Here is a 57,671-nt window from a genome sequence, read left to right on the forward strand (position 1 = left end):
CCCAATAAAATTGCTAAAGAACTGACGGAAAGAGATGGCATCAACAATGATGATTTCTTTGGGGTTGCACTGAACGGTTACAATGACAAACAACAGAGCTTAGAATTTGTGGTGACTGCTGCAGGTGTTCAGTATGATGCAAAACTTACTACAGATGGTGAAGACGATACCTGGAACTCGATCTGGTACAGCGGTGCAAAGATCAATGAAAAAGGTTGGGCGGTAGAGATAAAAATTCCTTATTCGGAACTAAGGTTTCCTAAAAACAATGTTCAGGAATGGGGTATGAATATATTCCGGAGAATTCAGAGAATTAAAGCGTCTTATGACTGGAATTTTGTAGACAATGCAAAAAACTCTTACACTCTTTTTGACGGGGTCTTACAAGGAATTGAAAACATCAATCCTCCTACCCGATTGTCTTTTACTCCTTATTTTTCTACATATGTCAACAGTTTTGACGGAAAAACCACTTCAAGCTTTAATGGCGGAATGGATGTAAAATATGGAATTAATGATGCTTTTACTTTTGATATGACTTTAATTCCGGATTTCGGGCAGGCTAATTTTGATAATTCTATTTTAAATCTAACGCCTTTTGAACAACAGTTTTCCGAGCAAAGAACTTTCTTTACGGAAGGAACCGAATTATTCAGCAAAGGAGGAATGTTTTATTCAAGAAGAGTGGGCGGAGAGCCGTCGCGTTATCCGGCAATCAACGACAACGAAGAAGTAACCGAATATCCTGCAAAAGTAAAATTATTTAATGCTTTTAAAATTTCCGGAAGAACAAAAAAAGGATTGGGAATCGGCTTTTTCAATGGAGTCACTCAAAAAATGGAAGCTACCATTCTCAATACAGAAACCGGAGAAACCAGAAAGGAAGTGGTAGAACCGTGGACGAATTACAATGTATTGGTTTTCGATCAAAGATTTAACGGAAATTCTTCTGTATCATTAATCAATACAAATGTTACGAGAGACGGAAATTTCAGAGATGCGAACGCAACGGGACTTCTTTGGGATCTCAACAACAAGAAAAATATGTATAAAACCTTCGGAAGTGTGAAAGGAAGCTGGGTAATGGATGAAGGAACAAAATTCGGAACAAAAGCCGAAGCCGGACTGGAAAAAATTGCAGGAAAGCACCGTTTCAGTCTTAACGGAAACCTGACCACAAAAGACTGGGACATTAATGATGTAGGATTTTCAACAAAAACAAACTTCGCCAATTACAATGCTTGGTATGGATACAGAATTTTGCAGCCGACCAAAACATTCAACAATATCTATTTAAATTTTAACCTGAATTATTATCATAGATTAGAGCCTTTTATCTTCCAGAATTTTGTTTTCAATCATAATAATAGCTTTACAGATAAAAACTTCAGAAGCTTCGGTGGAGGAATTGAGTTTACACCTTTCGGTCAGAATGATATTTATGAACCCCGCACTTTTGGAAGGCATCTTAACGTTCCCGGATATTTCGATTCTTGGGTTTGGTTTGAAAGTGACAGCCGAAAAAAACTGCAGTATAATTTCACGATAGATTATTATGCATTTGATGAAAAAGGAAGAAATCAGGTGTTTACCAACTTTGGAGTTCGTTATCGGTTTTCAGATAGATTCAATGTACACTGGAGTTTTAATCCAAGTTTCAGTAATAATGAAACCGGTTTTGCAGGGAAAAACGACACCGATATTTTCATTGGAAGAAGACAAAGAAACACGTACGAAAATGCTTTAACCTCCAAATATACTTTTAATGAAAAAACTGCTCTTAGCTTAACATTCCGACATTATTTTTCTGATGTTACCTATAAACAGTTTTATACTTTAAATCAGGACGGGAATTTGGCTGAAACCGATCTTTTTAACAAAAATCTAAACGGAACATATAATGCATGGAATGTTGACCTCAGATTTTCATGGTGGTTTGCTCCGGGAAGCCAGCTGACTTTATTATACAGAAATGCCACTTCAAATTATCTTGAAACCTCAAGATTGAATATGGCAAAAAATTATGATATGCTTTTCAGTGAGCCTACTGTGAATAATTTCTCATTAAAACTTACCTACTTTTTAGATTATAATCGCGTGAAAAGCTGGACAAAGAAAAAAAGTGTAAAAAGCTAATACCCGAAGTAATTTTTTATGAATACAGTTTTTAATTACGTTTTGTTTCTTAGGTCAGTAATTAAAAACAGAAAACCTCCGAAAATTTCGGAGGTTTGATTTTGATTTTCTTATCATTTAGTGTTTAGTGTTTATTTTCATCATTGGTGTTTTTAGAAATCAAAATCCGTGTCTAGTCTACTCTTAACAATAAAGTTTTGTTCTTTTTGTTGATACAAAGATACCAACAGTTAAAAATACATCCAGCACAAACAGCGTAGATATATTTCGTAGAAACCGTAGATATTTATCTACAAAACTACTTATTGGTTATTTTTTATCAGTTCTATCAACTCTACCAAATTTTCAATTTCAAGCTTATCAAAAATTCTTCTTTTAATTGTACTTACCGTGTTTTGCTTCACGTCTAGTTTTCCTGCAATTTCCAAATTTCCCAATCCTTCAGCATACATTTCTGCAATTTGCAACTCTCTTTCCGTTAGACTCGACAGAGGATTTATCAAATTAGGATTTTTCATTGAACTTTTAAGTAAAGCCTGAGTGACCGAAGAAATATACTCTCCAGAATCGAGCATTTTCCTAATTGCCCGCTCTATTTCTTCTTCTTCATTCATCTTGCTTAGAAAGCCATCTGCACCTGCATTCAGATACCTAAGTGAATATATGTTTTCATCAATACCTGTAAAAATCAGAATTTTCATTTCCGGTCTCATTTTTTTGAGTTCCGCCAAGATTGAAAGACTATTTCCATCAGGAAAATGAGCATCTATAATAGCAATATCGATGGGATTTAATTTAACCGAGTCCAATAGCTGCTGCAGATTGGATGCATGAAAAAGCTCATGCTCTATTTTAAAATCTTCTAATAAAAAAGTAATACCCTGCCTTATCAGACTGTGGTCGTCTGCCAGTAAAAAACGGGTGGTTTTATTATCTGATTGATTCATTTATTAAGATTTAAATTAACTGTGAAGACAACTGTCGTTCCTTTTCCTACTTCGCTGGTTACGGATATGTTCCCTTGATATAATTCTACAATTTCTTTACATAAACTCAGCCCTAAACCGGCACCCAAGTTTTCAACATTTTCAGATAAAATCCCCTGATAATACGGTTCAAAAATTTTTTCTATGTCTGAATGAGAAATTCCAATCCCAGAATCTTCTATTTTTGCAGTTAAAGAAATCATATCTTCATTAATAGGAACTGTCGTTACTGAAACTTTAATTTCTCCATTTTCAGTAAACTTATTCGCATTGCCCAGAATATTCATAAAAACCTGATTGATCTTTTTATTATCAGAGAAAACAATAAGATCAGGATTTATATTTTCGTTGATGATAAATGCATTGTTTCTTGTTTCGATATAAGGTTCAATAGCATTTAAAATAGATTTAATTTCATTTTTAAGATTAAAAACGACAGGAATCAACTTATTTTCCACTGCCTGGTTTTTGGTATATTCCAAGATCTGATTTGCCTGAATCAACAATGTATCGTTCGTGAAACTTATGGATTTAAGGTATTCTTTGATCTTCTCATCATCCGTTTTTTTATTAATTCTATTAATGAAAAGACCAATTATTTTGAGTGGAGATCGCAATTCGTGACTCAACATTCCCAAAATCCTGTTTTTAAAATTTAAGTTTTCCTTAATCTGTTTATTGGCGTCATTCAATTTTCGTTCGTAGATAAATGCTATTCTTGTTAAGAACATGATTAAAATCGATACAATAAACATCAGAATCATCGCCCCGAATATCAGATATTTTCTAACCTGATTATTTTTTGAATTTTGTTTTTCGTATTCTTTCTCCAGGTTTGATTTAGATTCTTTAATGGCAGATTCATAAATATTCATCAGACCATTACTGTATATCAAAAGATTACTGAATATTTCATGAAATTCCCTGCTATTATTCTCCTTATTAGCTACATTCACCTGAATTTTTTTAACTTCTTTGGAGTAGTGATTATTCACCACATTCATGATGCTGTCAAAATCCGACTTTATAAGTGTAGAAATGGGTGTTTGACTCTGCTTTAGTGTAACAACAGTGCTGTCTTTTCGAATAGTTTCTTTACCGGATATAGCATCTCCCAAACGTCCTAACAATCCCTTTTTCTTTACAGTGTCTGTATAATTTTTAGTTTCTACATTGAATTTCTCAAAATTATACTCCAGATTGTATTTTTTTATTTTGGAAAGATTATCCGGTGCAAGAGTAGATTTAACAGAAAAATTATAGGTAGAATCTACCAACACTTTAAATTTTTTTATCCCTAATGAATCTTTTTTCAGTAATGCTGCTAATGTATTTTTTAGTTTTAAATTTTTATTTTCATAAAAATCAATACTGTCAAGATTTTTCCCCAGTTTATTGAGTGATGCAAAATAAGAATTCAGAAATGCGGGATCATTACTCCTCACATATTTTTGAAGATAATTCTGAGCATTGAGGAGTTCTTTTTTAGAATTATCTGTCAATTCTTCCATTCCCCGAAAATCTTTCAGCTGATTTTCAATAAAAGTTAAATTTTTCTTATGAACAAATTCATTGTAAAAATATCCTGCTATCAATATTTGTATCAATAAAATACATATAATAAGAGCATAATGAATTATTTTTCTCGATTTAAAATTTAACAACTCTACAAACATTTACGACCTGGTGGTTTTTTGTGTAAAATAAAAAATCCTGTAAATTATTTTTTACAGGATTTTATTTTTTTATAATGTTTTAAACTGTTCTAAAGTTCTGATATCATTTTCAAAGAACATTCTGATGTCGCTCATTTGATAAAGAAGCATTACGATTCTTTCGATACCCATTCCGAAAGCGTATCCTGAATATTTATCGGCATCAATGTTTACGTTTTTCAAAACAGCAGGATCTACCATTCCGCAACCCATGATTTCCAACCAGCCTGTTCCTTTGGTAATTCTGTAGTCAGTCTCAGAATTTAATCCCCAATACACATCAATTTCAGCACTCGGCTCTGTGAAAGGGAAATAAGAAGGTCTCAATCTAATCTTAGACTTTCCGAAAAGTTCAGTAGTAAAGAACTGAATTGTCTGCTTTAAATCCGCAAAGCTTACATTCTCATCAATATATAACCCCTCGATCTGATGGAAAATACAGTGTGAACGTGAAGAAACTGCTTCATTACGGAATACTCTTCCCGGAGACAAGATTCTGATCGGCGGCTGATTTTCTTCCATATAACGGATCTGAACCGAAGAAGTGTGCGTTCTCAGCAAAATATCCGGATTCTGTTCGATAAAGAAAGTATCCTGCATATCTCTCGCCGGATGATATTCCGGAAGGTTTAATGCCGTAAAATTATGCCAGTCATCTTCAATTTCCGGTCCGTCTGCAACAGCAAAACCGATTGATTTAAAGATTTCAATAATTCTGTTTTTCACCAAATTGATTGGATGTCTTGAACCTAGATCTAACGGGAAAGCTGGTCTTGTTAAATCCTCTTTCTCTAAGATAATAGAAGATGCGGAAGCATTTTTTAAATCCTCCAGCTTTACATTAACAGCATTCTTAAGTGTATTGATCTTCTGTCCGAATTCTTTCTTCTGATCGTTTGGAACTTCTTTAAATTTTTCAAAAAAATCGTTCAGAATTCCTTTTTTACCATTGTATTTGATTCGGAAGTTTTCAATTTCTTCTTTTGATGTGGTACTGAAGCCGTTTACTTCAACTAGTAATTCTTCTATCTTTTCTATCATTGTTTTACCCTTTCAAAATGTTTTGCAAAAATACGATTTTTCAACGGAATAATTTTCCTTAAACTGTTAAAAAAAATCTGCCTCTTTTCGGGGGCAGACTATAATCACTTATTTTATCTTAATAAAAATTATTTTTTTTCTAAAGCTTTTACATTAATCTGCAGTGTCACCTCATCTTTAATCACCCCATTTTCAGCAGGTGCCTGAAATTTCACTCCAAATTCTTCTCGCTGTATATCTTTAGGCTCGGTTGCTATACTTACTACTCCGTCTTTTAATGACACATTGGCTTTAAAAGCAATAGGTTTTGTAATTCCTTTAATGGTTAAATTACCATCCAAAAGCGTATTATAATCTCCTTCTGCTAAAGGAGTAATCTTGGTAATTTCATAAGAAGCTGTAGGAAATTTTTCAACCTCAAAAAAGTCCCCGCTTTTCAGGTGTCCGTTTAATTTCTCCAGCTGATCTGTATCATCTTTTAAATCAACAGACGTCAAAGAATTCATATCAGCAACAAATTTTCCGCTTTCAAGCTTTTCATCTTTTACAGTAACATCCCCGCTTTCAAATTTTATAGTTCCGAAATGACTGGTACTTTCAGATTTTAAAATTTTATATCCTTTCCATTCTACTCTACTGTTCAGGGTGTCCAGAATAAACTGATTACCTTCTTTAGTCGTTACAATTTCATTACTATCGCTCGTCAGTGGTTTCTCTTTGTTACAAGAAACAGCAACTGCAGCAACAAGAAAAGTGGGAATCGCCAATAAAAACAGCTTTTTTTTCATTTTCATAAATTTTCATTACCACAGCTAATATAATAAAAATCTTTGCTCCTTCAAACATATCATTTTATTACATTTGTATTATGCTATTAGAAATAAACAATTTATACTTCTCACATACAAAAGAAAAACCTCTGTTTCAGAACCTTAATCTGAAATTCGAAGCCGGTAAAATAATTGCACTGGCTGGAGAAAGCGGATGCGGAAAATCTACTTTACTGAGTCTGATGTATGGTCTATTGGATTGGGAAAGTGGAGAAATTATTTTTGATGGGCAAAAACTAATGGGTCCTAAAGGAAACCTTGTTCCGGGAGAAGCCGACATGAAATTTGTCGCTCAGAATTTTGACTTAATGCCTTATGCTACAGTTGCTGAAAATGTGGGAAAATTTATTTCTAATATTAATTTAGCACAGAAAAAAGAAACCGTTTCAGAACTTCTTGAGGTAGTCGGACTATCAGAATATGCGAATGTTTTACCCAAATATCTAAGCGGCGGACAACAACAAAGAGTGGCCATTGCAAGAGCGCTTTCTGTTTTGCCGAAACTCTTGATTTTAGATGAACCGTTCAGCAATCTTGATTTTCCCAGAAAAGTTGAGCTTCGTGAAAAGCTGTTTTCTTATGTAAAACAGAATAAAATATCTTTAATCATTTCCACCCATGAGCTTCAGGATATCATTCCTTGGCTCGACCAGATTATTGTGCTTCAGAACGGGCGATTAATCCAAAATGACAACCCTGAAGAAACTTTTAAAAATCCTTACAACTCGTATGTTGCCAAACTCTTTGGAGAAGTAAATATTTTTGACGAAACAGAAGTCACAGATTTTGATCTCAAGAAATTTTCCTACTATCCGAAAGAAATCAGTATTTCTGAAAATGGTATGGAGGCAGAAGTGTTGGAAAGCAGATTTGCCGGAAATTTTTACTGGAATAAAGTAAAAACAAAAAACAAGGAAATCATTCTATATACGGATGAAAAGCTAAACAATCCTATCAAAATTTCGTTCATTTAAACTCGCACAACCTTCACGTTTCCTTACACTTATACTGTTAAAATTTTAATAAAAAAAGTACAAATGTAAGAATCGGGTTTAAACTTTTCTTACATTTGTACTTACACAGTATAAGGAAACTTTTGGTTAATTCTCTTTCTGCCCTTGAGACAAAATTAGCAGTCCTGCAATCAGTCTTTGGAAGATTACCCTATCCAATTTTTTCCTTTTTTTTATGCCTTTTTCACAAACTCAGATTTTAGGGCCATTGCTCCGAATCCATCGATTTTGCAGTCAATATTATGATCACTATCTGGTCTCAGACGGATATTTTTTACTTTCGTTCCCGCTTTTACAGGTTTTGGGGCTCCTTTTACAGGAAGATCTTTCATTACAATGACTGAATCTCCGTTTTGTAATTCATTTCCGTTAATGTCCAGAATTTTATCATCATTTCCGGCTTCTGCAGGATCCCATTCGTGGAAACACTGGCTACAAACCATCAAACCATCCTGCTCATAGGTAAACTCTGAGCTGCATTTCGGACAAAGTACAGTATCACTCATATTTTTAATTTTTACAAAGGTAGGATTTTCAAACGAGTTGCGAGTTTCGCGATACGGGTTTAAGCAACGTTTACAACAGGAATATCGAAACTCCAAAACACGAAACTCGTATCTCAACTTAAATTCGTATTTTTGCAGATTCAAAATAGCAGAACCCAATTTTATGGAACTTATTCACAGAAACTTAGCCATCGGAATTCACGATGCTTTACAGGAAACATTTTTCGAGAAAAATAAATATGCCGACAAAGTAATCGAAAGACTTTTAAAAGCCCATAAAAAATGGGGAAGCCAAGACAGAGCCGTTGTTTCTGAAATTTTCTATAATATCATCCGTTGGAAAAAACGTCTGGAATACTATATGGGTGAAGGCGTGAAACCTAATAACATCTACAAACTGATTATCGCTTATCTTCTTTGGAGCAAAACCAATTATAAAAAGTTTGAAGAATTTGACGGAATCAAGATTGCTGATATTTTAACCAAGCTTAAAAAAAATACCGTTCCTACCAAAGCAATAGAACATTCTATTCCTGATTGGCTGGCTGAAACATTAGAAAAAGAATTAGGTGAAAAATGGGAAAAAGAAATGATCGCTTTGAACGAGCAGGCTCCTACAGTTTTAAGAGCAAACTCTTTAAGAACTACACCCAAAGAGCTTATTTCAGATCTTTCTGATGAGAATATCGTTGCTTATCCTATCAAAAATTATCCTGATGCTGTGCAACTTGAAGAAAAAAAGAATGTTTTTCTTACGACTGCTTTCAAAGAAGGATTATTTGAGGTTCAGGATGCTTCTTCACAAAAAATCGGATATTTTCTTGATGTAAAAGAAGGGCAAAGAGTTGTAGATGCTTGTGCAGGTGCAGGTGGAAAAACCCTTCACTTGGCTGCTTTAATGCAGAATAAAGGACAGATAATTGCTTTAGATATCTTCGAATGGAAATTAGCCGAATTGAAACGTCGTGCAAAAAGAGCCGGAGCTCACAACATCGAAACGCGTATGATTTCTGACAACAAAGTAATCAAAAGACTTCATGAAAAAGCAGACAGATTGCTTATTGACGCTCCATGTTCAGGACTTGGAGTTTTGAAAAGAAATCCAGACAGCAAATGGAAAATTGATCAGGATTTTATCGACAGAATCAAAAAAGAACAACAGCAGATTCTTCAGGATTATTCTAAAATGCTTAAAAAAGGAGGAAAAATGGTATATGCCACTTGTTCTATCCTACCTTCTGAAAACAATTTACAGGTTGATGAATTTATTAAAAACAACCCTAATTTTAAGATGATCAAAGACGAAAAAGTAATGCCTAGTCAAGGTTATGACGGATTCTACATGGCTCTGATCGAAAGAATTTCTTAAGATACCCGGAAATACAATATATAAACTACTCTATTTTTTGGAGTAGTTTTTTTGTAAGTAACATTTTTAAATTTTTTAGACTAATTATAAAATTCAAAGAATTATCTTAATATAATTTAAAATTATCTTTGCGAAAAACCTGTTTTAATTATGTATCAAAGAATTTTATTAAGTTTTTTCACCTTTTTATACTGTTTTACTTTTGCACAGACTTATGAAGTGCAATATACCAGTTCCTATAACGGAAAAGTATTGACGGAGCAGTCTCCGACATTGGTTTGGGCAAATGAAAAGGAAAATTACATCTTAAACAATAAAATCAGGGAACAAAAAGCCGATTTTCCGTTTGAGCTTACAAAGGTTGAAAAACCGTCAAACACAGTTATTTCTTATGCTTTTTTAAAGCCTGAGGAAATTATTTCTGCTTCTGATGCAGAATCTGTGGGAAAACAGACTTTTGAATTCACCAATGAAACAAAAAAAATCCTGGGTTACACCTGTAAAAAGGCAGTTACTAAAATCAATTCAAATACAATTGAAGTATGGTACACCAATGAGCTGAAAATTCAGGGAGGACCTTCCACAATAGGTCAAAATCTCGGTTTTGTTTTAGAAATCGAAAGAAATAAAAATTCGCTCATTACAGCAAATTCCATTAAAAAAGTAAAAAAAACGGACATCAATGCGATTCTTAAAGGCTCTATTAATTCTACGGATCAATTAGGTTATAAAGATCTTCTCTGGAAAAGCAGATTTACCACTTTAAAAGTTTTTGACAATGAGACCATCAATTTTTCCGATGCTTCGAAATCTGACGAAAATGTAAAACGTTTTGCAAACGGAACCATTATTCTTAAAAAAATTAAGTTTCCAACAATTACTGAAGGAGAAAATATTTTCGTTGAATTGAAACAGCAGTCAAACGGCGATGCCTATGACAGAACCGGAACCGTATTTTTTATTCCTCAGGATAAACCTCAATCTTTCTTTAACGGATTGGAGAAAGGGGCAAAAACACTTCCTGTTTACGGAAACGGAAAACAGTACTTTGGAGTAGCTGCTACGGAAAATTACAATCCTCCTGTTGAAATGATGAGATTTTTCACAGCTTTCGGAATCAATAAATTCAACCACATTCAATTAAAAGATAAAAACTGGCAGACAATTAGTCCTTACCGTCAAGACATTACAGATCTTAAACCGTCTTTATCGGAAAAAGAATTATGGATCGGAACATTTATTGGAAACTACGACAAAGGCGGTCACAAAGTGAGTCTGGAAATCACCATTCATAAAAGCGACCAGAATATTTATAAAAACAATACAGTAATTCCTCTATTCAATACATTAAACATTATGGAAATGGCAGGACAGGATTATTCCACGATGTTCAACCAGGATAAAGGACTGTTTGTAGAATTCACGTTGAAAAAAGATTTGAAAAACGCACAATTAAAATATATCACAACAGGTCATGGCGGATGGGAAAATGGCGACGAATTCGTTCCTAAAACCAATTCTATTTTTCTTGATGGAAAAATGACTTACTCTTTTGTACCATGGAGATCAGACTGCGGTTCTTACCGTCTTTACAATCCGGCATCCGGAAATTTTGCAGACGGACTTTCTTCTTCAGATTTAAGCAGATCGAACTGGTGTCCCGGAACCGTTACCAATCCTAATTTCATTCCGCTTGGAGATTTAAAAGCCGGAAAACATACTATTCAGGTTAAAATTCCGCAAGGTCCTACAGAAGGAACCAGCTTCAGTTCATGGAATATTTCAGGGGTTTTATTAGGTACCGAATAAAAAAAACCTTCTTGCAAGAGTTCTTGCAAGAAGGTAAAAACACAAATGATGAAAAAAAATTATTTCGAACAACAAATAAACGACAAAAAAATAGGAAATTAATTATCATAGATTAATTTTTTTTTAGTTTTTATTTCGTAAATAGTAACAGGTATCAATTAAAATTTTACTTTAAAATAAAACAAAAACACACTTACATAGTAAAATTTAAATCAAAAAAACATTAAAAAAATAAAAATTCATCCAATTAAACTTTTTTGTTTGTTATTTTTAAATACACCTTCTACATTTGTTACCTATTAAAAAACAAAAAAATGTGTGGAATCGTATGTTTGTTTGATGCCAAACAAAAAACAGAAATATTAAGACCTCAGGTTTTGGAAATGTCTAAAAAAATCCGCCACAGAGGTCCAGATTGGAGCGGGGTGTTTCAAAATGATAAAATAATTTTCTCTCATGAGAGATTGGCTATTGTAGATCCTACTTCAGGAAAACAGCCTTTATTCACCAAAGACGAGAAAGTTGTATTAGCTGTGAATGGAGAGATTTACAATCATCAGGAACTTAAAAAAGAATTTCCTGATTATGAATTTCAAACCCAGTCAGACTGTGAGGTAATCTTAGCGCTTTACAGAAAGTACGGAAAAGACTTCTTAGAAAAACTAAACGGAATTTTTGCCTTTTCTTTATACGATATTGAAAACGATATTTATCTTATCGCCAGAGATCATATGGGAATCTGTCCATTATATCATGGCTGGGATAAAAACGGGAGCTATTATGTAGCCTCAGAATTAAAAGCTTTGGAGGGCATTTGCAAAACCATAGAAACTTTTCTTCCGGGACATCTTCTGTACAGCAAAGACGGAAGCGACCTTCAACAATGGTACAAAAGAGATTGGGAAAATTTTGATGCGGTAAAAGATAACGAAACTGATATTGCAACCTTAAGAAAAGGACTTGAAGATGCCGTTCACAGACAATTGATGAGCGATGTTCCTTATGGTGTTTTACTTTCCGGCGGTTTGGATTCTTCTGTGATTTCAGCGATTACCGCAAAATTTGCCAGACAGAGAATTGAAAGCGGGGACACACAGGAAGCTTGGTACCCAAGATTGCACAGTTTTGCAGTTGGCTTGGTCGGTTCTCCTGATTTAGCAGCCGCAAAAAAAGCAGCTGAGCATATTGGTTCTGTTCATCATGAGGTAAATTTCACTATTCAGGAAGGATTAGATGCCATTCGCGATGTGATTTATCATTTGGAAACTTATGATGTAACTACGATAAGAGCTTCGACTCCGATGTATCTTTTGGCAAGAGTTATTAAATCTATGGGAATCAAAATGGTGCTTTCGGGAGAAGGTTCTGATGAATTATTTGGAGGTTATTTGTATTTCCATAAAGCTCCGAATGCCAAAGAATTCCATGATGAAACAGTGAGAAAACTAGGAAAACTTCACCTTTATGACTGTTTAAGAGCCAACAAAGCCTTAATGAGTTGGGGAATTGAAGGCCGTGTTCCTTTTCTGGATAAAGAATTTATGGATATTGCCATGACGATCAATCCTAAAGACAAAATGATCAATACAGCCGAAGGGAAAATCGAAAAATGGGTTTTAAGAAAAGCCTTTGAAGATATTCTTCCAGAATCTATTGTATGGAGACAAAAAGAACAGTTTTCCGATGGAGTTGGCTATTCTTGGATCGATACTTTAAAAGAAATCGCTGAAAAAGAGGTGACTGATGAAATGATGGTCAATGCCAAATTCAGATTTCCTTTAAACACTCCTCAGAATAAAGAGGAATATCGATACAGAACGATTTTTGAAGAGCATTTCCCAAGTGAAACAGCCGCCGCAACAGTTCCTTCAGTTCCTTCGGTAGCTTGCTCAACACCAATTGCACTGGAATGGGATGAAGCTTTCAAAAAAATGAACGACCCGAGCGGAAGAGCCGTAAAAGTACATGAAACTTCTTATGACAAATAATGAGAAATTATAAGCTGTTAAGTATGAGTTAAATTAACCTAATTTTTGACTCATAATTTTCAGCTTTACAATGAAAATTTATCAATCCTGTAGCAATACAGGATTTTCTTTTGAATTTACGTTAATAATATTGTCAGATTTTAACCGTTAATCAAAAATAATATATAATAAATAATTATATTTGGAAATCGAAAATTCAATTATAAGAAAATGAAAAGAAACATTACTATCTTTTTTGCTTTATTATCCATGAGTTTTGCTTTTGGACAAGGTAAATTTGCCAAATATTTAAACTCAAAGAAACTTGCTTTAGCGTACAAGACCGTAAAGGATAACGAAAAAGATGATTACTATCAACAATACTATTGGCTTGCAAAAGCTGAATATCTTAAAACATATCCGCATCTTAAGGATGTAAAACCTGTCGTTTTATATGAGTTTGTAAAAAAAGTAAATCCTCAGAACCCTACTAAAAAATTGGATGCAAGAGGAAAAGAACTTAGAGCAACAGCAGAATTATCTCTTAACCAGTATTTCAAAAACAAAAACTTTGATAACAATTCTGTATTGATGTACAATCTTGAAACGTATGTAGATCCTTCTCAAGGTGAATATTTCACAAAGGTTGACCCTGAAAAAATCAAAGAACTGGTACCGAAAGAATTATTTGCTTTCAATTCATTAAACAAAAAAACAAAGGAAGAACAGACGTATTATCTTTGGATCGACAAGAAAAAAGATGATTTCAATATTGTAGATATCATTCCTAATGAAAAAGAAGATAAAGCATTCTATACAAGACTAAGACAATATCTTCCGAATTACAAATTTTCAAAATACGTTCCATCGGTAAAGAAAGGATCAAAATCTGATAAAACGGATGTAGATTACTACTACATCATGCCATTTGAGCAAAACACCGATAATATCGAGTACAAAACAAAAGATTTCAAAACTTACATTTTAAGCCAGTACAGAAAAGCGGGTGATGAATGGAAAGGAGTAGAAAAGCCTAGAAAATAAATCAAAAAGTCTTGTGAAATCTCGCAAGACTTTTTTAATTTTATATAGATTTCTTTATCTAAGTCACAGTTCGTATTATATACAATCTGTATCACGCGGGAATTTTTGCATGACAACCATGAAAATCCCAATAGCAGAGAAATCTAAATCTAAAAAAATGTCAGAAGTAATTTCGCAGCCCAATTCAATAAAAAAAGTTCTCCCTCTGATTCTTGCCACCGCAATTTTCATGCAGATGCTGGATTCTACCATTTTAAATACCTCTTTGCCTTCGATTGCGAAAGATCTTCAGGAATCTCCGCTCAATATGCAGAATGCGATTATCAGTTATGTTTTGACACTGGCTGTTTTCATGCCTGCAAGCGGATTTTTAGCAGACAGATTTGGAACAAAAAAAGTATTTATTTTTTCTTTAGTGCTTTTCAGTCTAGGTTCATTATTTTGTGCTTTATCTCAAAATCTGACCCATCTTGTGATTTCACGAGTAATTCAAGGAGTCGGAGGAAGTCTCATGACGCCCGTTGGAAAATTAGCGCTGATTAAAACTTTTGATAAAAACGAATTATTAAAAGCGATGAACTTCGCTATTATTCCTGCACTTATAGGACCTGTTTTGGGACCTTTGGTTGGTGGATATATGGTAGATTATCTTTCGTGGCACTGGATCTTTTTAATTAATATTCCGATTGGAATACTGGGAATTGTTTTAGGATTAAAATTTATGCCCAATTATACTTCAAAAGACGTAGATTTTGATTTGAAAGGCTTTTTAATTTTCGCTGCCGCTTCTCTCCTACTTTCTATTTCACTGGAGCTCTTTGGAGACATGCAAAACACAACGCCGGTTTTGGTTGTCTTTATTCTTGGCTTCCTTTTCATGTATTATTATTACAGACATGCAAAAAGAGACGACAGTCCTATTTTCCCTTTGAATTTATTTCAGGTGAGAACTTTCCGTGTAGGAATAATCGGGAATCTTGCCACAAGATTAGGAATCAGTGCGGTTCCTTTATTATTGCCATTAATGATACAGATCGCATACAAACAATCGGCGGTAACTTCCGGCTGGATCATCGCACCAATGGCAATCACCGCTATGTTCGGAAAATCGTACGTTATTAAAATTTTAGATAAATTCGGTTACAGACAAACTTTAATGACCAATACTTTTATCATTGGAACCTTAATCTGTTTATTGGCTATTCCAAATATCAATACTTCCTTATATTGGTTCATTCCGATTATTTCAGTGCTGGGGTTTTTCAATTCAATTCAGTTTACTTCCATGAATACCATTTCGATTGCTGATTTAAGGAATTTCCAGACCAGCAGCGGAAACTCATTATTGTCGGTCAACCAACAATTAGCCATCGGTTTTGGGATTGCTTTCGGATTGATTGTTTTAAAAATATTTGAAAACACAGACCTCATCAAAGGAGAAATTCACAATGCATTCCGATATACTTTCCTTACCGTAGGAATCCTCACTATTATTTCAGGACTTGTCTTTAGAAGGCTTCATATTTCGGACGGAAAAAACATGAAATCGAAAGAGGATTAAGAGGATTTACTACTTACCACAGATCAATGTTTTTGATCTTTAACTCCCCTACCTTTGCTATATAAATTACAATAATATGGCAACTAAAAATGTAGAAATGGTAGTGGCTCCAAAACCAGCCCATTTTGTAGGTGACGGTTTTAGAGTTCATAATTTTATTCCCGGAGTAAGCGGAATGGATATGAAAAGAATGGATCCTTTCATTATGCTTGATTATAATTCAAAATTTCATTTCAACGGAACTGAAAGCCCAAGAGGCGTAGGTGTACATCCTCACAGAGGTTTTGAAACCGTAACGATAGCTTATCAGGGAAAAGTACAGCATCACGACAGTGCAGGCGGCGGCGGAATTATCGGTAAAGGAGATGTACAATGGATGACTGCTGCAAAAGGCGTACTTCACAAAGAATATCACGAAACGGAATGGGCAAAAGAAGGCGGAATTTTTCAAATGGTTCAGCTTTGGGTAAACCTTCCTGCAACAGATAAAATGAGCGACCCAAAATATCAATCCATTAAAAGCTCTGATATGAAAATAGTAGATCTTGGCGAAAACGGATTGGTAGAAATCATTGCCGGAAGCTACAAAGATGAAAAAGGACCTGCAACCACTTTCAGTCCGGTACATATGATGAATGCTAAACTGAAAAAAGGAGGAAAAGCAGCGTTTGATTTCCCGGCAGAATTCAATACGGCAGCTTTGGTCATTGAAGGAAGCATTCTTGTGAACAGTGAAGAAAAAGTAAAAACAGATCATTTGGCTTTATTTAAAAATGAAGGTGAGAATTTCACTATTGAAGCCACAGAAGATGCTATCATACTGATCATAAGCGGACAACCTCTAAATGAACCGATCTATCCTCACGGTCCTTTTGTAATGAATTCCAGAGAAGAAATCATACAGGCTTTTGAAGATTACAACTTAGGAAAATTTGGCTATTTAGCTGACTAATAGAATTAAACAAAACTTAAAATCGGTTTATTTCTTTTTTTCTTAACTTTATATGATAGCATCGTAAGAATACATTGTTATTTTGAAAGAAGAAAAAATTCCGGCTTGTTATTATTAAAAATTAAATTTCAATCTTAATAACCTATTTGTAAAATTAAGGTTGAAATTAAATTCATTAAAGATCAGCTTCCAACCGGATCTCACAATAACAAAAAGCTTCAAAGCACCGTAAACATTAGAAAAATCACTACATTAGTTTAAACAAAATATAAAAACCTCATTACACATCATGTCAAACATAGGACTTATCATTGAAGAAAAATCAGCAGATATAGGAAACTTTTTAGTCGGAAGACTTTTACCTTTCCGTGAGAAAAGAGCAGTCGGACCATTTGTATTTATCGATCACATGGGACCTTCTGATTTGAAAGATTATCAGAATCTTGATGTTCCTCCGCATCCGCATATCGGATTATCCACTTTAACTTATCTTCTGGAAGGATCGATCTTTCACAGAGACAGTATCGGAAGTGCTTTAGAAATAAAACCGGGAGCTGTAAACTGGATGACTGCCGGAAAAGGTGTTGTACATTCGGAGAGAACTCCTGAATATTTAAGACATTCTGATAAAAAACTTCATGGTTTCCAAATCTGGGTAGGACTTCCCAAGCATTTGGAACAGTCTGAACCGACTTTTCATCATATTGAAGCAGAAGAAATTCCGGTTTGGGAAGAAGACGGAATTCAGTATAAATTGATTGCAGGAGAAGCGTTTGGAAGAACATCTCCGGTTCCGGTTCACAGCAAATTGTTCTTTATTGAAATCAAAACAAAAGAAGCTAAAAAGATCAGCATCGGAAAAGATCTTTACGGTGAAGCAGCGATGTATGTTTTAGACGGAACAGTGACTACGGACGGAAATTCTTACGGTTCAAAACAATTAATGATTGCCAAAGACACCAAATTGTGCGAATTCGAAATGAGCGAAAACGGAACGGTTTATCTTTTCGGAGGAGAGCCTTTTGAAGAAGAGCGTTTTATATTCTGGAATTTTGTAAATTCAAGCAAAGAAGTGATAGACGAAGCAAAGGTAAACTGGCACGATCAGAATCATGATGCTTTTCCTTTGGTTCCGGGCGACGAACAAGAATATGTTCCGCTTCCTAAAGCTATTTTAAACAGAAAACCGTAAGAAAATTTAAATATAAACGATGAAAATATTGGCATTTGCAGGAAGTACATCTTCCACTTCTATCAACAGAGAACTTGTAAAATTTGTTCTGAAAGATTTTCAGAATGAGGAAATTAATTTGATTGATCTTAATGATTTTGATATGCTTGTTTTTTCTGTCGATCGAGAAAAGAAAGGTTTCCCTGAAGAAGCGCATAATTTTTTAAAGGTCATTGAGGAATGTGATGTAATCATATGTTCATTGGCGGAGCACAACAGATCTTACAGTGCTGCATTTAAAAATGTGTTCGACTGGGCATCAAGAATCAATGTAAAGGTTTTTCAGAATAAACCTATGCTTTTAATGTCAACTTCTCCGGGAGGTTATGGTGGCGGAAATGTAATGAACACTGCAAAAACATTCTTTCCTCAATTCGGAGCTGACATCAAAGAAACATTTTCTCTTTCAAAGTTTTATGAAAATTTTGATCTGGAAAGCGGAGTGATTAATCCTGAAATGCTGAATGATCTGAAAACGAAAATTGAAAGCTTTAAAACTCAAATCGAGAACTCATGACCAAAGGCAGACTGGAAGCTTTTAGCGATGGCGTTTTAGCTATTATCATCACCATCATGGTTCTTGAACTGAAAGTTCCTGAAGGGAACAGCTGGAATGACCTCAAACCTCTTTTGCCTAAGTTTTTAGCCTATATTTTCAGTTTTATTTACGTAGGAATTTATTGGAACAACCATCATCATTTATTTCAAACCGTAAAGAAAGTCAACGGAAGCGTTCTTTGGGCCAATCTTCATCTGCTGTTCTGGCTTTCATTAATGCCTATCGCAACAGAATGGATCGGATCGACCCATTTTGCAGAAAATCCGGTCGCTACTTATGGAATTACATTGGTGATGTGTGCAGCAGCTTACACTATTTTAGAAAATACCATTATAAAATCTGATGGTGAAGGCTCACAACTTAAAGAAGCTATTTCTTCCAAATTTAAAGAATATGCTTCCATTGTTTTATATGCACTTGGAATCGTGACTTCATTTTATTATCCTTATATTGCAATAGGGTTTTATTATTTTACGGCTTTGATGTGGCTGATTCCTGATAAAAGAATTGAAAAATCATTAAACAAAGAGTAATATGGAAAAGCACGAATATACCAACGGCAATCTTACGATTATCTGGCAGCCTCAGAAATGCATTCACTCCACAGTATGTGTGAAAATGCTCCCAAAAGTATATAATCCAAAGGAAAGACCTTGGATAAAAGCTGAAAATGCATCTATTCCGGAGCTGAAAAATCAGATCGATCACTGTCCTTCCGGAGCATTAAGCTATCAAATCAATACAGAAAAATAATGGCAGTCACCGTAAAAGCAAGTTTAGGCAAAGAAAAATATTATACAGAAGTGGTCGCTGGTGAAAATACACTGATCACTGATGAACCTGTAGATAAAGGAGGACAGAATAAAGGCTTCAACCCATTTGAAATATTAGCAACTTCTTTGGCAAGCTGTACTGCAGCTACTTTAAGAATGTATATTGAAAGAAAAGAATGGAATGTAGAAAAAATAAATGTAGAAGTAGAACTGGAGAACTTTCCTCTGACCAAAAGAGCAGTTTTCAAAAGAGATATTACCTTTGAAGGCACGGATCTTGATGAGGAACAACTGAAAAGACTTCATACGATTGCAGACGCCTGTCCTGTCCATAAAATATTAACAAACGATATCGAAATACTAACCAAATTCTCATAATATGATTGAAGTAAAGCAAAACAACGACGAAAAACACGGAAATTTTGAAGCATTCATAGATGGAAACCACGCAGGATTGATGACCTACACCTGGGCCGGAGAAGAAAGATTTATTATAGACCACACCGAAGTGGAAGAAGCCTACAACGGAAAAGGAGTTGGTAAGGAAATGCTTTTGGCTGCAGTAGATTTTGCAAGAAAAAACGGGAAAACAATTATTCCGCTTTGTCCTTTTGCAAAAGCTACTTTCCAGAAACACGAGGAGCTTCAGGATGTTTTAGTAAATCAGACTCAAGCACAGTAATTTTTTTTAATTTATTAAAAATACAGAAACCTTCCTGAGTGAAATCCGGAAGGTTTTTTCTTTTTCAGCAGAACAGAAAAAAACTATATTTGCTGAAATTAAAATGTAGGTATGAATTCCGGAACTATCCTTTTACTATTTGTTTTTATATACTTCATTGGTCTTTTGGTGATTTCTTATTTCACAAGCCGAAATTCCGATAACCAATCATTTTTCATTGGTAATAAAAAAAGTAAATGGTGGCTGGTTGCTTTCGGAATGATCGGAACAAGCTTAAGTGGTGTGACTTTTATTTCTGTTCCCGGAACAGTCGGGAAAATGACCGGTAGTGAATATATCTACGGCGGTTTTGAATATTACATGATGGTGATCGGGTTTTTCATCGGTTATTTTATTGTGGCTGCAATCCTGCTTCCGTTATATTATAAGATGAATCTCACCTCTATTTATACGTACTTAGGGAAAAGATTCAACGTTGAAGCCCATAAGATCGGATCGATATTTTTTATCATTTCAAGAGCGATTGGTGCTACTGCAAGACTGTATTTGGTCGTGAATGTTTTACAGATCTTTTTGCTTGAAGGATTAGGGGTTCCGTTTTGGCTGACTGCTTTGGTACTTTTGTTAATGGTCCTTTTATATACGTTTGAAGGAGGGGTAAAAACCATCGTTATTACCGACACCTTACAGACTTCTTTTATGATTATCAGCTTAGTTGCGTGTATCATTTATATTTTATCCAATTTAAATTTATCATTCGGTGAAGCGTATACTATTTTAGAACAGAAGAATTATACGCATTTCATTAATTTCGATCCCAATTCCAAGACTTTTTTCCTGAAAACTATTTTAGGAGGAATCTTCATCACGATTGCAATGACGGGGCTTGATCAGGAAATGATGCAGAAAAACATCTCTGTTGACAATCTTAAAAACTCAAAGAAAAATATGCTGACTTTTGCAGGTACATTACTTTTTGTAAATCTTGCATTTTTATTCTTAGGAGGTTTACTATATCTGTTTGCAATGCAAAACGGAGCCGAATACGGACAAATTGCCGGAGATCCAATTACCAATATTTTTGGATTTAAAGATTCTGCAGGACAGATAAAAAACATCATGGGTGATGATCTTTTCCCAGCTTTATCGCTTCAGGGACATTTTCCAATGATTATTTCTGTGATCTTTATTATCGGATTGATTTCAGCATTATTCCCTTCTGCAGACGGTGCTTTAACTGCGGTTACAAGTTCTTACTGTGTTGATTTATTAAATCTAAATGAAGATAAAAGCAAAACTGAAAAAGAGAAAAAACGACTTCGTATGAAAGTTCATTTGACGTTTACCATCATATTCTTTATTTTGATTATGATTTTTAAAGCATTAAATGATAAATCCATTGTTTATCTTATTATGGAAATTGCAGGGTATACGTATGGACCTCTTTTAGGACTTTTTGCTTTTGGAATTTTCACCAAATTTCAGATTTCAAAAAAATATTCAATTTTGGCAGTGACTATTTTAGCACCGATTTTCACTTATATTATTAATCTTCTGGTAACTGATTTTACAGACTACCGAATTGGTGTAGAATTAATTATCCTTAACGGATTGCTTACTTTCATCGGATTGTGGCTGGTAAGACATAAGTCGCATTTGAAAATTGTTTAATTAAAGTATTAAGCTTTACCTAAATAAAAACTAAAATCCGGATTTCGCATCCGGATTTTTACATTTTTATAAGACATTAAAAAATTGTAAATTCGCGTGCAAATAAATCTTATATAATGAGTAAAAGTATCGAAGAGTTAAAATCTCTTACTACACAAATCAGAAGAGACATTTTAAGAATGGTTCACGCTGTAAATTCTGGTCACCCAGGTGGAAGTTTAGGATGTACTGAATACTTCACAGCCCTTTACGGAAAGGTAATGAACTATAATCTTCCTTTCACGATGGAAGGTAAAAATGAAGATCATTTCTATCTTTCAAACGGACACATTTCTCCGGTATTCTATTCAACTTTAGCTAGATTCAACTTTTTCCCTGTTGAGGAGTTGAGTACTTTCAGAAAATTAGATTCTAGATTGCAAGGTCACCCTACGACTCACGAAGGTCTTCCGGGGATCAGAATCGCTTCAGGTTCTTTAGGACAAGGGCTTTCTGTAGCTCTTGGTGTGGCTCAAGGTAAAAAATTAGATGGGGACAGCTCTTTGGTTTACTCTCTACACGGAGATGGTGAATTGCAGGAAGGTCAGGTTTGGGAAGCATTTATGTATGCTGCAGCAAAAAAAGTAGACAACATCATTTCTACGATCGACTATAATGGTCAGCAAATTGACGGAAGCACAGAAAATGTACTTTCTTTAGGAAATCTTCACGCAAAATTAGAAGCTTTCGGATGGACTGTTTTGGAAGAGAAAAACGGTAATGATCTTGAAGCTGTGATTGCTATTCTTGAGAAAGCAAAAACTGAAACAGGAAAAGGAAAACCAGTAGTAATCATTCTTCATACAGAAATGGGAGCGGGTGTAGACTTTATGATGGGAACTCACGCTTGGCACGGAAAAGCTCCTAATGATGAGCAATTGGATACTGCATTCAAGCAATTATATTTAGAAGCTCCTGCTGATTATTAATTATAAATGATGATCGATAAATGATGATTGCGAATCTTTAAAATATCATTGTCACCTATCATTTATCAATTATTAAAAACTTAAGTAAAATGAAATTTACATATACAGAAAAAAAAGATACACGTTCAGGATTCGGAGCCGGATTAGCTGAACTTGCTGATACTAACCCAAATGTTGTAGCACTTTGTGCAGACCTTATCGGATCTTTGAAAATGGAGAAATTCATTGAGAAAGCTCCGGAAAGATTCTACCAGACAGGTATTGCAGAGGCCAACATGATGGGCCTTGCTGCTGGTCTTAGCATTACAGGGAAAATTCCTTTTACGGGAACTTTCGCTAACTTTTCTACTTCAAGAGTGTATGACCAGATTCGTCAGTCTATCGCTTATTCTGGAAAAAATGTTAAAATCTGTGCTTCTCACGCAGGTCTTACTTTAGGAGAAGATGGTGCTACTCACCAGGTGTTGGAAGATATCGGGATGATGAAAATGCTTCCTGGAATGACGGTAATCAATCCTTGTGACTACAACCAGACAAAAGCAGCTACAATCGCTATTGCTGAGCATGACGGTCCTGTATATCTAAGATTCGGTAGACCAACTGTTCCTGTTTTCATTCCGGAAGATATGCCTTTCGAAATCGGAAAAGGAATTCTTTTACAGGAAGGAACTGATGTAACAATCGTTGCAACAGGTCACCTGGTTTGGGAATCTTTAGTTGCTGCTGATGAGCTTGAAAAAGAAGGTATTTCTTGTGAGGTGATCAACATCCACACAATTAAACCTCTTGATGAAGAGATCATCTTAAAATCTGTTGAAAAAACAGGTAAAATCGTAACTGCAGAAGAGCACAACTACCTTGGTGGTTTAGGTGAGTCTGTTGCGGGAATGTTAGCAAGAAAAAGACCGACAAGACAGGAATTCGTTGCAGTAAACGATACTTTCGGAGAGTCTGCTACGCCTGCTGAACTGATGAAGAAATATAAAATCGACGCTGCTGCTGTAAAAGAAGCAGTGAAGAGAATTTTAGCATAATATTTTCTTACCTATATATGAAAAGCATCCTTTTTAGGATGCTTTTTTTATTTTGAATTTGTTGGAAATTTGCAAAGGCAAAAACACTTATTTAAACTTCCTCTCCTCTTCTTTTATCGATAAATCATTAATACTTGCGAATCTTTTTCTCATTAAACCATTTTCATCAAATTCCCAATTTTCATTTCCGTAAGCTCGCAACCAATCGCCTTCTTTGGTTTGATATTCATATTCGAAACGAACAGCGATACGGTTTTCTGTATGCGCCCAATATTCTTTTTTCAGTTTATAATTCAATTCGCGTTCCCATTTTTTAGAAAGAAATTTTACGATTTCTTCTCTACCGTTAACGAATTGATCTCTGTTTCTCCATTCGCTGTCGATAGTATATGCTTTGGAAACTCTTTCAGGGTCCTGACTATTCCAAGCATCTTCTGCTAATTGGATTTTTTCTAATGCCGTTTCAAAAGTAAAAGGCGGAAGTGGGTGCTTTTGTTCCATGATTACATTAAATTGATGATTATTTTTTTTGATTTTTCTATTAATTCATTCGATCTAAAAAGCTGGCTTTCAATAATGCTGCTTTCGAAAAGTAAATAAATATGATCTGAAAGGTCTTTATCTTCCATTAATTCAGAAAAGTAATTCCTCAAATCTGTTTTGTGACCTTGAATGACAGATAAAATTTTCACATTATCCGTAGAAATTTCAGATAAGATATTCAGGAAACTGCAACCTCTGAAATCTTCCTTTTGATTCATATAGATTAAAAAATCGAAGGACGAAATGATTTTAGATTTTACATCTTTCTGTTTTGATGTGAAATTGTGTAACGCATTAAACCAATACTCATGTCTTACATTCAAAAATTCAACGCATAAGTCTTCTTTTGACTTAAAATATTGATAGAAGCTTGCTCTTGCCACATTTGCTTCAGCAATAATCTGATTAATTCCTGTAGAATTATATCCTTGTTTTGCAAAGAGTTCAAATGTTGTGTTAATTATTCTTTCTTTTGGTGATGACATGCTCGATTTATTTAACAAAACAAATTTATAATTTTATTTTCAAAACAGACAGATCATTCTGTCTATAATTATTTTAAAGAAATATCAATAATAACTAAATTTAAAATAAGTTCGGAACAAGAAAACTTCTTAGTTTTTAACGCAATGACCCTAACGTTTATCTTTAATTAAACATGAAAAAATTTCCGTTCACAAAGACGTTTCACTCAGCTACGGCTCAAGTTATCATTTGCTGAACGAAGTGCCTTTGCGAGCGGAAAATAATACTCATTCATTAATACTTCGTTACAAACATTGCGTTAAAAAAAGTTTTGGCTAAAGCCAATTGGAATTGTTTAAAAAGAAAAAAACGGACTAAAGTCCGTTTCTATTGATATTGTAATCTTTTAATCTTCGAGTTTTTTAATCCTTTAATAAAAGATTATCTAAAGAATTTCCATTTCGGGATAATTGCCAACATCCCGAATCCTGTAAAAAGGAAAAGATTGGTAACATCCGTATAAAGGAAAGTGGATAGATAGTAATTGTGCATAAAGAAGTGCAGAACAAGCAGCGTTGGAAATGCAAAAATGCCTATTTTTCGGTAGAAAAACATTAAAACAAGACTTACTGCCATCAATGCATCGATCGTGAAAATAGCATAGGAATACCAAGCCGGAATATTCAATGTTTCATGTTGCAGGTATTCATCAAGATCTATCCCGAATCCCATGATTGTAAACAACATCAAGGCTGCAAAAGCCAGAATAAATCCCCATCCTTTCTTCGGATCTTCGTCAAAATAGCTATATTCTTCCATAGGTACAAAAATAAAGAACTTATGAGAGATTTCATAAGTTCTTTTATATAATTCGTTTAAAATTTGAATTAGATAGAGATCGCGTTGATCAATCTGTTTTTGTCACTTAGGTATTCTTCCATAGAAATCATACTTTCAGTTCTCATTACATCCTGAATATCATCTATTTGATAAATGATTCTTTTTGCATCCTCCGTATTTTTAGCTCTTACTTTACAAAAAATATTATATTTTCCTGAAATAACGCTTGCTTCAATTACATTAGGAATACTTGTTAATTCCTTCAATACTTCTTGCGTACGGTTTGATTTTGTTAAAAGAATTCCAATGAAAGCCGTGAAGTGATAGTCTAGCTTTCCGTAATCAATGTTAAGAGATGATCCCAAAATAATACCCGCATCTTCCATTTTTTTCACTCTTACGTGAATTGTTCCAGCAGAGACATCCATCTGTTTTGCAATTTCAGTAAAAGGCATTCTTGTATTTTCTACTAAGAAATCAAGAATTTTCTTGTCTATTTCGTCCAGTTGATAGTTCATATTAGTCTGATTGTATTTTTTGTAAAAAACAAATATATTTTTTGCAAATTTAGAAAAAATAATTTAGTAAAAAAAATTATCACAAATATTAACAATAATTAACACGGATGATAAAAATCATTAAAATATTCTGATTATTTAACCTCTGATTTTACAGAATCTGTTTTTATTTCACTTTCAACTTTCTGCTGTTTTTTATTCTTTTTCTTCTTAAACAGGGAATTAAAACTTTTACTCCAAACGACCCCCACTCCATATGATTGATTTGCTGAGCCATTTGCATTAAGCCCAGTTCCAGTACCGATAGCATATGGTTTTGAATATCCTCTTAATATTAATGTCCCATCATTCTTCTTAGAAATATCATATTCTATAGATCCCTCTCCTGATAAGAAATTGTTGGTATCTGTATTTTCTGTCTTAGAAAGCGGAATTCCAAGACCTGTTTTTACGTTCACTCTTGGTGAAAGTTCAAAACTAACTCCTGCATTGGCTCTGTCTCCTGTATTTGAGTTCTGATCTCCTTTTACATAATTCAAGTCAATCTGGAATTCGTTACTCACTGTATTCAATGCTGAGCCTAATTGTTTTAAGATCATATTATATCCTGAACTTTCCGCTACTCCGGCAAAATCAACTCCTACTCCACCCGTCGTCATATTAAAGCTATTTAACAAAAGAACAGATCCAAATTGTAATACTTTTTCACCATCCTGACTTAGTTTACTGTTCAATGCTTCTTTTACCTGACTGGTAACATCTAATGCCGTCAATCCCAATTCGACCTCAGGATTTGTTAATGTTTCTGTAATCTTAGCCTGAAGAAGGATTTTAATCGGCTGAAGTCCGCTCATACTAAGATATTCTCCCGTATTAGAAACCATCCTCATATAATTTGCCGTAATATCCAGAGTAGGCTTCATTGCATCACCATCCCAACGAATACTGCTTCCTTTTTCTATCTGGAAGGTTTTGTTAAGGATCGCTTTAGAAATAAAGGTTCCGTTGTCTACCATATAAGCTCCACTCATAGAAATATTCCCCTGTCTGCTCATCTGGAATTTCAGATTGTTGGCAATTCCTTTCACAGAAATGTTTCCTACATCATCTCCCACCAAAACATTTACAGTAGTCCCTTTATCGATATCCAGACTCAAATCGACATTCATATTAGCACCAGATTTCTTTTTATCTTCCAATACAATTTCTCCTACTTTATTTTCTTTTAAAAACCTCAGCATTTTAAATTCTTCCACATTAGTCGTAGAAGCAGAATTAAAGGTAAATGTACTTCCATTTAATGCTTTGAACGGAGTTCGTGGACTGGTTTCTATATCCAACGAAGAGACCGGTCCGGAAATCGTTGCTTCCCCCTGTCCATATACTCTACCCCAAAATAGGTCGTTATCTTTTTGAGTTGAATTTAAAACCAAAAGATTATTGGCATTAAAGAAAAGAGCGACCTGCATTGAAGATAAGGTTTCAAAACGGATATACCCGGAAACTGTTCCCTGCGAGCTAGTTCTGCCATCATGCACTTCAATATTATTAAGAATAGCCAATCCTTTTGATAAAGGAATTACCGTATCATCAAATGAATAATCAACTCCTGTAAATAAAAGCTTTAACCCGAATCCTTTTAATGCAATATCTCCACTATAATCAAGATCACTCAATTTTCCGCTAATTTTAAGATCTCCCGTTGCTTTACCCCGCATGTTTCCAAAGATGGACTGTACAAACTGCTGTGTAAATGCAAGATCAAAATCTCTCATCTCTGCAGTAAGATCTATAACAGGAGACGAAGTATTATTGTTTACCGTTCCTGTAACGTGCAGGTTGTTATTTCCTAAAACTCCTGCAGAAGCCACTTTGATATCCACATCATACACATTTAAAGAAAAACCGTTGGTTGCAGAGATAGTAATATCTCCCATGTCATTTCCATTCATGACAATATCATCTATCGTCATGTCTATAAGGGGTTGCAAGGTACTTTTGTCCATACGGATCTTAACACTACCATTGGCAAGTCCTTTTATTCCCATGGGATTTCCTCCGGACTGCATTTCCAGAAGTTTCTCTATTGAGAAATCTTTCACTTCCGCGTCCACATAGAAATCTTTCGCCGATTTAAATGTTGATTCATTGATCTGTAATGAACTGTTATCAGAGTAAATTCTAAGATTTCTTATTTCAAAATCTGCAGTCTTCTTCCTGTATACAATAGAGTGATCTAAATTCGGATCGGTATCTATTTTCCAATTTACATCATTGAATGCAATTTCAGTAGGTTCAAATTTGAATACAAAGTCACCTGCCTCATTCGTAGACTGGTTAAAGTTGATTGCATAGCTTTTCAGCTTATTTTCTACGTCATCTTCCGGACTTCCGTGTTTGAAGTTCGTAGAAATTCTGAGCAGGCTATTATTTTCATTTTTACCGGTTAAGGTAATATCTCTGAGTATATTTTTATTGTATTCAATCTTATTTATCTTCGCGTACAGTTGCTGATCGAGATTAGCCGTGTTAATTCTAACCATAATACTATCGACCATAGCACTGTCTTTCTTAATGTCGCCCCTGTCATTGATTTTATAAGAAGGATTGGATGCAGCCAATGCCTTATCCGCCTCTGTTATTTCCTCAATTTTGGTCATGACATACTTCAGAGAAGCTGCATCAAGATTTAAGATCAAATTATTAGAATTCCCATCATATTCACCATCCACTTTTGCACCTTGAGGCAATTTCAGATCTGGCATAAAATAACTGATCAGACCTTGCTCAACATCAAAATTCATGGCAAAATTCTGACCTCTGTACAGCTTTCTCGGTGGCGGACCAACCAAAATTTTTCCTAAGCCATTTTCTACCATACCGACAAGATCTGCAAGATTATATTTCCCTGAAATTTTACCATTTACAGCTCCCGGTGCGTCAACATCAATTACTCTTCCGCCATTCTCTATGAAAGTTTTAAGTTTTGCATTAGGAATTTTATACCGTTCTGTTGCCGTTGCAAAATCTATATTATTGGCTTCTACATCAAGGTTCAGATCATTTAAGGTAGACATCGCCATTTTTCCGACAACCTGCCCGCTCACGATTTGGTTTCCGGGTTTATCGGTGAAGTAATTCATATTTAAATAACTCACATTGGCATCTACATTGGCAAAAATTCTTGAAGTGCTGAAATCTATTAAGCCTTTTATGGTTGCTTTAGCCTGTTCATCATTAACCGTAATTAAACCATTGTATTTTTTGTGATCTAATAATCCGTCCAAATACAGATTATTGATTTCTTTATTCATAATCTCAACACTTGAAATCTGAGATTTTGTACTCAGCTTCATCGTATTGACATCAAAACTCTGCCCGTTAAGATTAAATTTTCCGGAGATCAATCCAACAGATTTGTTTTTTGTGATCACAGAAGTATTCAGATCCTTTATCTCTGCATATCCTACATATTTTGGCAGTGCAGAACTGTAATCCGTTAAAGAAAAGTTTGTGATTTTTGCCTGTCCTATGCTAGTCATCAGGTTTCCTGACGATATATACACCTGCTTAGGAGTCACTTTAGCAGTTCCGTTGTATTTCAGCCTTCCGAAATCATCTGCAAAATTTTTCATCTTTTTAGAGATGAAGGTCGGCATCATTTTTTTTAGTTCGATATAAGTAAAATCGGTAGAAAGATCGTTCGTTTCGATCTGGAAATTCCCTTTCAGTAAATTGTGGGCCTGTAATTTTTTGGTAGCAATATTCACCTGCGGATTTCTGATCAGGAAGTTCTTTAAGGTAAACTGGTTTAAAGGTCCTTCCATGTCTCCCGAAAGATTGAATGGAATAAAATTATCCCAGTTCGTCACAAAATAACTGATATCATATCCGCTAAGCTGACTTCCCTGATTGATATTCATTTCCCACTTTACTTTGTTAGTAAAATCAGCCCATGAACCTTGGTGAAGGTTAAACTTAATATTCCCTTGCAATAATGAATGATCCGTATTTAAAGTCAGATCTTTCAGCAACAGAAAATCTTCTGTCATCGAAAATTCTGTAGAGAAGGTTTCCACAAAATGAGATTTCCCCCATCTTTTGGTGGTAAATGTGAAATTGTTGATCTGTGCAGAAATATTCGCTCCGTTTACTCTTACTTTTGGGGCTTTCAGATTCACTCCTGTAGCAGTAAGCCATTTCCCTGCTTCTCCCGGTGAATTCTGATTAATAATAGAAATTTTAGAATCTAAAATCTCCAATCGGGAATTAAGCTGAAACGGTGGTTTGCTAGGATCTCTTTTTTTCCCGCTGTCGAATAATTTTGTAAATCGTATGAAATTGGAAATGCTGTCTCCTTTATAAGTAATTACCTTTACATCGGCATTTTTAAGAATAAGGCCGTTGAAACTTAAAGAATTATGTTTACCAATGTTCGTCGCTAATGAAAACCAGTCGGAATTGGCAATAAATTCTTTTGCCTTTATGAATTCAAAACCTTTATAATCTTTTACTTTTAACCCTTTAATCGTTACATCTCCAAAAAAATCTACCTCAACACTTTCAGTAGACATATCTGCTTTGAAGTCTCTGTTTACGATCTGCAAAGCCTGATCTGCTGCCCATCTCTTGGTAACCGGAAGATTAATGACTACAACAGCAAGAACAACTACCCCAAGAACAAACCAGAAAAGAACCAGTAAAAGTCTGGCCCACCAGGAATAGCTTGTCACATCTTTTGCAGCCTGCTTTCCTATTTCCTGAGCAGCATCTAAAGGGTGCTTTATAGCGTCTGAGGCAAATTCAGAAGCTTCCTTTACGGTTTCCTGAACATTTTCCACAGTTTTCTGTACCTGATTTCCTAAGTTTTCAGCTACTGATTTTTTGTTCTCATTGTCGTTATTATTCTCTAACTTTGCCATTATTATGAGCGACTCTATAATTTTAGGTATCGAATCGTCTTGTGACGATACTTCAGCAGCTATTATCAAAGGAAATGCTATTCTTTCTAACATTGCCGCCAATCAGGCAATTCACAAAGAATACGGTGGTGTGGTTCCTGAACTGGCTTCAAGAGCACACCAGCAAAACATCATTCCTGTTGTTGAAAAATCTTTACTCAAAGCAAATATACAACAAAATGCAATCTCTGCCATAGGCTTTACACGTGGTCCCGGACTTTTGGGTTCACTTCTTGTGGGTACATCTTTTGCCAAGTCATTGGCGATGAGTTTAGATGTTCCGTTAATTGAGGTAAACCACCTTCAGGCACATATTTTAGCACATTTCATTGAGGATGCAAATCCTATGCCGCCCAAATTTCCGTTTTTGTGTCTTACCGTAAGCGGAGGTCATACGATGATCGTTTTGGTAAAAGACTATTTTGATATGGAAATTATCGGGAAAACCATTGATGATGCTGCAGGTGAAGCTTTTGATAAAATCGGGAAAATATTTGATCTTGATTATCCGGCAGGTCCTATTATCGACCGATTGGCAAAAGAAGGAAATCCGGATGCTTTTAAGTTTAATAAACCTAGGTTAGAAAATTACGATTATTCTTTCAGCGGAATTAAAACTTCGGTATTGTATTTCATCCAGAAAGAGGTAAAAAAAGATCCTGATTTTATTAAAAATAATCTTAATGATCTTTGTGCTTCTGTTCAGAAATCTATTATTGAGATTTTAATGAACAAACTGGAAAAAGCGGCACTAGACTTAAATATAAAAGAAGTGGCGATTGCCGGCGGAGTTTCTGCCAATTCAGCGTTAAGAAAAGCAATGCAGGACAATCATGAAAAACTAGACTGGAATATTTATATCCCGAAATTTGAATATACAACAGATAACGCTGCAATGATTGCCATGGTAGCTCAGCTGAAATTTGAAAGAGGTGAATTTACTGATCTGAGAACAACAGCTACCGCAAAATACGATTTATAATGAAAATATTATTAGAAGAAAAAGTACTGGGAACGCAATCTAAAAAGAACTCAAAATATTATTGGGTTTTGGAAACCGTTACCGGAAAAAATGAAGCCGTTGCCCAAACTGAAGATGAGGATTATTTAATGGTGAGTTCAGAAACCGGATATATTCAAAATATAAAGGAAGAGGTTTTAGAAAAAATAAATTCAGAAAATGTTTTCAGCTTTGCGTATGAACCCAAAGAAGGAGATTATTTATCCATCAAAAATAATTTAAGAAAAAACGAATATCTGAATATGATTTTCATGAATAATAGTTGGGTTGAGGAAATTTATATGTGTTCTTACAGAGACTGTGAAGGTGATATTTATACTACAATAAAAACAGGAGTTGCATTTTTGAGCGAAAATGAGATCTTTTTTTAAAAAATAATACCCTTTTTTCTATGAAACTTTTTTTTGGAGAGATAAATAACGGAAAAGCAATCATCAATGATGAAGAACAGCAGCATATTGTAAAGGTTCTTCGTATGAAAAACGGTGAAGAAATCCATGTAACGGACGGAAACGGAAATCTTGCTTCGGGAAAACTCGTTATTGAAGGAAAAAAAGCAAATATTGAAGTAGCTGAAATTAAAGAAGATTTTCCTGATTTCAGTCCAAAGCTTCATATCGCGATTGCTCCGACCAAAAACATCGACCGTATTGAGTTTTTTGTAGAAAAAGCTGTAGAAATGGGAGTTTCTGAAATTACAATCCTGCAAACTGAAAAAACGGAGCGTAAAAACATCAATATTGATAAGCTGAAAAAACAGGCGATTGCAGCATCCAAACAAAGTTTACGATTCCATTTTCCTGTGATTAATGATACTGTGAAAATCTCTGATTTCCTGAAAAAGATCAATCCGGAAAATACATTTGTAGCGCATTGTCATGAAAATCTGGATAGAGTTCACCTTAACGAAATTCCATCTCTGGAAAATATTACTTTTTTAATTGGTCCGGAAGGAGACTTTTCTGAGAAAGAAATTTCATTTTTAGCAGAAAACAATATCAAAGCGGTCTCACTGGGAAACCAAAGATTAAGAACGGAAACCGCAGGAATTTTTGTAGCCGCATGGAATTATAACAAAATGATCTAGCTTTTCTCTTTAAATCTTTTGATAGGCATTGTCAATCCGACCTGAAGCGTATTAATTGGAAAATTTTCGGCTTTTAACAATCTGAAATTATATCCGACGGTAAGTTTTCCATTTCCTCCACCGAATCCTAAATAAGGCATTATTCGCGGAATGACTTTCTGAAAATTGGTCTGAAACTGCATTTCTGCTCCCATCGAAATTCCGGCACTTGAACTGACTCCAATTTTAGGGGCCATAAAAAAACCATATCTGTTGTTAATGATAAAATCACTTCCCGCGTAATAAACTTTTGTTGCGCCGTGATTTCCTCCATAATCAATTACTCTTCCGAAAACCAATTCAATGATATGCATTTGTGAAGCTCTGAAAGTCTCAGTATTATCTTTCGCATCTCCTGCATAATGATAACCGACTAATATTGCCGGAGAAATGGTTGTTTTTAATCTTCTGTGAGATAAGGTATCAAATTTCAGCTGTGAAAAGAACAAACCACCGGATGAAATAAAAAATACCAGTAAAAATAATCTCGTCATCCTATTTTTATTTCAACTATAACTTCTAAAAGTTAATTTTATTATCCTTTACATATTTTTCAAATATCTATTTCTTTTAATACTCTCTTTTTACTTCATTAAATATTTTAAATCTCTTCAAAAGAGGGAACAAAATGTGATAAGGAAATAAAATAACAAGAATAAAATAATTAGCACATTCAAAATCTGCCAAAACAAATTTCATCGTATACAAATGGAATACATATAGAAAAATCATAAAAAATGTCAATAATTTTCTATTAAAAGCTCCTAAAAAACATAAAAACTGTGTAAGAATACCAAGTACAGTAATGATTACCCATATATTTTCGTAAGCATACAAATTTTTCATCCAAACAGGAACAATTTCATCCGCCCTATAATAGTTATCATAAGTATTAAGCTTTGCAGCATTTTTATTAATCCATAAAAGCTTATCAGTATGTTTTATAATATTTTTAAATGTTGCCAAAATTTTACTTGCTCCTGCCAAAGTATAGGTTACCAAAATACCTAAATAAAAATACTGAATAAGTTTATAATCTTTTCCTTCTAATTTTTCTGGCAATAGAAATATACTTAGAAAGAAACCAAGAATAATCAAATGATTATCATGATGCAGTCCATAATTAGCAGAAATGGGGAGATTAATAACCGCCGCTAAAAGAAATATAAACACATTAAGAATATAAGACGGTTTAAAAAATGTCCATACAAAAAGTAACCCACAGGTCATTAAAAGAATTACAAATACTAACGTACTGGGATATTCAGGAAATATAATTTTTTGGAGCCAAAAAACAGGTTCATTAAGAGAATCCGCCCTTTCTTTGAGCATTTTAAATTTTAAATATTGTGCCACCAACCAATAGAGACCAAAAATTCTTACAAGAAAATAAGAAACTTTAAAATTAAAGATAGTAAGCTGAGGATAGGTCATCATAATTCAATAATAAATTTCTTAGCAATTTTCATGGCTTTTGTCTCAATCAGACGAGGATTGTAGCTCTCTTTATAGAGTAAATAACCTTCAAAATTTGGTTCTATATCCTTAGCAAAGATCAAGAGTTTTTTGCGACTCATTTCCTTATCTATATTATTTTCTATTTGTTTCCCATAAGTATCCGTAATCAAAGCTTTATCATTGGCATCATAGTATGGAGAAGGTGTTATATAATTTATTTTTATAGTATCCATACCTTTAAGACCATACAAAATATATCTTTCTTCATGTAAAGATCCTCCACTAGGAACTGCAAATAACTTCCAGCTGGCAAAAGGATAAAGCTCCTTATAGCCTTTTTCAATGATAAAAAGACTCGTTAAAGACATACCAAAAGAAAAAAAGAATAAGTATTTTGTGTATTTTTTCATTACATCTTAATATTATTTTCTCTCAAATATTTTTCAAATATCTGATCTCCGCTTCGCATCGAATTCACCGCCCAACGGATTTTCACTCTTAATAATTTTTCTTCATTAAGTTTATAATCTATTCCGGACTTTATCAGCTTTTGCTTTAATTCATACAAACAGATCGAAGCCGCCACAGAAACATTAAAACTTCTCGTAAAACCATACATCGGAATCGCCAAAGTCTCATCTGCAAAGTCTAAAATTTCTTGGGAAACGCCTTCCATTTCAGTTCCGAAAATTAGAGCCATCGGTTCTGTGATTTCATACTCAGGCAAAAATCTAGCATTATTTTCTAACGATACCGCAACCATTTTATAGCCTCTGTCTTTGATCTTCTGGAAAGATTCCATATTTCGGGGAAGTTTTTCGACTTCAACCCAGGTATCTGCTCCTTTCGTCACTCGCAGATTAGGCTCAAAATTATGTTCTTCCTGCAAAGCAACTACTTTATGAAAAGCACAGGCTTCTGTAGACCGAACCACTGCTGCTGCATTTCTGAACTGATAGACGTCTTCCAAAACCGGCAGCACAAAATCTGAACTTTCAGGCGCAAAATGTTCAATTTTCCTTATTCTTTCTTCCGTTAAAAACTCTTTGAGGTACTCGTATGTTTTTACTAAATCTTCCATGCATTTTCAAATCTTTGCAAATTAACGTAATTTTGAGGAATGAACCCGACAAAGGTCTAAATTCTTAATAAAAGTTACATGAAACGAAAAGTCCTGCTAATATATACCGGTGGAACCATCGGGATGGAAAAAGACTATGAAACAGGAAGTCTGCGTGCTTTCGACTTCGGAAATATTTTTGAAAAAATGCCGGAAATGAAGCTCATGGAATGCGAAGTTTCTCTTCACCCTTTCACAGAGCCTCTGGATTCATCAGATATGGGACCAAAGGAATGGAGAATGATTGCCAATTATATCCGTGAAAATTATGAAGAATATGATGGCTTTCTGGTTCTTCACGGAACCGACACGATGTCTTATACTGCTTCCGCATTAAGTTTCATGCTGAAAGGATTACGAAAACCCGTTATTTTCACAGGTTCACAGCTTCCTATCGGTGATCTGAGAACGGATGCCAAAGAAAATCTTCTGACCAGTTTATATTATGCCAGTTTATATGAAAATAATGAAGCGGTCATTCAGGAAGTTGCCATTTATTTTGAATATAAATTGCTGAGAGGAAACAGAACCTTAAAATATTCGGCTGAGTTTTTTGATGCCTATTCAAGTCCGAATTATCCTATTTTAGGACAATCCGGAGTTCACTTAAATATTATTAAAGACAATCTTTACCGTTGCGATCCGAGCGTAGAATTTCATGTAGATGAACATATTTCTGAAGATATTTTATTCTGGAGAATTTTTCCGGGAATGCATTTAAGCCATTTCAAAGAAATCCCCAGAATGAAAGTATTGATTCTTCAGGTTTTTGGATCCGGAACTATTTTCAGCAATGAAAAAACCCAGGAAACACTACAGGAAATCCGAAACAACGGAACAGAAATCGTAGTGGTAAGCCAATGTATTTCAGGAGGTATTTCGTTTGGAAAATACGAAAACAGCAATGTATTTTCAAGAATAGGAGCCATCAGCGGAAAAGATATGACCGCAGAATGTGCTATTACAAAAGCCATGCATTTAATTGGCAATCCCGTCTACAAAGGAAGCTTTGCTGAAAATTTCACCAAAAGTCTTTGTGGAGAAATTTCTGAGTAATCGTGTGATTAAATTTGCAGATTCAATAAATTACCCTATTTTTGCAATCTGAAAAAGAGAGGTGTCCGAGTGGTTGAAGGAGCTACCCTGGAAAGGTAGTATACGGGTAACTGTATCGAGGGTTCGAATCCCTTCCTCTCTGCAAATACCAAAACAACCCCATTGTACATCAATGGGGTTGTTTGTTTTTTATAGGTTTATTCATCATCATTTCATTTATGATTTTGTAAAGCAAACAGTGTTTTTTTGTATGCATTTATTGCTGAAAGAAAAATTCAAAGCATTTTATTTTATAGTTTCGTTTCTATTAGAAAAATAAATAAGGGCAGGATAACCTTACTCTCGTCTTCTATTAATTAGTTTTTAATTTTTTGAGATTTTTAGCGCGTTAATGATCGAAAATTATACCATTACTAAATCTGATACACGACCAGTAGATAGGTAACCATTATTTACTATTTTCTAATTGAAGTTATCTTATAAGAAGAATCTCCTTTTATTTGATAGAGTTCTTTTGAATGTAAGCTACCATCAATATTATGAAACTCAAAATATCCAGTCTTTAGTTTACTTTGATAACATTTTTGTGGATTGGAAGATTTTTTAAACCTATATAATCCTTTAGAAAAAAGTTTATGTGTCTTTTTTTCTTCCACTATTTCAGTACCATAAAAATAATTATTTTTTGAACTATCTATTATTATAAAGACATCAAAATGATCATCATAAATATCGTTGTCTTTTTCTTTATAGACGTAAATTGTATCTATAAACTGATCTGCTTTAAATTTTCCATCTGCTTTAATAAAGCCATTTTTATCATAAATACTATAAGACATATCGCTTTCTTTTATACAGGATTTCATTAGAAAAATAGAAAATATTAATAATAAAAAACGTGTTTGACAATTCATTCTATAGCGTAATTTTAGTGTTATATACAGTGTCATTTATTATTATATACTCATCTTTCCCAATAATATTACAATTCAAGTCATAAGTGTTGTGAATTCCATATGGTTGGCTACTTGATAATGCTTTTCTAAAGTCTGAATTTCTTTTATATCTAAACGTTCCCATAAGTTTAGCATTTTTCTTAAAAATAATATATTCTGTTCCATAAAAATATGGTCCTCTCAAGCTATCAATATTAATAGAATCTACAAAAGGTAAATTATGATTTTTACTATAAACAATACTACTCGTAAAATAGTCTTTGCGAAAATGTAAATTCACGGCAGCTTTTTCGCCTTTATCAAAAAAAGTAATTTTAGTGTCATCTGCAGTTTTATCTAAAATATAATTAAGCTTTCCATTTGGATAATATATTTTTTTTGGTATTTCCTTTTTACAGCTTAATAAGAAAATAAAACTAAATAAAATAATATATCGCAGAGTAATTTTATTTTTAATATTACGCATTTTAATAATTATTAGAGTGCTTATTCTCAGAACCGTGCATAAGAAGTATGCACCCGTGTAGAGTTTTTTCATCCCAAGTTTATTTTAGTTTATTGTTATTAATTCTTTAAAACGTTGCAAAAATATTGTTTTTAGTTCACAGAGATTAGATTTATAATAAAATATTTGTGAATATTCGTATTCCATCATCCTTTTTATTCTTAATCCTATGAAGCAAAGGTAGGGCTGCAATACGACAAAGTGTGTCGTCTCTTATTTTGGGACCCTGGATATTATTCAAGCTGGTCAGAAAACTAGCTATAAGCGGTACTGAAGTGGTTGTAACCTCTTATAAAATGCCTGAAGCTGGTTGGTAAAGTATCTAAAGGCGGTTATGAACTGCCTGGAAGAGGTTATGAAAAGGGGGTGCGCCAGTTCGGAACCTCTTTTAGGGGCTTAGGAACCGGATATACCCACTTAGAGAAGTCCCTGTCACCACTTCACCAACCTATTGCAGCCACTTCAGGACCGGCTGAGGGGTGGTTCCGGACCGGGTAAAAGGGGTTCGGAACCGGCTGTAACCACTTCATCAACCGGTTGCAGGAACTTCAAAACAATCTGCCCCCACTCACCTGTTCAGTGAATGTTACACCACAACTGGTATTCCCGGTAATCGTAGAAAAACTCCTGGATTCAGATTTACATGGACTTATTTTTTTTCAAAGTAAAACCTAATCGATCGTTCCTAAAATCTTCCTAAATCTCTTATTTAATTTGTCCTGTTTTTCAATAGCATTGAAAGTATTTATATACATCAACAATCAACAGAACCTTTAAATTCGTGATTATGAAGAGAGCATTATGTTTATTATTTCCCCTTTTATTTTTAAATAGTCTTTTGCAGGCACAGATAAGCCCGCCCGGTTTGGGAGATGCCAATACTGCTTTTTGGGGCGCTTTCGGAATAAAACAAAAGCTGGATTCTTTGGGTAAGAAAGAGGCGCTCAGTTATGTAGCGATTGGCCGTAAAAGCAGCCCGGACAATGAAACATTGTTTTCAAAACAGGCTATTTTTGTTGTAAATCATGAGGTTTACCATTCTTTTTCACCTCATCAGCAATACAGCTACGCCATTAGCTACCGAAGACAGCCCGAATATCAGAGTTCAGAGCCTTATGATAAGGAAGCTACGGAACAGGAGTTAAGAGTATATGGAAGATATGCCTATACTTTTAATTTAGGGGAAAGATTAAAGTTTAAAAATACCATCCGGCAGGAATTCAGGAAATTTTTTGACGCTGATTTTAATAGAACTGAAGAGGATTTTCAGCTGAGAACACGTCTTAAAAGTCAACTGACCTATACTGTATCCCGAAAAAGCAACCAGAAAATTCTAGTGAGCATGGAGGAATTATTTTCAATAAGCCACATGAATGAACCTGAACATTCATGGAATCATTTTGGATACCGGGAAATGCGTATTGCGGCTTATTATGTATTTGCTATCCCCCATTCTCCTTTTACAATGGATATAGGATATATGGATGACCTGATCAGGGACAGCAGAAGCCTCCACAAAGGCGGCGTTCATTATCTTGCCGCAGATCTTATCTGGAATATTCCTTATCAGCGTAAGTAATAAAAAAACCTCCCGGTCAACTATGATCAGGAGGTTTTGTTTGAAAAATTTCAAACTACAATTTAGTTATATGAATGTTTGGTTTAAAAATTAATTGCAGATCATTAAAAACTGCTCGTTCATCTGTACTTTAAATTTGGCTTCTGATTTTAATTTTGAGTACATCATGTGTTCGAAAGCGTGTACTTCTTTTAATTTTTGGTCTATAAATTCTGCGATCTGCACGACAGAAAAAATGAAATCTCTATATACCGCAATATCAACAGTCTTTCCGAAAACAGGAAGATAGGCTTTAAGGAAAGGGATGGTGGATTGATGTTGGTTATAGTTTACACACAATCCGGCTCCATCTCTAAACGTAATGACTTCTTTATCATTAATAAAATCAAAAACGGATGTATTGTCTTGGGTAGTATTTTGGGCAATATGTCTGTTGATCTTGTCTAAAATATGCTGTGCATATTCCATCATGGTGATGGTTTTCCATTCAAAAAGGTGATTCATTCCTTTCGAAATGTGTTTGTTGTTTTGATCGCAGCTGGTGCAAAATGAAATTCCTATTTTTTCATAATACGGGAAAAAGCAGTCTTTGATCTGAACAGATGCATCTGCCTGAAGCCTGTCTTTAGCAAAATTGTAATATACATACGGACTGTACAAATTTGCCAAGTGCTTCAAATAATCAACCTCGGATGTGTTATGGTATTCTTCAAACCATTTTTCAAGGTTGTTGTAATAATTATTTTCAAATTCTTTATAAGTAAGATAAAACGGCAGTTCCATAGCTTTGTAATTTTGATATGACAAAACTATTCCGCTTATGCGACAAAACTTGACGTATTAAAATGCACCTAAAAAAATAGTTGAGAATTTTTATTTGTCATAGTTTTTCATAATGAATTCAAAGTAATGAATCATTCTAAGGTAGTTCTCGATACTGATATATTCGTTGGTGCTGTGAATACTTTGCTGTTCAAAACTGTTGATCTTAATAGGCATAAATCTGTAAATATGATCACTCACGATCTGATATTTATAAGCATCCGTTCCTCCCACTGTAAGGTAAGGAGTCACTACAGCTTCAGGATAAATCTGTTGTATTCCCTGTTGAATCATTTTATAAGCACGAGTATTCGTAGATGAAACTGCAGACGCTTCACGGCTATTGTCGATTTCTTCTACCTCCACATCAAAGCCTTCTGTAGCTTTCGCAATATGTTCTTTGACCTCTTTTATAGTATTACCGGGAAGTAATCTGAAGTTGACCACAAATTCCACTTCAGGGGAAAGAACATTGGTTCCGTCACTGCCTTTCATCATGGTAAGTGCTGTAGTCGTTCTCACCAAAGCGTTGGTTGTGTTATTTTTGGTGAGTTGAGAAAGCAATACAGGTTTAAGCAGCCATGTATTTGCAATGGCCATTCTGTTCACAAAAGACATTCCTCCTCCTACATTATTAAAAAATTCCTGCATAGAAGGGGTTATCATAGGTTTCATCTGATCTTTTTCAAGCCGCTGCATAATAACTGCTGCTTTACCAATGGCACTTTCAGTGGGTGGCATAGAAGAATGACCGCCCAGTCCTTTTACTTTTATTTTGGCTGAAAGAAATCCTTTTTCGGCACAACCGACAACGGCAACATCATTATTAATTCCGGCCACATTTCCTTTTTCTAAAATCAGCCCACCTTCGTCATATACGGCATCAAATTTTAGCCCCAGTTTTTTAAAGTGTTCAGCAATCTGGGTGGCCCCTTTTTTCCCTCCTACTTCTTCATCAAATCCAAAAGCCAGATAAATATCGCGTTCCGGAATAATTTTACTTTCAATGATCATATTTGCTGATTCCATTAAAGAGAAAAGCATTCCTTTCATATCTATCGTTCCTCTTCCATAGATCTTACCATTTGCGACGGCTCCTGAAAACGGACCATATTCCCAGTCTTTTGCTACTCTTGAAACGCTTGGCGTCGGTTTATCATTTGGCTGGTTTATATTTTCATTTTTATTGAGCACGTCTGCATCGCCCGGCGGAACAACATCAATATGGGATAAAAACAATATAGGAGCTAAAGAACTGTTTTTTCCTTTTATTTTAAATACTAAAGCATAGGTATTGATTTCATAGTTTTCGGTATTTTGATAGACCAAAGGATAAGATTCTTTTAAATAGGTCTTAAATTTTTCAAACGGAGCATAATCAAAATCACCCAATTCACCTGTAGAAACTGTAGGTATTTTTATTCCTCCGGATAACCGCTGAACTGCAGCATCATTACGAACAACATCCCAGGGTTTTCCGGCAGAAGCTTCGTTCTTTTTGAATGGATAAGTGAGGGTCCTTATGATTAGAAAAATAAGTAAGACTACAATTGCAGCTAAGAATAGTAATAGTATTTTTTTCATGATAATCGGTTTGGTACCTAAATATACAAAACCCTTTCTATAATTCACCAATATGAATGTCTCAAAATAATATTAATTTTCAGCAACTTATATTAATTTCAGAATCACCTTCCTGTTTTATGATCTGTATTACAACAAAAAGAGACCGCCAAATTGACGGTCTCCCAAATAAAACATTAAGGATTTACAATCACTTCCAGCCTCCGCCTAAGCTCTTATAAATATCCACAACTGTACTCAGCTGTTTTTGTTTTGCTTCCACCAGTTCCATTTTAGCATCCAGTGCATCTCTCTGGTTCAGAAGAACTTCCAGATAATCTGCTCTTGAATTTCTAAATAACTGGTTAGCAATATCTATTGATTTATCCAAAGCCTGTGTTTCTTCAGACTTCAGTTTATAATACTGATCGATGTTTTTCACTTTAGACATTAAGTTTGCAACGTCTAAATAGGCATTCAGAATTGTTTTGTCATATTCATACAAAGCCTGGATCTGTCTTGCATCCGCAGTCTGGAAATTGGCTTTGATGGCGCTTTTGTTAATGAGCGGTCCTGCCAGTTCACCTGCTAAATTGTAAGCAATAGATTCCGGCATTTTCACCAAGTAAGAAGGTTTAAATGCTTCTAATCCTAATGTCGCAGAGATTTCCAATGAAGGATAAAATTCTTTTCTTGCTGCTTCTACGTCTAGTTTTGATGACTTTAACTCCAATTCCGCCTGTTTGATATCAGGACGGTTCGCCAATAATTGAGACGGAATTCCTGTATATACCGTTTGCGGAATTGTGGTCATAAAATCTTCTTTTGTTCTTACAATCGGTTGTGGATAACGACCACACAGCGCATTAATCTGATTCTCTTTTTCGGTAATTTCCTGACGGATTGTATATTCTGATGCTTTAGATTTTGCAAGCTCGGCTTCAAATTTTTTCACCGCCAATTCAGTAGTTGCTGCAGCTTCTTTCTGAATTTTTGAGATTTCCAGAGCTTTTTGCTGAAGTTTAATATACTGCTGAATAATATCCAGCTGATTGTCCAAAGCAAGCAATTCGTAATAGTTATCGGCAACTTCTTCAATCAGGTTCGAAAGAACGAAATTCTTCCCTTCTACTGTCGAAAGATAATGGGCAACCGCAGATTCTTTCTCTGTTCTTAATTTTTTCCAGATATCGATTTCCCAGTTAGCCATCAAACCGCCCTCGAAATTCCCAAGCGGATCCGGCATTTCTTTTCCGGGTTCGATTTCTGTGGTAGCATCCCCCGCTCCTTCACTTGTATAACGTCCAGCTTTCTTCAATCCGGCGCCAACCCCAGCAGTTACTGTAGGAGTTAATCTTCCTTTTTTCGCTAATACTCCACTTTTTGCAATTTCAATTTCCTGCAAAGTGATCATCAGTTCCTGATTGTTCTTTAATGATGTTTCAATTAAAGCCACTAAGTTCGGATCAGTGAAGAATTGTCTCCAAGGGGTTGTTCCGATGTTATTACTGGCATCCCCCTGATCTTCCTGATTAAAATTCTGAGGGACATTTTCTTTTACCTCGTCTTTTATGACAGTCGCCATTGGCGCCTTACAACTTGCTAAAACAAGCGATAAGGCGATGGCTGCTATATATTTATTATAAATCTTCATGTTTGTCATCGTGTTGATACGGTTCTGTTTGTTCTGTTAAAGGATTTTCTTCTTCATATTTTGACAATCTCGACTTTTCGGCGATCGTTCCGAAGATATAATACAATCCAGGAATAATCATCAATCCGAAAATAGTTCCGATCAACATTCCTCCTGCTGCTGCTGTACCAATGGTTCGGTTACCAATTGCACCCGGTCCGGTTGCCATTACCAAAGGAATCAAACCTGCAATGAATGCAAAAGAGGTCATCAAAATCGGACGGAAACGGATCGCTGCTCCTTCAATCGCCGCCTGAGCGACAGGAATTCCTTCTTCAGCTTTTTTCTGAACGGCAAATTCCACGATCAATACGGCATTTTTACCCAATAGACCGATCAACATCACCATTGCTACCTGAGCATAAATGTTGTTTTCTAATCCTAATAATTTCAAACATAGGAATGCTCCGAAAATCCCTGTCGGCAATGATAAGATTACCGGTAACGGAAGAATGAAACTTTCATACTGTGCCGCAAGAATTAAGTAAACAAATCCTAAACAGACTAAAAATATATATATCGCCTCGTTTCCACGGCTTACTTCATCTTTAGAAATACCTGCCCAGTCAATACCGAAACCTCTAGGAAGGGTCTTGTCTGCCACTTCTTTAATCGCTGCAATTGCCTGTCCGGAACTGTATCCCGGTGCAGGAGTTCCACTCACCTCAGATGAGTTATACATATTATGTCTCGTGATCTCTGATAAACCGTACACTTTTTCCAAATGCATGAAATCTGAGTAAGGAACCATCTGATCTTTATCGTTTTTAACATACAATTTCAATAGATCTGTCGGCAATGCACGATATTGAGGTCCTGCCTGAACAATTACTTTATAAGGTCTGTCGAAACGGATGAAACTCGTCTCGTAGTTGGAACCGATTAAAGTTGATAAATTGTCCATTGCATTTTCGATCGTTACGCCTTTTTGCTCGGCAAGATCGTTATCTACTCTCAACATATATTGCGGGAAACTCGCAGAATAGAATGTAAATGCAGAACCCAGTTCAGGACGTTTTTTCAGTTCCTTTACAAAGTCGTTACTTACCTGTTCCATTTTGTGATAATCTCCACTTCCTGCTTTATCCAGCAAACGAAGCTCAAAACCACCTGCAGCACCATATCCCGGAATTGACGGCGGCTGGAAGAATTCTATGTTCGCACCCGGAATATTTTTAGCCTTTTCTTCAAGCTTTTCTATGATTTCCGCGGCAGATTCTTTACGGTCTTCCCAACTTTTTAAGTTGATCAAACAAGTACCTGAGTTGGAACCTGTACCTTCTGTCAGGATCTCATAACCTGCCAATGAAGAAACGGATTGTACTCCATCAATACCTTCAGATTCTCTTAATAGTTCTCTGGCAATCTGGTTAGTTCTTTCCAAGGTTGAACCCGGTGGCGTCTGAATAATCGCGTAGATCATCCCCTGGTCTTCCGCCGGAATAAATCCTGATGGAAGGGAATTACTCAGGAAGAATGTAGCAGCACAGAAAGCCAATAACAATGGAAGTGTAACCGTTTTTTTCTTCACTGTTTTGTTCAGCATTTTCTCGTATTTCCCAGCTCCTTTTGTAAATAAACCGTTGAATTTATCTAAGAAAATAGTAATAGGAGTTCTTCTCTTAGGTTTTCCGTGGTTATTTTTTAAGATTAAAGCACATAAAGCCGGAGTCAATGTCAAAGCTACAACCCCTGAAAGAATAATCGCAGAAGCCATTGTAATAGAGAACTGACGATAGAAAACCCCAACAGGACCAGACATGAACGCAATCGGAATGAATACGGATGCCATTACCAAAGTAATTGCGATGATCGCCCCACTGATTTCATGCATCGCTTCTTCTGTTGCCTTTAACGGAGATAAATGTTTTTCTTCCATCTTGGCATGAACGGCTTCAATAACCACAATCGCGTCATCGACCACAACCCCGATCGCCATTACAAGGGCAAAGAGCGAGATCATGTTTAATGTAATTCCAAATGCCGACATGACTGCGAATGTACCTATCAATGAAACGGGAACCGCCAAAGCAGGAATCAATGTTGAACGCCAGTCTCCCAAGAACAGGAATACCACGATTGCCACCAAAATAAAGGCTTCAAATAGGGTATGAACTACTTTTTCAATAGATGCATCCAAAAATTTTGATACATCATAACTGATGTCATAGTGCATTCCTTTCGGGAAGGTTGTTTTCTGCAATTCAGCCATCAAAGATTTTACATTTTTGATAACGTCACTTGCATTGGATCCGTAAGATTGTTTTACAGTGATCGCTGCAGAAGGTTTACCGTTCAATGTAGAATAAATGTCATACATCGATGAACCGAATTCGATATCTGCAACATCTTTTAATCTGATAAATTCTCCGCCCGGTTTTGCTTTAAGAATAATATTTCCGTAATCTTTTTCATTGTTAAAACGGCCCGGATATTTTAAAATATATTCAAATGACTGAGATCTTTTACCGGAACTCTCCCCTGTTTTACCAGGTGATGCTTCTAAACTTTGTTGGTTTAAAGACTCCATTACTTCATCTGCTGAAATACTGTAAGCCGTTAATCTATCTGGTTTCAGCCAAATACGCATTGCATATTCTCTTGTTCCCAAGATGTCTGCGAAACCAACTCCGCTTACCCTTCTCAATTCAGACATCACGTTGATATCTGCATAGTTGAAAAGGAATTTCTGGTCAGCTTTCGGATCATCACTATACAGGTTGATATACATCAACATGTTAGGTTCTTCACGAGTGATTTTCACCCCTTCACGAACTACCAATGGCGGAAGTTTGTTTACAACCGAAGATACACGGTTTTGTACGTTTACAGCGGCTACGTTAGGATCGGTTCCCAAATCGAAAACCACCTGAATAGAAGCTTCCCCGTCGTTTCCGGCATCGGAAGTCATATATTTCATTCCCGGCACCCCATTTAAACCTCTTTCTAACGGAATAACCACGGATTTGATCAACAATTCGTTGTTGGCACCCGGATATTCTGCTGTGATGTTTACTTTTGGCGGTGAAATGGAAGGGAACTGTGTAATCGGCAACTTCGTCAGGGACAAGACTCCCATAAATACGATAATCAAAGAGATTACGATAGACAGAACAGGTCTGCGAATGAATTTCTTAAACATAAAATAATATAAATTATTAATGATGAATGATAAGTGATGGTTTGAACAGTTTACATGATCAATGATCGCTTATCAATTATCGTATTTCTTACTCTGCTTTTAATTTCAACGATTGAAGAACTTTTTTCGGATCCTGAGCTTTAACCTGAACTTTCTGATCGTCTTTCACTTTCTGTACTCCTTCTAATAGAATTCTGTCGCCTGTTGCCAATCCTGAACCAACAACATATACATCAGGAAGTTCATAAGCTATTTTAATATTTCGGGATTTTGCCACTCCGTTTTTATCAACTACAAAAACGTATTTCTGATCCTGAATTTCGTATGTTGCTTTTTGAGGAATGATTAAAGCGTTTTTCAAAGGCAAAGTCATTCTCACTTTTCCTGTTTCTCCGTTTCTTAACAGCTTTGCAGGGTTCGGAAATTTAGCTCTAAAAGCAATGTTTCCTGTTTCACTGTCAAATTCTCCCTCAATGGTCTGAACTTCACCTTTTTGAGGGAAAACATCACCGTTTGCCATAACCAAAGCTACCTGATTGCTTCCTCTTGAGGCTACATTTCTCTGGTAATTCAGATATTCCGGTTCAGAAACGTTGAAATACGTGTATACATCATTGTTATCTGAAAGAGAGGTTAATAAATCTCCTTCATCAACCAAGCTTCCCAATTTCAAAGGAATTCTGTCAATAATCCCTGAAAACGGAGCTTTAATGTCTGTAAATGACAAGTGAATCTGGGCCAATTTAGCTTCTGCGTTGGCAGCATCCAATTTAGCTTTAGCCATTGCTCTTTCGTTTTTAGAAACAATGTTGTTACTTGCTAGTGTACTGGCATTTTTCAATTCAATAGTAGCCTGCGCTACTTCTGCCTGTGCTTTCAATAGTTCTGCCTGATAAAGCTTTGGCATGATGCGGAATAGTGTCTGTCCCTGGTGTACAAACTGGCCTTCATCTACAAAGATTTTCTCAAGGAAACCTTTCTCCTGTGCACGAACTTCGATGTTCTTCACAGATCTGATCTGAGCTACATATTCTTTATCAATTACCGTATCCATTACTACTGGAGAGGTAACAGGATAAATCGTAGCTTCTTCTTTTTCTTCTTTTTTCTTGTTACAGCTTGTGAACAATAAAAGACTGCTTAGCGCAATGCTTGCGACAACTCTTTTCATCATAATTCTAGAGTTTATATAAATCGTTAATGTTTTAATTTGGAATGAAAAATGGTAATATAGAATGGTGACGAAGTGATGATTACCAACAAACACAACGCAGATATTTTCCCGCCGGCAGAGCCAACAGAAAATAAATCGAAAAATAAAATCTTAGATTCTGATAGAACGAATCAGAATGAATCTTTTTACAGAGTCAAATTCAGAGAGGAAACCATGAATAGTAGGCTTAAGTCTTTTGAAGCTTTTCAGTCCAAAAATATAAACCAATGTAAAAATACTCGCAAAAACAACCATAGCCTGAAATGTATCAGACAATTGGAAATCATCTTCCGTAAGTTCCAGAGAGTAAGCATTGCTTGCATCATCCGGCGACTGTTGCATAGAAAGTTTTTCGTAGGTTTGGTTTAAGCGGTTTGCTCTTTTAGGTAAATTCTGAGAATTGTGATGGGTATAATCGTTTCGTAATGTTTTGACGTTGATCTTACTTTCCACTACGAATAGCAGAAAAAGACTGGTCAAAAAATACACGATATAATTTCTCATAATTTTGAAGGCACAAATGTATGTTTTAGTTTGCATAAAAATCAAACCAATTTTATGATAAATGACATGTATTAACAATATTTAACTCACCTTTAAATATCCTGAATAACAATTAACCTTTCATACATTGATGGAAACAACCAGCAAAGAAACATTTAATTATTATTGATTCTCAATTATTTATATCTATAATCTTCTAAAAAGCCCTCATTAGCACAAAAAGTCATAAGAAAACATTAAAACTAGAAGAGATTTTAAAAATAAAATATTCATTTAATTTCAGACCCACTATATAATTTATAATAATTTAACAGTTTCTATCTAAAAAAACAATAACTTTGCCAAACAAATCACACCAATGAAACACATCAAAATAAATTATTATGAAAAAAAATGTTCTTTTCGCGGTCTTCGCTCTTATACTTACCTTACTGTCATGTAACCATTCCACTAAAGAAAATGAAGTTGCAGCCATAGAGCCTGCCAGAGAAATTATAAAGGACAGTATTACCAAAGCCACTTTTGTAGATGATTTTGGTGATCAGATGGAAGTGATCATCAATCATACTCAAAATACAGCCAAGATTTTTCTTGATGGTAAGACATACGAAATAAAAAAAATCGACGAGCTGCCGGAATATACTGCTGCAAACGAAGCTTATCAGTATTCTAATATCCGAGGAAATATCACATTTCTAAAAAAGGATGCGGATATGGTATTGTTTCATTACAAACCAACCAAAGAAAACAGTCCTACTAAAATGGCTTCTTACTAGCCAATCCTTTATTATATTTAATCCAAACCTTATCACTATGAAAAATCTACACCACTACATTATCATTTTCTTTTTATCAGTATTTCTTTTTTCCTGTAATAGTGCCAAACAGTCATCCAAAAATGACATTACCGAAAAAACATGGAAGCTTACTGAGCTTAATGGTAAACCCATTCAATTGAAAAATCCTAAAAACAACCCTTATTTCAAACTTAATACAAGTACAATGAGATATGAAGGACACGCCGGATGTAACGGTATAGGAGGAAGTTTTGAAATCAAACCGGATATCATGCGTATAAAATTCAATCAGGGAATGTCTACCATGATGGCCTGTGAAGATTTAGAAACCGAACAATTATTTAGTAAGGCTTTGTTAGCTGCAGATAATTATTCGGTAAATGGTAATACTCTTACTCTTAACAGAGCAAGAATGGCTCCTTTAGCGAAATTTGTTCTTAGCAATTAAACACAATTTACCATATAGTAAAAAAATCGGGTCATTGTTGACCCGATTTTTTTTTAATTTATAAATCTTTTCATATCTACTTCTTCAGGTAGCTGAGAATCATTTTCAATGCAATCATATAACACTTTGGAAAAATAACAGCCATTCAATATTCCTCTTGCTCCTAATCCGTTAAACACATACATACTCGAGTGATCTGAATGTTTTCCAATAATAGGCCTTCTGTCTTTCACGGTAGGACGAAACCCAAAATTGACTTCCTGTATTTCAAAATCGTAAGGATAAAATTCAGCTAAACCATTTGTCAACTGTTCTACAGCAGAATCATCAATATGATGGTGAAGCTGGTCACGATCATAAGTTCCTCCGTAAAAATATAAATCGTTGTCTAATGGAAACAAAAAGTGTTTCTTTTTAATGGTAATATTCTGATCTAAAGATTTTGATAGTTTTACTTTAATATGATGTCCTTTATTGGCATTTACAGTAATATCTGAAAAGAAAGGATTTTCTTTCACTCCCATTCCTTCGCAAAAAATAATATTCTTAAAATTAAACTCTTTATAAACGGAATCAGCAGTGTTAATTTTAGAATATTCAAATTTTTCTTTAATCAATTGTCCTCTGTTTTCAAGAAAATCAAATACACCCATGAAAAACCCCTTAACATTGAGTCTCGCAGACTGATTAACCTTTCCTGTATTAAAATCGTTTTTTACTACCTCTATGTGATCAAAATTTTCATCCAAAAAATCCTGAAGCTCTATATTTTCAGATTTTTTAAGCCAAAGTTTCTGTTCATTTTCATCGTGAAAAATTCTGTGAATAGGTGCATCTATTAAATAATTATTTCCCGTATAGGCTTCAATTTCTTTTAATGAGTCCTTTAGAAAATCTATCTGTTCCTGAGCCTTCCAAAAAGTAGTAAATTTCTTTAACACTACAGGATTGATTATTCCCGCAGACACTTGTGAAGCGCTTTTTTCACCTTCGGAAAACATCACGAATGATTTATTATTTTTAATCAATTGATGAGCAAAAAAAACGCCTGCATATCCATCTCCAACAATTATATAGTCTACATTTTTCATATAAGAATCTTCATTTAATTAAGGTTTCGTTTAATTATGCCTTTCAAAACTAAATAATACTACATTTCACAATAAAAAAACCTGAGTAAAAATACTCAGGTTTTGTATATGAATCAAATGAAATATTAATAATTCCACAATTCGTTTTCCATTTCAAGAATCTGTGCTTTGATTCTATCACTTTCTTCAAGTTGTTCTTCAGCATTTCTAGGAACATAATCCTTGATGCTTCCGTCTCCTAAACCGCTTGATGATTTATAGATTACAGAAGAGAATCTTCTTGCATTGATAACGTCATCAAAAGATAAATCAGCAGCTGAATTTTTTCTATTGAATACATAGTTATTTGCCAAGATATCTCTCGCTTTAGGATAGTATACCCAGAATAGATCGATTAACTCATCTTTTCCAGCAATCGCTTTTCCTTCAGCATCATAAACACCCTGAACCGCAGGATCTGGTCCCATTGCAGCAATACCAAGAGGTCTGTATTTCATTTGACCATCTCTTTTGTCAATAAACCACATTCCCATTATTTTCAACATTTTAACTTTATCAGTTGTTGTTTGAAAATAGTCGGTATATTCTTTTTTCTCTTGTTCAGTTAACTGTCTACCTGATTGTAAAATATCAATTGCAGCATCATTTAAAACAACTTTTTCAAGTCTTTTTTTGATACCTTCTGCAGAAAGTTTTGTAGTAAAATCCTCATCGTCATATACTTCTTCAATTTGACCGCTTAATGCAGCATCTAATAGAATCTGATATAATGATCTAGTATTTTTAGACAAAAGACCGTTTGGATTGTCATAATAGAAAGGCTGATTGATTTTATCATTCAAATCTATAATTTCCCAAACATACATACCTTTTAAGATATCCTTCTCATCTACAAATCCGTACTCTAGTGGTTTTACTTTATTACTAATAACAGTATCTCCCACTTTTCTCATATTTTCAGCTCTCATTTGTCTGAACTCTTCCGGAGAAGAAGCATTTAGAATAGACTGAGATAATGCAAACCCAGAAACTAAAACTAAAAGACTGCTAATATATTTTTTCATAATAATTGCTATTTAAACTTATGGAACATGTATAATAATTGGAGTGATTTTCTTAATAGGTCCTTCCAATCCTTGAGCTGTCGCCTTTATTTCAATAATTGATACATCATCACCAGGTCTAACATTTTTCAACAGACCTGCTGCATCTTGCAATGAATTTCCTTTTACAAGCATTGCTGCTCTTCCCGGGATTCTAACCATAAATTCAGTTACGGTAAATGATACAGGGAAGTCGAAATCTGGAATCGCTGCCTGAACCGTTTGATTCTGGATAGACTGAGCCGGCATTGTCAATACATTCTGTCCTCTCATCTGTCCTTGCGGTGGCGGTACATTCTTAATTCTGTATTCAAATTCCTGAGATACTACTTTACCATTAGGTTCTCTACCTGACAAGATCAATTTAACAACATTTCCTGCTTGTGGTTTTACAATCCACTTACCTGTACCAGTACTTCTTACCAAAGCACCTGGAGCAGATAATGTAAGTTTAGAATTATCAGCACCTAAGATAGATCCAGATACTGGGTTTTCTAATCCTCTATACATTACATTCATCTTATCTGCAGAAAGTAATAATCCTTTTTCAAGTTTTACCTCTTGTGGACCTGCAATTACATTATAAGTATGAGTCCAAGTGAAAGGCTGAGCTTTTCCACTAGCATCGGTAAGTGTAATCACACCACCAATTTTGTGTTCTCCTAATCCTCCTGTGTTTAAAGAAAGGAATCCTTTTCCATTTTCCTGTCTTCCAACACCACTGATACTAATCTTGTTACTGTTAGAGTAGTTACCCAACATTACAACTGCTTCAGCTTTATTACCTGCAACGATATCTGTAGGAGCAGAAACAATAGCTTCATAGCTTGTAAACTTGATACTAGCATCTACTTTTTCTTGTAGCATTAACGCCAATGCATCTGATTGTACATTTCTTGCATCATTCTGAATAATTCCTAAGTTAGAAATTGCCGCAATAAGTGGCTGGTGATAGAATTTATTCTGAAACCAAGTTTTACCGTTCGGAGATTTTCCTTGAGGATATTCTGCGATTAAAGAAGCGTTTGCTCTTTCAACCAATTTTGCCAGCTGTGAATTTCCACCAAATGTTGCATTGATATAATTTCTTACATCATCAATTTTAGATTTTAAATCCAGAGCATTTTTTGATGGACTATTTTCATCTCCTCCCTTGAAGAAGAATTCTGTAGTTGCTTCATTATTATTCAATGCAGAGAAGTTTTCACTTACATCCATATCCTTCCCCTTTTCATCTTTATCGTGGAATTCTGATTGTTTTTTAAGTGTAACTTTTACATCTTCTGCTGCTTTTACCAACCCATCAATTTTATCTCTCAATACTTGATACTGTGCCCAAGGCTGAGCATAAGTATCTGGCACTTGTTGCGCTTTAGCTTCAAGTGTTTTTTCGAAGATATCTTTATTTTTTTGTTCCGTTAAATTACGGGTTTGATTAAGGGATACTGTAGAGTCATAAAATGACCTGATAATTTCAACATCAATGTTTAGGGCCATCATCGCGATGAACACCAAATACATAAGGTTGATCATCTTCTGACGTGGAGTCTGTTTTCCTTTTGCCATTCTCTTTTCTTTTGTTTGATTAAATAATTAAAATTTAGAAATGGTTAAGAAATTAAGACTTCATTGCAGTTAACATACCGCCATAAACTCTATTTAAGTTATTTAAGTTAGATGTTAAGCCTTGTAATTCTTGATTGAATTTTTCTGATTGCTCAGCAGATTTTTGCATATCTGCAACATATTTGTTTGCAAATTCTGATTGTCTCTTTCCGCTTTCTAATTGCATTGCGTATAGAGCATTCATACTTTCCATATGTTGAGCAGCTTTATTCAACTGATCGTTGTATTTATGAGTAGAAGCAGATACATCTACCGTTTGGTTAATCTGATCTACAGAGCTTGAAAATTTATCGATTCCTGTTCTCAATCTGTCAAATAATTGAACGTCAAGCTTTGCATCCTGTAACATTTTATCAAGTTTACCAGAAAGAGAGTTTTCTAGCTCAGCTAAATGATTGTTGTTATTTCTAGTAGAAACATTAGAATGTAAAGGGTTAGGATTTGCATGTTTATCTAATAATTCAGGGTAAACATTTTCCCAAGCATAAGACTCTTCATTTTTCGGTGGATCAAAGGCAAAAATAACGAAAATAATAGCCTCAGTAACAAGCCCTACCGTAAGAGCGATGTTACCATTAATAGGTCCTAGTGTAATGTGAGTAATTTTAAGCCAAGCTCCTAGAATTACAATTGCAGCACCGAATGAATAGAAGAAATTCATCCAAGCATCTTTAGTCTTAAACATATACGTTAGTTTTTTTTAATGTTAGTGTAAATTAGTTTTTGGTTTTTATCTGTTTATTTTTCTTGGCTTTACCGCAGCTTCAGGAATGTCCTGTACTGTTCTAAATCCAATATAACTTCTAGCAGAATCTTTTCTTTCCCAATCTCTCATACCTGTCATCAACATATATCCCACATCTTTCCAAGAACCTCCTCTTACAGATTTTCTAGTATCAGACTTATCTTTTGTAGATGGATTAAGCGTAGATGTAAATACAGCAGATGAATTATTATATCCTGATTCTGTCCATTCAGCAACGTTTCCGGCCATATCGTATAAACCAAATCCGTTCTTTCTAAATTTCTTTACAGGAGCTGTATAGGTATAAGTACCTTTTTTATCATCTTCCATATAGTTACCTCTTTTTGGCTTAAAGTTTGCAAGATAACAACCTCTGTCATCCATTAAATAAGGTCCTCCCCAAGGATAAGCTGCATTTTGTTTTCCACCTTTTGCTGCATATTCCCATTCTGTTTCACTAGGTAAACGGAATTGTATTGGTCTTTGTTTTCTTCTTTTTAAACTTTCGTTGTAATCAGATTTTAATTTGGTTCTGAAATTACAATAAGCTCTTGCCTGATCCCAAGTTACTCCAACTACAGGATAGTCTTTATAAGCTTTGTGCCAGAAATATTGTTCAAATAATGGCTCATTATATGTAAAGTGGAAGTCTTTAACCCAAACTGTTGTATCAGGATAGATTGCAATACTTTCTCTTTTCAAATAATTTACCCCTCTTTCATTATCAGCAATAGCAGCATCCATATCTCCCCACTGATAAGTATATTTTAATTTACTTACATCTAGGATTCTTTCATTTCCAACTCTAGAAGAAGCTGGTAAATACAAAGATTCTAAAACTTCAGCATATTCTACATCCGGATACTTTGTTGTATTCCAATGCAAAGGAATTTTCCAATCTAATTTCTTACTTGCATCGTAGCTTCCGTCATTTCCGCCACCTTGGCCTTCTAAATATTCTTGATATGGTGTTAAGTTGTCTTCTTTTTTAGCAAGGTAAGCATAGTCTCCTATACCTGTACCCTTTCCTCTTCCATCTCCGCCTTCACCTGCAGCTTCAGCAAGTAATGTTCTAGCGATAGAGTCTCTCACATAATTAATAAACAGTCTGTATTCTGCATTCGTAGTTTCAGCTTCATCCATGAAGAAAGAAGAAACCGTTGATGTTTTCAACGCTGATTTTTCCGGAGAGTTTGTTGGGTCTTGATCTGCCATACCCGCAATAAACGAGCCTGCAGGAATCGCAACCATACCATATGGTCTTTCCGCAACAAATGATTTTGCTTTTTCTCTTGGTATCAATTCTCCTTTCGTTCCTGGTTTCCCTACAGAAGAAGTACCACCACCTGAACAAGATACCGACGCTACTGACGCAGACAATAATAAAAGAAATATCCTTTTCATGTTAATTTTTATAATTAAGCCGTAAATATATAATTTTTTTAAGAAACTTTTAAGATTTTTTTTGAAATAACGGAAGAAATCTAAATTTATTTTATTTACACCAAATTTTTATTCCACAGTTACAGATTTCGCAAGGTTTCTTGGTTGGTCTACATTCGCTCCTCTGTACACTGCAATATAGTATGCCAATAACTGTAAAGGTACTGATGCAACGATTGGTGAGAAGCATTCTGAAGTTTCAGGGATTTCAATAACATAATCCGCCATTGCACTTACCTGAGTATCTCCTTTATTAACAACAGCGATAATTTTACCTTTTCTTGCTTTAATTTCCTGAACATTACTTACAATCTTATCATAATGTCCTTTTTTAGGTGCTATAATAACAATTGGCATATTTTCGTCAATTAATGCAATTGGCCCATGCTTCATTTCTGCAGCAGGATATCCTTCCGCATGAATATAAGAGATCTCTTTTAACTTCAATGCTCCTTCCAATGCAGCAGGATAGTTATATCCTCTTCCTAAATAAAGGAAGTTTGTAGTGCTCACAAAGTCTTTTGCAATATCTTGCACCAATTCGTTCGTTGAAGCTAAGACATCTTCAATTCTTTTAGGAATAGCATCTAACTCAGCAATTAAGCTCATGAAATCTGCGTTTCCTAAATTCCCATTATGTTTACCTAATTTAAATGCAATTAAAGTAAGGATGGTAAGTTGAGCAGTAAAAGCTTTTGTAGAAGCCACTCCAATTTCAGGACCGGCATGAGTATATGAACCTGCATCTGTAATTCTAGCAATGGAAGAATCTACAACATTACATATACCATATATAAATGCTCCTTTTTCTTTTGCTAATTTTAAAGCAGCCATTGTATCTGCAGTTTCTCCAGACTGAGAAATCGCAATCACTACGTCTTTATCAGTAATAATTGGGTTTCTATATCTGAATTCCGAAGCATATTCTACTTCAACAGGGATTCTTGCATATTCTTCAATTAAATATTCACCGATAAGACCTGCATGCCAAGAAGTGCCACAAGCAATGATGATAATTCTGTTTGCATTCTTGAACTTTTCAATATGATCCCAGATTCCGGCCATTTTGATAACTCCTTCATCTACAAGAAGTCTACCTCTCATGGTATCGTGCACGGATTTTGGCTGTTCGAAAATTTCTTTTAACATGAAATGCTCATAACCCCCTTTTTCGATCTGCTCTAAACTTAATTTAAGTTCCTGAATTTCAGGTTTAATTTTAGAGTTATCATTAATCGTTCTGATATCTACCCCGTTTTCTAAAGAAATAGTAGCCATATGACCTTCTTCAAGATAAATAGCTTCCTTCGTAAACTCTACGAAAGGTGACGCATCTGAAGCAATGAAATATTCTTTTTCTCCAATACCGATTGCCAAAGGAGATCCTAATCTTCCTACTACCAATACCCCTGGGAAATCTTCATGCATTACTGTGATAGCATACGCTCCATATACCTCATTAAGTGCATATCTTACTGCAGTTGGA

Annotated in this window: 52 protein-coding genes and 1 tRNA gene (2 of these 53 only partly in view); 25 read left to right on the plus strand and 28 right to left on the minus strand. The window is 34.9% G+C overall.

The genetic code is table 11. The annotated features are described in order from the left end of the window. Positions 1–2,136, plus strand: the 3' portion of a protein-coding gene (locus tag JI747_RS15245) for a DUF5916 domain-containing protein (RefSeq protein ID WP_225689749.1). Its footprint begins 294 nt before the window's first position; the window shows 2,136 of its 2,430 coding nt (coding positions 295–2,430); its start codon lies beyond the left edge, outside the window; its stop codon occupies positions 2,134–2,136. Between the two features lie 302 nt (positions 2,137–2,438). Here the strand turns inward: JI747_RS15245 and JI747_RS15250 are convergent, their stop codons facing one another. From JI747_RS15250 to JI747_RS15265, 4 genes are all read right to left on the minus strand, one after another. Then, a complete protein-coding gene (locus JI747_RS15250; RefSeq protein WP_225689750.1) occupies positions 2,439–3,083 on the minus strand; it encodes a response regulator in 645 nt (214 codons plus the stop codon). Further along, positions 3,080–4,729, minus strand: a complete 1,650-nt coding sequence (locus JI747_RS15255; RefSeq protein ID WP_225689751.1) for a sensor histidine kinase — start codon at positions 4,727–4,729, stop codon at positions 3,080–3,082. Before JI747_RS15255 ends, JI747_RS15250 begins: the two co-directional genes overlap by 4 nt. A 138-nt stretch (positions 4,730–4,867) precedes the next feature. Beyond that, positions 4,868–5,878, minus strand: a complete 1,011-nt coding sequence (gene pheS / locus JI747_RS15260) for a phenylalanine--tRNA ligase subunit alpha (protein WP_225689752.1) — start codon at positions 5,876–5,878, stop codon at positions 4,868–4,870. 128 nt (positions 5,879–6,006) lie between these two features. Further along, on the minus strand, positions 6,007–6,666 hold the full coding sequence (locus tag JI747_RS15265; protein WP_225689753.1) for a YceI family protein: 660 nt from the start codon (positions 6,664–6,666) through the stop codon (positions 6,007–6,009). Positions 6,667–6,746: 80 nt separating this feature from the next. Here JI747_RS15265 and JI747_RS15270 point away from each other — a divergent pair, with 80 nt between their 5' ends. Continuing rightward, a complete protein-coding gene (locus JI747_RS15270; RefSeq protein WP_225689754.1) occupies positions 6,747–7,682 on the plus strand; it encodes a sulfate/molybdate ABC transporter ATP-binding protein in 936 nt (311 codons plus the stop codon). Between the two features lie 212 nt (positions 7,683–7,894). Here JI747_RS15270 and JI747_RS15275 read toward each other — a convergent pair whose 3' ends face one another. Further along, on the minus strand, positions 7,895–8,227 hold the full coding sequence (locus tag JI747_RS15275; RefSeq protein WP_039364616.1) for a zinc ribbon domain-containing protein YjdM: 333 nt from the start codon (positions 8,225–8,227) through the stop codon (positions 7,895–7,897). 163 nt (positions 8,228–8,390) lie between these two features. Between JI747_RS15275 and JI747_RS15280 the strand changes: the two genes are divergently transcribed. The 15 genes from JI747_RS15280 (at position 8,391) to JI747_RS15350 (ending at position 23,847) form a co-directional block, all read left to right on the plus strand. Further along, on the plus strand, positions 8,391–9,596 hold the full coding sequence (locus tag JI747_RS15280) for an RsmB/NOP family class I SAM-dependent RNA methyltransferase (RefSeq protein WP_225689755.1): 1,206 nt from the start codon (positions 8,391–8,393) through the stop codon (positions 9,594–9,596). Positions 9,597–9,746: 150 nt separating this feature from the next. Continuing rightward, positions 9,747–11,405 carry a GLPGLI family protein gene (locus tag JI747_RS15285; protein ID WP_225689756.1) on the plus strand — a complete coding sequence of 553 codons (1,659 nt, stop codon included), beginning with the start codon at positions 9,747–9,749 and terminating at the stop codon, positions 11,403–11,405. 314 nt (positions 11,406–11,719) lie between these two features. Next, positions 11,720–13,393, plus strand: a complete 1,674-nt coding sequence (gene asnB, locus JI747_RS15290; protein ID WP_225689757.1) for an asparagine synthase B — start codon at positions 11,720–11,722, stop codon at positions 13,391–13,393. A 210-nt stretch (positions 13,394–13,603) separates the two neighbouring features. Then, positions 13,604–14,416: a hypothetical protein gene (locus tag JI747_RS15295; RefSeq protein ID WP_225689758.1), complete on the plus strand. Its 813-nt coding sequence runs from the start codon at positions 13,604–13,606 to the stop codon at positions 14,414–14,416. 157 nt (positions 14,417–14,573) lie between these two features. Beyond that, complete coding sequence (locus JI747_RS15300) at positions 14,574–15,977, plus strand: MFS transporter (protein WP_225689759.1); 1,404 nt, start codon at positions 14,574–14,576, stop codon at positions 15,975–15,977. Between the two features lie 76 nt (positions 15,978–16,053). Further along, positions 16,054–16,929: a pirin family protein gene (locus JI747_RS15305; protein ID WP_225689760.1), complete on the plus strand. Its 876-nt coding sequence runs from the start codon at positions 16,054–16,056 to the stop codon at positions 16,927–16,929. Between the two features lie 289 nt (positions 16,930–17,218). Beyond that, a complete protein-coding gene (locus tag JI747_RS15310) occupies positions 17,219–18,121 on the plus strand; it encodes a pirin family protein (RefSeq protein WP_225689761.1) in 903 nt (300 codons plus the stop codon). A gap of 19 nt (positions 18,122–18,140) precedes the next feature. Further along, complete coding sequence (locus JI747_RS15315) at positions 18,141–18,677, plus strand: NADPH-dependent FMN reductase (protein WP_225689762.1); 537 nt, start codon at positions 18,141–18,143, stop codon at positions 18,675–18,677. After that, positions 18,674–19,252 carry a TMEM175 family protein gene (locus tag JI747_RS15320; protein WP_225689763.1) on the plus strand — a complete coding sequence of 193 codons (579 nt, stop codon included), beginning with the start codon at positions 18,674–18,676 and terminating at the stop codon, positions 19,250–19,252. The genes JI747_RS15315 and JI747_RS15320 overlap by 4 nt, the downstream gene beginning before the upstream one ends. A gap of 1 nt (position 19,253) precedes the next feature. Further along, positions 19,254–19,472, plus strand: coding sequence for a (4Fe-4S)-binding protein (locus JI747_RS15325; RefSeq protein WP_225689764.1), 219 nt, complete (start codon positions 19,254–19,256; stop codon positions 19,470–19,472). Then, positions 19,472–19,870, plus strand: a complete 399-nt coding sequence (locus tag JI747_RS15330; RefSeq protein WP_225689765.1) for an OsmC family protein — start codon at positions 19,472–19,474, stop codon at positions 19,868–19,870. Before JI747_RS15325 ends, JI747_RS15330 begins: the two co-directional genes overlap by 1 nt. A 1-nt stretch (position 19,871) precedes the next feature. Further along, the gene (locus JI747_RS15335; RefSeq protein ID WP_225689766.1) at positions 19,872–20,174 is read left to right on the plus strand and encodes a GNAT family N-acetyltransferase; all 303 of its coding nucleotides are present in this window, start codon (positions 19,872–19,874) and stop codon (positions 20,172–20,174) included. 111 nt (positions 20,175–20,285) lie between these two features. Continuing rightward, positions 20,286–21,845 (plus strand): sodium:solute symporter, encoded by a 1,560-nt coding sequence (locus JI747_RS15340; protein ID WP_225689767.1) that lies wholly within the window; start codon positions 20,286–20,288, stop codon positions 21,843–21,845. Between the two features lie 116 nt (positions 21,846–21,961). Further along, a complete protein-coding gene (locus JI747_RS15345) occupies positions 21,962–22,813 on the plus strand; it encodes a transketolase (RefSeq protein ID WP_225689768.1) in 852 nt (283 codons plus the stop codon). Positions 22,814–22,902: 89 nt separating this feature from the next. Next, positions 22,903–23,847, plus strand: a complete 945-nt coding sequence (locus JI747_RS15350) for a transketolase family protein (RefSeq protein ID WP_039371065.1) — start codon at positions 22,903–22,905, stop codon at positions 23,845–23,847. Between the two features lie 87 nt (positions 23,848–23,934). Here the strand turns inward: JI747_RS15350 and JI747_RS15355 are convergent, their stop codons facing one another. From JI747_RS15355 to JI747_RS15375, 5 genes are all read right to left on the minus strand, one after another. Beyond that, positions 23,935–24,348 carry a nuclear transport factor 2 family protein gene (locus JI747_RS15355; protein WP_225689769.1) on the minus strand — a complete coding sequence of 138 codons (414 nt, stop codon included), beginning with the start codon at positions 24,346–24,348 and terminating at the stop codon, positions 23,935–23,937. A 2-nt stretch (positions 24,349–24,350) separates the two neighbouring features. Further along, on the minus strand, positions 24,351–24,875 hold the full coding sequence (locus JI747_RS15360) for a TetR/AcrR family transcriptional regulator (RefSeq protein WP_225689770.1): 525 nt from the start codon (positions 24,873–24,875) through the stop codon (positions 24,351–24,353). Between the two features lie 421 nt (positions 24,876–25,296). Beyond that, positions 25,297–25,674 carry a hypothetical protein gene (locus JI747_RS15365; protein ID WP_225689771.1) on the minus strand — a complete coding sequence of 126 codons (378 nt, stop codon included), beginning with the start codon at positions 25,672–25,674 and terminating at the stop codon, positions 25,297–25,299. 68 nt (positions 25,675–25,742) lie between these two features. Beyond that, on the minus strand, positions 25,743–26,213 hold the full coding sequence (locus JI747_RS15370; RefSeq protein WP_042723244.1) for an Lrp/AsnC family transcriptional regulator: 471 nt from the start codon (positions 26,211–26,213) through the stop codon (positions 25,743–25,745). A 134-nt stretch (positions 26,214–26,347) separates the two neighbouring features. Further along, positions 26,348–31,135 (minus strand): translocation/assembly module TamB domain-containing protein, encoded by a 4,788-nt coding sequence (locus JI747_RS15375; RefSeq protein ID WP_225689772.1) that lies wholly within the window; start codon positions 31,133–31,135, stop codon positions 26,348–26,350. A 4-nt stretch (positions 31,136–31,139) separates the two neighbouring features. On the opposite strand from JI747_RS15375, the gene tsaD reads away from it, so the two are divergent. Genes tsaD through JI747_RS15390 form a run of 3 tightly spaced genes read left to right on the plus strand, consistent with a single transcriptional unit; the run spans position 31,140 to position 33,282 of the window. Continuing rightward, a complete protein-coding gene (gene tsaD / locus JI747_RS15380) occupies positions 31,140–32,156 on the plus strand; it encodes a tRNA (adenosine(37)-N6)-threonylcarbamoyltransferase complex transferase subunit TsaD (protein WP_225689773.1) in 1,017 nt (338 codons plus the stop codon). Continuing rightward, positions 32,156–32,566, plus strand: a complete 411-nt coding sequence (locus JI747_RS15385; protein WP_225689774.1) for a hypothetical protein — start codon at positions 32,156–32,158, stop codon at positions 32,564–32,566. The genes tsaD and JI747_RS15385 overlap by 1 nt, the downstream gene beginning before the upstream one ends. A gap of 20 nt (positions 32,567–32,586) precedes the next feature. Then, positions 32,587–33,282, plus strand: coding sequence for an RsmE family RNA methyltransferase (locus JI747_RS15390; protein ID WP_225689775.1), 696 nt, complete (start codon positions 32,587–32,589; stop codon positions 33,280–33,282). Here JI747_RS15390 and JI747_RS15395 read toward each other — a convergent pair. The 4 genes from JI747_RS15395 to JI747_RS15410 all read right to left on the minus strand — a co-directional run bounded on the left by JI747_RS15395 (position 33,279) and on the right by JI747_RS15410 (position 35,860). Continuing rightward, positions 33,279–33,815, minus strand: a complete 537-nt coding sequence (locus JI747_RS15395) for a hypothetical protein (RefSeq protein WP_225689776.1) — start codon at positions 33,813–33,815, stop codon at positions 33,279–33,281. The two genes, JI747_RS15390 and JI747_RS15395, sit on opposite strands and share 4 nt — an antisense overlap. A 76-nt stretch (positions 33,816–33,891) precedes the next feature. After that, positions 33,892–34,677 (minus strand): hypothetical protein, encoded by a 786-nt coding sequence (locus tag JI747_RS15400; RefSeq protein WP_225689777.1) that lies wholly within the window; start codon positions 34,675–34,677, stop codon positions 33,892–33,894. A gap of 77 nt (positions 34,678–34,754) precedes the next feature. Further along, positions 34,755–35,189, minus strand: a complete 435-nt coding sequence (locus tag JI747_RS15405; RefSeq protein ID WP_225689778.1) for a hypothetical protein — start codon at positions 35,187–35,189, stop codon at positions 34,755–34,757. Then, positions 35,189–35,860, minus strand: coding sequence for a TrmH family RNA methyltransferase (locus tag JI747_RS15410; protein WP_225689779.1), 672 nt, complete (start codon positions 35,858–35,860; stop codon positions 35,189–35,191). The genes JI747_RS15405 and JI747_RS15410 overlap by 1 nt, the downstream gene beginning before the upstream one ends. Positions 35,861–35,938: 78 nt before the next feature. On the opposite strand from JI747_RS15410, the gene JI747_RS15415 reads away from it, so the two are divergent. Next, the gene (locus tag JI747_RS15415; RefSeq protein WP_225689780.1) at positions 35,939–36,955 is read left to right on the plus strand and encodes an asparaginase; all 1,017 of its coding nucleotides are present in this window, start codon (positions 35,939–35,941) and stop codon (positions 36,953–36,955) included. 55 nt (positions 36,956–37,010) lie between these two features. Beyond that, positions 37,011–37,097, plus strand: a tRNA-Ser gene (locus JI747_RS15420). 313 nt (positions 37,098–37,410) lie between these two features. Here JI747_RS15420 and JI747_RS15425 read toward each other — a convergent pair. Continuing rightward, positions 37,411–37,869, minus strand: coding sequence for a hypothetical protein (locus tag JI747_RS15425; protein ID WP_225689781.1), 459 nt, complete (start codon positions 37,867–37,869; stop codon positions 37,411–37,413). A 1-nt stretch (position 37,870) separates the two neighbouring features. Beyond that, positions 37,871–38,449, minus strand: coding sequence for a hypothetical protein (locus JI747_RS15430; protein WP_225689782.1), 579 nt, complete (start codon positions 38,447–38,449; stop codon positions 37,871–37,873). A gap of 754 nt (positions 38,450–39,203) precedes the next feature. On the opposite strand from JI747_RS15430, the gene JI747_RS15435 reads away from it, so the two are divergent. Beyond that, positions 39,204–39,995: a DUF2490 domain-containing protein gene (locus JI747_RS15435; protein ID WP_225689783.1), complete on the plus strand. Its 792-nt coding sequence runs from the start codon at positions 39,204–39,206 to the stop codon at positions 39,993–39,995. 90 nt (positions 39,996–40,085) lie between these two features. Here JI747_RS15435 and JI747_RS15440 read toward each other — a convergent pair whose 3' ends face one another. The 6 genes from JI747_RS15440 to JI747_RS15465 form a co-directional block, all read right to left on the minus strand. Then, positions 40,086–40,778, minus strand: a complete 693-nt coding sequence (locus tag JI747_RS15440) for a hypothetical protein (RefSeq protein ID WP_225689784.1) — start codon at positions 40,776–40,778, stop codon at positions 40,086–40,088. Between the two features lie 90 nt (positions 40,779–40,868). Next, entirely contained in the window at positions 40,869–42,401 is a 1,533-nt protein-coding gene (locus tag JI747_RS15445; RefSeq protein ID WP_225689785.1) for a M20/M25/M40 family metallo-hydrolase, read from the minus strand. A gap of 190 nt (positions 42,402–42,591) precedes the next feature. Next, positions 42,592–44,034: a TolC family protein gene (locus JI747_RS15450; RefSeq protein ID WP_225689786.1), complete on the minus strand. Its 1,443-nt coding sequence runs from the start codon at positions 44,032–44,034 to the stop codon at positions 42,592–42,594. Then, on the minus strand, positions 44,021–47,215 hold the full coding sequence (locus JI747_RS15455) for an efflux RND transporter permease subunit (protein ID WP_225689787.1): 3,195 nt from the start codon (positions 47,213–47,215) through the stop codon (positions 44,021–44,023). The genes JI747_RS15450 and JI747_RS15455 overlap by 14 nt, the downstream gene beginning before the upstream one ends. A gap of 88 nt (positions 47,216–47,303) precedes the next feature. Beyond that, positions 47,304–48,386 (minus strand): efflux RND transporter periplasmic adaptor subunit, encoded by a 1,083-nt coding sequence (locus tag JI747_RS15460; protein WP_225690037.1) that lies wholly within the window; start codon positions 48,384–48,386, stop codon positions 47,304–47,306. 153 nt (positions 48,387–48,539) lie between these two features. Then, on the minus strand, positions 48,540–48,932 hold the full coding sequence (locus tag JI747_RS15465) for a hypothetical protein (RefSeq protein ID WP_225689788.1): 393 nt from the start codon (positions 48,930–48,932) through the stop codon (positions 48,540–48,542). Positions 48,933–49,315: 383 nt separating this feature from the next. On the opposite strand from JI747_RS15465, the gene JI747_RS15470 reads away from it, so the two are divergent. Both JI747_RS15470 and JI747_RS15475 read left to right on the plus strand, forming a co-directional pair. Beyond that, positions 49,316–49,708 carry a hypothetical protein gene (locus JI747_RS15470; RefSeq protein WP_225689789.1) on the plus strand — a complete coding sequence of 131 codons (393 nt, stop codon included), beginning with the start codon at positions 49,316–49,318 and terminating at the stop codon, positions 49,706–49,708. Positions 49,709–49,745: 37 nt separating this feature from the next. Continuing rightward, positions 49,746–50,177, plus strand: coding sequence for an META domain-containing protein (locus JI747_RS15475; protein ID WP_225689790.1), 432 nt, complete (start codon positions 49,746–49,748; stop codon positions 50,175–50,177). Positions 50,178–50,230: 53 nt separating this feature from the next. Here the strand turns inward: JI747_RS15475 and JI747_RS15480 are convergent, their stop codons facing one another. The 6 genes from JI747_RS15480 to glmS form a co-directional block, all read right to left on the minus strand. Beyond that, positions 50,231–51,268: an NAD(P)/FAD-dependent oxidoreductase gene (locus JI747_RS15480; protein ID WP_225689791.1), complete on the minus strand. Its 1,038-nt coding sequence runs from the start codon at positions 51,266–51,268 to the stop codon at positions 50,231–50,233. A gap of 125 nt (positions 51,269–51,393) precedes the next feature. After that, positions 51,394–52,332, minus strand: a complete 939-nt coding sequence (gene porN, locus JI747_RS15485) for a type IX secretion system ring subunit PorN/GldN (RefSeq protein WP_225689792.1) — start codon at positions 52,330–52,332, stop codon at positions 51,394–51,396. Between the two features lie 18 nt (positions 52,333–52,350). After that, entirely contained in the window at positions 52,351–53,937 is a 1,587-nt protein-coding gene (gene porM, locus JI747_RS15490) for a type IX secretion system motor protein PorM/GldM (protein WP_225689793.1), read from the minus strand. A 52-nt stretch (positions 53,938–53,989) separates the two neighbouring features. Further along, positions 53,990–54,682 (minus strand): type IX secretion system motor protein PorL/GldL, encoded by a 693-nt coding sequence (porL, locus tag JI747_RS15495; RefSeq protein ID WP_225689794.1) that lies wholly within the window; start codon positions 54,680–54,682, stop codon positions 53,990–53,992. Between the two features lie 45 nt (positions 54,683–54,727). Then, positions 54,728–56,146 carry a T9SS ring complex lipoprotein PorK/GldK gene (gene porK, locus JI747_RS15500; RefSeq protein ID WP_225689795.1) on the minus strand — a complete coding sequence of 473 codons (1,419 nt, stop codon included), beginning with the start codon at positions 56,144–56,146 and terminating at the stop codon, positions 54,728–54,730. 108 nt (positions 56,147–56,254) lie between these two features. Further along, a protein-coding gene (gene glmS / locus JI747_RS15505) for a glutamine--fructose-6-phosphate transaminase (isomerizing) (protein ID WP_225689796.1) crosses the window boundary here: on the minus strand, positions 56,255–57,671 show its 3' portion. It continues 437 nt past the right edge of the window; only the last 1,417 of its 1,854 coding nucleotides appear in the window; its start codon lies off the right edge, out of view; its stop codon occupies positions 56,255–56,257.

Source organism: Chryseobacterium tagetis (assembly GCF_016735585.2).
In the GTDB taxonomy this organism is placed as follows: domain Bacteria; phylum Bacteroidota; class Bacteroidia; order Flavobacteriales; family Weeksellaceae; genus Chryseobacterium; species Chryseobacterium tagetis.

Bases quoted from the DNA above. Each gene is read 5' to 3' on its own strand.
- JI747_RS15430 (WP_225689782.1), bottom strand. From the start codon at position 38,449: ATGAAAAAACTCTACACGGGTGCATACTTCTTATGCACGGTTCTGAGA.
- JI747_RS15475 (WP_225689790.1), top strand. From the start codon at position 49,746: ATGAAAAATCTACACCACTACATTATCATTTTCTTTTTATCAGTATTT.
- porL (WP_225689794.1), bottom strand. From the start codon at position 54,682: ATGTTTAAGACTAAAGATGCTTGGATGAATTTCTTCTATTCATTCGGT.
- porN (WP_225689792.1), bottom strand. From the start codon at position 52,332: ATGAAAAAATATATTAGCAGTCTTTTAGTTTTAGTTTCTGGGTTTGCA.
- JI747_RS15345 (WP_225689768.1), top strand. From the start codon at position 21,962: ATGAGTAAAAGTATCGAAGAGTTAAAATCTCTTACTACACAAATCAGA.
- JI747_RS15285 (WP_225689756.1), top strand. From the start codon at position 9,747: ATGTATCAAAGAATTTTATTAAGTTTTTTCACCTTTTTATACTGTTTT.
- JI747_RS15390 (WP_225689775.1), top strand. From the start codon at position 32,587: ATGAAACTTTTTTTTGGAGAGATAAATAACGGAAAAGCAATCATCAAT.
- JI747_RS15305 (WP_225689760.1), top strand. From the start codon at position 16,054: ATGGCAACTAAAAATGTAGAAATGGTAGTGGCTCCAAAACCAGCCCAT.
- tsaD (WP_225689773.1), top strand. From the start codon at position 31,140: ATGAGCGACTCTATAATTTTAGGTATCGAATCGTCTTGTGACGATACT.
- porM (WP_225689793.1), bottom strand. From the start codon at position 53,937: ATGGCAAAAGGAAAACAGACTCCACGTCAGAAGATGATCAACCTTATG.
- JI747_RS15450 (WP_225689786.1), bottom strand. From the start codon at position 44,034: ATGAAGATTTATAATAAATATATAGCAGCCATCGCCTTATCGCTTGTT.
- JI747_RS15310 (WP_225689761.1), top strand. From the start codon at position 17,219: ATGTCAAACATAGGACTTATCATTGAAGAAAAATCAGCAGATATAGGA.
- JI747_RS15320 (WP_225689763.1), top strand. From the start codon at position 18,674: ATGACCAAAGGCAGACTGGAAGCTTTTAGCGATGGCGTTTTAGCTATT.
- JI747_RS15280 (WP_225689755.1), top strand. From the start codon at position 8,391: ATGGAACTTATTCACAGAAACTTAGCCATCGGAATTCACGATGCTTTA.
- JI747_RS15375 (WP_225689772.1), bottom strand. From the start codon at position 31,135: ATGGCAAAGTTAGAGAATAATAACGACAATGAGAACAAAAAATCAGTA.
- JI747_RS15465 (WP_225689788.1), bottom strand. From the start codon at position 48,932: ATGAGAAATTATATCGTGTATTTTTTGACCAGTCTTTTTCTGCTATTC.
- JI747_RS15385 (WP_225689774.1), top strand. From the start codon at position 32,156: ATGAAAATATTATTAGAAGAAAAAGTACTGGGAACGCAATCTAAAAAG.
- JI747_RS15460 (WP_225690037.1), bottom strand. From the start codon at position 48,386: ATGAAAAGAGTTGTCGCAAGCATTGCGCTAAGCAGTCTTTTATTGTTC.
- porK (WP_225689795.1), bottom strand. From the start codon at position 56,146: ATGAAAAGGATATTTCTTTTATTATTGTCTGCGTCAGTAGCGTCGGTA.
- JI747_RS15330 (WP_225689765.1), top strand. From the start codon at position 19,472: ATGGCAGTCACCGTAAAAGCAAGTTTAGGCAAAGAAAAATATTATACA.
- JI747_RS15250 (WP_225689750.1), bottom strand. From the start codon at position 3,083: ATGAATCAATCAGATAATAAAACCACCCGTTTTTTACTGGCAGACGAC.
- pheS (WP_225689752.1), bottom strand. From the start codon at position 5,878: ATGATAGAAAAGATAGAAGAATTACTAGTTGAAGTAAACGGCTTCAGT.
- JI747_RS15440 (WP_225689784.1), bottom strand. From the start codon at position 40,778: ATGGAACTGCCGTTTTATCTTACTTATAAAGAATTTGAAAATAATTAT.
- JI747_RS15425 (WP_225689781.1), bottom strand. From the start codon at position 37,869: ATGAATTGTCAAACACGTTTTTTATTATTAATATTTTCTATTTTTCTA.
- JI747_RS15335 (WP_225689766.1), top strand. From the start codon at position 19,872: ATGATTGAAGTAAAGCAAAACAACGACGAAAAACACGGAAATTTTGAA.
- JI747_RS15270 (WP_225689754.1), top strand. From the start codon at position 6,747: ATGCTATTAGAAATAAACAATTTATACTTCTCACATACAAAAGAAAAA.
- JI747_RS15395 (WP_225689776.1), bottom strand. From the start codon at position 33,815: ATGACGAGATTATTTTTACTGGTATTTTTTATTTCATCCGGTGGTTTG.
- JI747_RS15360 (WP_225689770.1), bottom strand. From the start codon at position 24,875: ATGTCATCACCAAAAGAAAGAATAATTAACACAACATTTGAACTCTTT.
- JI747_RS15405 (WP_225689778.1), bottom strand. From the start codon at position 35,189: ATGAAAAAATACACAAAATACTTATTCTTTTTTTCTTTTGGTATGTCT.
- JI747_RS15470 (WP_225689789.1), top strand. From the start codon at position 49,316: ATGAAAAAAAATGTTCTTTTCGCGGTCTTCGCTCTTATACTTACCTTA.
- JI747_RS15455 (WP_225689787.1), bottom strand. From the start codon at position 47,215: ATGTTTAAGAAATTCATTCGCAGACCTGTTCTGTCTATCGTAATCTCT.
- asnB (WP_225689757.1), top strand. From the start codon at position 11,720: ATGTGTGGAATCGTATGTTTGTTTGATGCCAAACAAAAAACAGAAATA.
- JI747_RS15295 (WP_225689758.1), top strand. From the start codon at position 13,604: ATGAAAAGAAACATTACTATCTTTTTTGCTTTATTATCCATGAGTTTT.
- JI747_RS15340 (WP_225689767.1), top strand. From the start codon at position 20,286: ATGAATTCCGGAACTATCCTTTTACTATTTGTTTTTATATACTTCATT.
- JI747_RS15355 (WP_225689769.1), bottom strand. From the start codon at position 24,348: ATGGAACAAAAGCACCCACTTCCGCCTTTTACTTTTGAAACGGCATTA.
- JI747_RS15275 (WP_039364616.1), bottom strand. From the start codon at position 8,227: ATGAGTGATACTGTACTTTGTCCGAAATGCAGCTCAGAGTTTACCTAT.
- JI747_RS15350 (WP_039371065.1), top strand. From the start codon at position 22,903: ATGAAATTTACATATACAGAAAAAAAAGATACACGTTCAGGATTCGGA.
- JI747_RS15300 (WP_225689759.1), top strand. From the start codon at position 14,574: ATGTCAGAAGTAATTTCGCAGCCCAATTCAATAAAAAAAGTTCTCCCT.
- JI747_RS15415 (WP_225689780.1), top strand. From the start codon at position 35,939: ATGAAACGAAAAGTCCTGCTAATATATACCGGTGGAACCATCGGGATG.
- JI747_RS15370 (WP_042723244.1), bottom strand. From the start codon at position 26,213: ATGAACTATCAACTGGACGAAATAGACAAGAAAATTCTTGATTTCTTA.
- JI747_RS15265 (WP_225689753.1), bottom strand. From the start codon at position 6,666: ATGAAAAAAAAGCTGTTTTTATTGGCGATTCCCACTTTTCTTGTTGCT.
- JI747_RS15325 (WP_225689764.1), top strand. From the start codon at position 19,254: ATGGAAAAGCACGAATATACCAACGGCAATCTTACGATTATCTGGCAG.
- JI747_RS15480 (WP_225689791.1), bottom strand. From the start codon at position 51,268: ATGAAAAATGTAGACTATATAATTGTTGGAGATGGATATGCAGGCGTT.
- JI747_RS15435 (WP_225689783.1), top strand. From the start codon at position 39,204: ATGAAGAGAGCATTATGTTTATTATTTCCCCTTTTATTTTTAAATAGT.
- JI747_RS15365 (WP_225689771.1), bottom strand. From the start codon at position 25,674: ATGGAAGAATATAGCTATTTTGACGAAGATCCGAAGAAAGGATGGGGA.
- JI747_RS15410 (WP_225689779.1), bottom strand. From the start codon at position 35,860: ATGGAAGATTTAGTAAAAACATACGAGTACCTCAAAGAGTTTTTAACG.
- JI747_RS15445 (WP_225689785.1), bottom strand. From the start codon at position 42,401: ATGAAAAAAATACTATTACTATTCTTAGCTGCAATTGTAGTCTTACTT.
- JI747_RS15315 (WP_225689762.1), top strand. From the start codon at position 18,141: ATGAAAATATTGGCATTTGCAGGAAGTACATCTTCCACTTCTATCAAC.